A 55,761-nucleotide genomic window follows, 5' to 3' on the forward strand; every position below is an offset into this window, starting at 1 on the left:
CCGAGTAATCCCACCCCGGTCACCGAGCAGAACATCACCGCCCTGTTGGAGGCGGCGTGGAAAGGAACTGACCCCTCATGACGGAAGCACAGGATGCGCGCGAGGTCGAGCTGATCGAACGCGTCGAAGCGTCCTTCGCCGGGTGCGACAACGACAGGCTGCGCGAGGTGATGCAGGCGTCGGTGCGGCACCTGCACGCGTTCATGCGTGAGGTACGACCCACCGAAGCCGAATGGACCACGGCCATCGAGTTCCTCACCGCCGTCGGACACATCACCGACGACCGGCGGCAGGAATTCATCCTGCTGTCCGACGTCCTCGGCGTGTCCATGCAGACCATCGCGATCAACAACCCCGCGTACGCGAACGCAACGGAGGCAACGGTGTTCGGACCGTTCTTCGTCGACGACAGCCCCGCCGTGGAACTCGGCGGCGACATCGGAGGCGGCGCGTCCGGTGAGCCGTGCTGGGTCGAGGGCACCGTCACCGACGTCGACGGCCGACCGATCTCCGGTGCCCGGATCGAGGTGTGGGAGGCGGACGAGGACGGGTTCTACGACGTGCAGTACGACGACGACCGCACTGCCGGCCGCGGGCACCTCATCTCCGACGACGACGGCACGTACCGCTTCTGGGGTGTGACGCCGACGCCTTACCCCATTCCGCACGACGGCCCCGTCGGCAAGATGCTCGAGGCAGTCGGGCGGTCACCGATGCGCGCGTCGCACCTGCACTTCAAGGTGGACGCTCCGGGCATGCGCTCTCTCGTCACGCACATCTTCGTGCGCGGAGACGAGCTGCTCGCGTCGGATTCGGTGTTCGGGGTGAAGGATTCGCTGGTGAAGGACTTCGTGCGGCACACCGGCGAACCCACTCCGGACGGTCGCGAGGCGCCCGAGTGGTCGTCCGTCACCTTCGATATCGTGCTGGCCCCGGCAGGTTAGAGCGCGGGCCCTCGTACGGCGTCGTGCGGGGGAGTATCGCTGTCCTGCGCAAACTTTCGCTGCAGCGTCTCGGAATTGAGCAGCATGTTCAGCAGAATGGCGGTCAAGGCGCCGGCGCTGATGCCGGAGTCGAAGATGGTCTGGAACCACGTCGGGAAGTCTTCGTAGAGAGTGGGACTCACCGTCGGGAGAAGGCCGACTCCCACCGAGATGGCCACCACCAGGACGTTGGTGTTGTTGAACCGGACCTGGCTGAGTGTGCGCACCCCGCTCGCGGCGACCATGCCGAACAGCGCGATCCCGGCGCCGCCGAGGACGGACAGTGGGACACCTTCGACGACGGCGCCCAGTTTGGGCAGGATTCCCAGCAGGATCAGGATGATGCCCGCGAAGGATGCGACGTGTCTCGTCTTGACGCCGGTGATGGCGACGAGGCCGACGTTCTGCGCAAAGGCGGTGTAGGGGAAGGTGTTGAACACGCCGCCGAGCACCGTGGACAGTCCGTCCGCACGGAGTCCGTCCGACAGTTGCCGCGGCTCGACCTTCTTGTCGACGATCTCTCCGACGGCCAGAATGTCGCCGGTCGTCTCCGTCATGATCACCAGCGCGACGATGAGCATCGAGATGATCGCCGTGATCTGAAAGCTCGGCAGCCCGAAGTGGAACGGCATGGTGATGCCGACCCAGTTCTGCTCGCTCACTCCACTGAAATCCGTCATGCCGAACGGAACCGCCACCACGGTGCCGATGACGAGGCCGATGAGAATGGACAGCCGCTTGATCGCCTCCGGGCCGAACCGCTCGAGCGCGATGATGACGATCAACGTGAACGCGCCCAGCCCGATGTTCGCGGGTGACCCGAAGTCCTCCGTGACGCCTGGTGTCCCGCCGCCGAACCAGTTGGCCGCGACGGGCATCAAGGACAGGCCGATGATGAGAATGACGGTGCCGGTGACCAGGGGCGGAAACAGATGCAGAAGTCTGCCGAACACCGGTGCCAGCAACATCATGAAGATGCCCGAGGCGATCACCGACCCGTAGATGGCGGTGATGCCGTACTGGGACCCGATGGTGATCATCGGTGCGACGGCAGCGAAGGTACAGCCCTGCATCAGCGGGAGTCGAACGCCGAACCGCCAGAAGCCGATCGCCTGAATCAGCGTGGCGATACCGGCGACGAACAGGTCGGCGGTGATCAGGTACGGCAGATCCGACGATTGCAACTTCCCTTGTGCCACAAGCGCTCCGCCGACGATCAGCGGCACGGCGACGGCACCGGCGTACATCGCGAGTACGTGTTGCAGGCCGAGCGGCGCGAGTTTGGCGAGGGGCGGGATGTCGTCCACGGGGTGCTTACCCTGGTGACCGCCGGTGATGACCTTCGTCAGAGAAACCATCGGGTCAGTCTGCGCGCTGTCCGTTTCGTCTGTCCGGCGTTCGGGTTACGACAGCGCTACAGGGGTCAGGGGGCCAACGTCCCGACGTTCTTCGAAATCGACGACGTGAGAACTTTCCCCACGACCGCGGCGAGGCCGGGTAGGGGTGCGTCGAAACCGACCGTGTAGTCGAGCGCCGTGCCACCGTCGGCGGTGGGTGTGAGCACTTGCTTGCCCCAGTGGCCCCGCAAGATGCCGCCCTTGCTGATGCGGTACTCGATCAACGAGTTCGGCTCCGACGTCGTGACGGTCTCGTCGAACGCCGGCAATGGCCCGACCTTCAGCGCACGCGTGGAGCCGACGCCGTTGCGGGAGGTGTCACCGTCGCGAACGCGGGTGATTTTCGCGCCGAACAGAGGACCGAGGTTCTCGTGTTCGCCCAGTGCGGCGAACACGGTGTCGGGGGGCGAGGTGAAGGTATGGGTGACGTGGACTCGGGTGGGGGCAGGCATGGACTCGATGATGTCAGGTGAGAACACGAAAAAGCCCCGGCTCGAAAGCCGGGGCTTCTTTTCGTGTCTCAACCACGAGTCGGGGTGGCGGGATTCGAACCCACGACCTCTTCGTCCCGAACGAAGCGCGCTACCAAGCTGCGCCACACCCCGTGTTTGGCAGACGACGAAGTCTATCGCACCACGGCTTCGGAACGCGAAACGCCCTCGTCGGAACCGCTTTCCGCACGGCGATGGGGAGCCGGAGTCAGCGTCAGCAACGTCGCCTCGGGGCGGCAGCAGAACCGAGCAGGCGCATACGGCGACGTGCCGATGCCCGCCGACACGTGCAGCTGCGTGTGGGCACCCCAGCGCGACGGCCCCTTGACGCGAGAGCGGTCGATCTCGCAGTTGGTGACGAGCGCACCGTAGAACGGAACACAGAGCTGCCCGCCGTGCGTGTGTCCGGCGAGGACGAGGTCGTATCCGTCGGCAGCGAAGCGGTCGAGAACGCGCGGCTCCGGCGAGTGCGTGATGCCCAGGGTCAGATCCGCGACAGGGTTCGGCACTCCGGCGATGGTGTCGTACCGATCACGCTTGAGGTGCGGATCATCGACGCCGGCCGTGGCGATGCGAACGCCGGCCACCTCGAGCTCACGCTTGGTGTGAGTGACGTCGAGCCATCCACGCTCGGTGAACGCGGCGCGCAGATCCTGCCAGGGCAACGGCTCGCCGAAGACCTTCTTGTGGCTCTTCTTGAAGTACTTGAGGGGATTCTTCGGCTTCGGCGCGAAGTAGTCGTTGGAGCCGAAGACGAACAGACCGGGACGCGCCAACAGCGACCCAAGAGACTGCACGACGGCCGGAACCGAACGCTGGTGAGACAGGTTGTCGCCCGTGTTCACCACGAGATCCGGTTCGAGACGGTCGAGCTCGCGAAGCCAGTTCTGCTTCATCCGCTGGTTCGGCATCATGTGCAGGTCGCTGATGTGCAGCACGCGGATCGTCTGCGACCCGGGCGCGAGAACGGGCATCGTGGCTTCGCGGAGCGTGAACGCGTTGCGCTCGATCAGCGTGGCGTAGGCCAGGCCGGCAGTTGCCGATCCGGCTGCGGCCAAAGCGACACGCGCAGGAGTCGAAGTGGTGACTATCGATTTGCCGGACACCTCGACGACGATACCGTTTCCCACCATGGCCGAGAATTCTGATTTCGAAAAGCGCCTCAGGGCGGACCTCACCACCTCGATGAAGGCGAAGAACTCCGTACGCACCGGAACGCTGCGCATGCTCATCTCGGCAGTCATCGCCGAGAAGGTGTCCGGCAAGGAAGCACACGAACTCTCCGACGACGACATCCTCAAGGTGCTCGCGAAGGAATCGAAGAAGCGCGGCGAGTCGGCGCAGATCTACATCGACAACGGCCGCCAGGAACTGGCGGACAAAGAGGTGGCCGAAGCCGCCATCATCGACGAGTACCTACCCACACCCCTCTCCGACGACGAACTCGGAGCGATCGTCGACACCGCGATCGCGCAGGTCACGACGGACCTCGGCGAGCCCCCGGCCATGCGTCAGATGGGCCAGGTCATGAAGATTGCCACCGGCCTCGCAGAAGGCAAGGCCGACGGCTCCCGCATTTCCGGGGCCGTCAAAGCACGACTCTCCTGACTATCGGGGCGGCGCCGTCAGGCCGGGTATCGCCGGAATCGTGATGCCCGGCGGCAGCGCCGGGATCGTGATTCCCGGTGCCGGCGACGGCGGCGCCTCGCGCACCGAACCGTCGCTGACGTAGATGGTCACCGTCGACCCGGGGATTGCCGATCCGGACGGTGACACGCTCGCCACGGTGCCGGCTCGCTGCGACGACGCGGTGCTCGAGACCTGAACCTGGAAACCGGCCGCCTGCAGCTGCGCGGTGGCCGAGCTCTGGCTCAGTCCGGCGACGTTGGGGACCTGTCCGTTGGCAGAGCCGCGGACGAACTTCTGATCGACCGCGGGAAGCGAGATGTCGCCGAAGTTCGTGGCGATCGGTTCCATCGCGTCGAACCAGGTTCGGGCCGGTTCGTTACCGCCGAAGAGGCTGCCGGATCCACATTGACGCAGCGGGAACGAGCAGATCTCGCTCGGGGTGGGTGAGTCGCCGTAGGTGTAGACGGCGGCCGCGTAGCGGTTGGTGAAGCCCAGGAACCCGGACGAGCGGTTGGACTCGGTAGTTCCGGTCTTGCCCGACATGGGGAGGTTCCAGCCGACGGATCCTGCCGCGGAGGCCGACGTGCCGCCCGCTTGGTCGTCCTTGCTCATCGCGACGGCGAGGGTGTTGGCCAGGCCGGGGTCGACCACCTGCTCACATGCCTGCTGAGTGATGGGGACGGGCTTGCCGTACCGGTCGAAGATCGAGTCGATCGGGTTCGGTGGGCACCACTTGCCGCTGGACGCCAGGGTCGCTGCGACGTTCGACAGTTCGAGCGGGTTCACGTACGTGGGCCCGAGCGTGAACGAACCGAGATTCTGCGACTTCTGGAAGTCGGCCATGGACTGGTCGTCGCCCTGACCGGCGGACCCGGGATCGGCGTAGGACCGCAGTCCGAGGCGCACGGCCATGTCGACCGTCGGGGTGACGCCGACGGATTCGATCAGCTTGACGAAGGCCGTGTTGGGCGACTGCGCCAACGCGTCGCTCACCGACAGCGAACCCGGATAGTTGCCCGCGTTCGTCACGCAGTACGTCGCGGCGGGGCAACCTCGCGCTCCACCGTCACCGAGACCCTTGACCTCGACGCGGGGCGGTACCTGGAGGACGGCGCTGGTGCCCAGTCCCTTCTCCATCGCCGCGGCGGTGGTGAAGACCTTGAAGATCGAGCCTGCGCCGTTACCGACCAGTGAATGTGGCTGTGGTTGAACGGTTTCGTCGTCGTCGCCATTGAGCCCGTAGGTGCGAGAACTTCCCATCGCGAGCACGCGGTGCGAGTCCTGGCCGGGCGCAATCACGTTCATGACGGTCGCGACGCCGCTGACGGTGGGGCTGGTGTTCTCGACCAGAGCGGCCTTGGTGGACGCCTGGACAACCGGATCGAGGGTGGTCTTGATCAGGTATCCGCCCTTGTCGACCTGTTCCTTGCTGATACCGGCATTCGCGAGGTACTCGAGGGCGTAGTCGCAGAAGAAACCGCGGTCACCGGCCGCGATGCAGCCGCGCGGCAGCTGCTCGGGGGTGGGCAGAACACCGAGCGGCTCCGCCTTGGCGGCCTGGATCTCGGCGGCGCGGTCCGGGATGTTCTGGATCATCGTGTCGAGCACGGTGTTTCGTCGATCGAGAACGCCCTCTGGGTTGGTGTAGGGGTTCAGGGCCGAGCTGGACTGCACCATTCCGGCGAGCATCGCCGACTGCGTGAGGTTGAGCTGGCTCGCATCGATACCGAAGTAGGTACGTGCGGCGTCCTGGATGCCGTAGGAGGAGTTACCGAACGGCACCAGGTTGAGGTAGCGGGTGAGGATCTCGTCCTTGGTCAGCTTCTTGTCGAGCGTCAGCGCCATGCGGATCTCGCGGATCTTGCGGGCGGGGGTGGTCTCGATGGCTGCGCGACGCTCGGCGTCGGTCTTGGCGACGACGAGTAGCTGGTAGTTCTTCACGTACTGCTGATCGAGTGTGGATGCACCCTGCTGAACTTCGCCGCTGGTGGTGTTGGTGAGAAACGCGCGCAGAGTGCCCTGCCAGTCGACGCCCTGATGCTCGGCGAACCGCCGGTCCTCGATCGAGACGATGGCGAGCTTCATCTCGTTGGAGATCCGATCGCTCGGCACCTCGAACCGTCGCTGCTCGTAGAGCCACGCGATGGGATTGCCCGCGACGTCGGTCATCGTGGAGACCGCCGGCACCGTTCCCTCGACGAGTTCGGCGGAGACGTTGTCCACGGTGTCCGCAGCGCGATTGGACGCGAGTCCGAAGCCTCCGGCCAGAGGGAACATCACCCCGGCCAGCAGCGCACCTGCCAGAGCCGAACATCCTGCGAGCCTGGCGACTGTTTTTCCGATCGACACGTCTACAAGGTACCTGGGCGGCGGAAATGGGCTAATTCGTCGGCGTGAGCACGGGCGTACCAGAAAATCGGGCCCCCGGCTTGCCTACGTCACAACCTTTACCCTAGATTGAAGCTCGACGGTGTGATTCAGCTAACAGTCGCATCGGAAAGTGGGGCGTCCCGCAGTTCGATGTGCTGCTGAGCTGCTGGAACGCCGGTGAACGTCCTTGGGTGGTGTTCGCAGAGATAGAGGGGTCTTCAATGCATACAGAGATGACGAACGCGTCGGTCGAGATCGGCGAAGCGGAGGCGCGTATCGCCTGGGTCGCCAAAGCGCGATGCCGGGGAGTCGACCCCGATCAGTTGTTCGTCCGGGGGGCGGCCCAGCGCAAGGCAGCGACGATTTGCCGTCACTGCCCCGTGCTGATGCAGTGCGGTGCCGACGCTCTGGACAACCGTGTCGAGTTCGGCGTGTGGGGCGGCATGACCGAGCGTCAGCGCCGGGCCCTGATCAAGCAGCACCCGGAAGTGGATTCGTGGGCCGAGTTCTTCGAGACCCAACGCCACCACCAGGCAGCTATCTGAGATCGGCTTGTTCGACCCCGGTCTGCTCGACCCCGGTCTATTCGGCCCTGGTCAGCTGGTCGGCCACCGCTCGCAGCGCGTCCAGATCGGACACCTCGAACGGAAGTGACGGGACACCCACCACCGGAACCTGGGGGTGGGCAGCGGTGAACCGTCGCAGCAGGCCGATCTCGCGCTTGGCCGTCACTGCCCGGTTGGCGTGCACCCGCAGAATCCCCGCCGTCAACGGGTCACTGTCCTGAAGTTGATCGGCGGCCGTGACGGCATGGTCCGCGGACAATCCGCTCAGAGTCGGGTGCGTCCGGTTCAACACCAAGCCCGCGAGTGGCATCTTCTCTTCCGACAGACGGTCGACGAAGAACGACGCCTCACGAAGCGCGTCCGGCTCCGCGGCGGCAACCACCAAGAAATAGGTGCCGTCCTGGCGCAGCAGGTCGTATGTGTGGCGGGCACGCTCGCGGAACCCGCCGAACATCGAGTCCAGTGACTGCACGAAAGCCGAAGCGTCCGACAGCATTTCGCTGCCGACGATGGACGAGACGCCGCGCATCGCGAGGCTGACTGCGCCGGTGACGACGCGGCTGATCCCGCGGCCCGGAGCCATCAACAACTTGATCATGCGCCCGTCGAGGAACGACCCGAGACGCTGCGGTGCATCGAGAAAGTCCAAGGCATTCCGTGACGGTGGAGTGTCGACGACCACGAGATCCCAGTCGCCGCTCGACGCCAACTGTCCCAACTTTTCCATCGCCATGTACTCCTGCGTGCCCGAAAACGACGACGCCACAGTCTGATAGAACGGATTGTCCAGAATCTGGCGTGCCTTGTCGGGGGTCGAGTGCTCGAGCACCATCTCGTCGAACGTGCGCCGCATGTTCAGCATCATCGCGTGCAGTTCGCCGGTGCCGCTGGGGCCCAGCTTCACCGGCTGCGGATTGTTGTCCAGCTCGCCCACCCCGAGCGCCTGCGCCAGGCGACGGGCGGGATCGATGGTGAGAACCACGACGCGTCGGCCGTCTTCCGCCGCGCGCAACGCCATCGCCGCCGCCGTGGTGGTCTTGCCGACGCCGCCACTGCCGCAACAGACGACGATCCGCGTCGACGAATCTTGCAGGATCTTCGATACATCCAACGTTGTCATTTGACGCCCTGTTCGGTCAGCTGCGCGGCGAGTTCGTAGAGCCCGCCCAGATCCATTCCGTCGGGAAGCATCCTGAGCGCCATGCGCGCCACCTTCAGCTCGTGCAGGCGGCGGGCGCTCTCGTCCTGCGCGGCCAAGGTCGACGCGTGTTCGATCGACTCGGTCAGCAAACCGGCGAAGTCCTTCTCCGACAACGAGATTCCGGCTTCTTTCAGGCTCGCTTCGACGGTGGCCGCGTCGATGTTGCCGTCGGCGGCCGCGGCCAGTTGCTCACGGGGGATGAACGATTCCTCCGTGCGGTTGACGATGACGGTCCCCAGTCGGAGATCGGCGGCTTCGAGCTCGGCGACCGCGTCGGCCGTCTCCTGCACCGGAAGTGCTTCCAGCAGGGTGACCAGGTGCACCAGCGTCTCCTCGGAGTGGAGCAGTCGCACCACGCCCTCGCTCTGCGAACGGATGGGACCGCCCTTGGCCAGGTCCGACATCGCCTTCGTCACGTCGAGAAAGTTCCCGATGCGGCCCGTCGGTGGTGAGTCGACGACCACCTCGTCGTACGCCCTCCTACCCGACTTGTCGGTGCGCACCACGCACTCCTTGACCTTGCCGGTGAGCAACACGTCTCGCAGTCCGGGCGCGATCGTGGTTGCGAACTCGATTGCACCCACGCGGCGCATGGCGCGCCCGGCGAAGCCGAGGTTGTAGAACATGTCGAGGTACTCGAGGAACGCCGTCTCGATGTCGACGGCCAGGGCGTAGACCTCACCGCCGCCGTCCGCCGCCGCCACCTTGGTCTCGACCGGTGCGAGCGGGGGAACGTCGAAAAGTTGGGCGATGCCCTGGCGGCCCTCGACCTCGACCAGCAGAACTTTCCGGCCGCCGGCGGCGAGCGAGAGCGCCAACGCCGCTGCAACGGTCGATTTTCCGGTGCCGCCCTTGCCGGATACGAAATGCAGGCGAGCCCGGTCGGCCTTGGCGGGCCAACCGGTGGTGTCGACAGTGGAGGTCACAGATCCCAGCGTAGCGATAGGCTTCATCCTCATGAGCGCATCGACGACGTGGGAATACTTCACCGCCCCCCTGCTGATCCACAACACCAAGACCATCCTCGACAACTTCGGATCCGACGGGTGGGAACTGGTGACGGTTCTGCCCGGCCCGACGGGCGAGCAGCTGGTCGCGTACTTCAAGCGTCCGAAGAGCTGACCGCCGTGCCCCCCAAGGACAACCTGGCGGCGATGGGGCTCGAGCTTCCTCCCGTCGTCCCCCCGGTCGCGTCGTACGTTCCCGCGGTGCGGACCGGCTCTCTCGTCTACACCTCGGGTCAACTGCCGATGGTCGACGGAAAGCTTCCCCTGGTCGGCAAGGTCGGAGCCGAGGTCACCGCCGAGCAGGCTCAGGACCTCGCGCGTACCTGTGCGTTGAATGCGATCGCCGCGATCGACGCCCTCGTGGGAATCGACTCGATCGTCAAGGTCGTGAAGGTGGTCGGATTCGTTGCGTCCGCACCGGGATTCACCGGTCAGCCCGGCGTGATCAACGGTGCATCGAACCTGCTGGGTGACGTGTTCGGCGACGCCGGCGTGCACGCGCGCTCGGCTGTGGGCGTGGCGGAGTTGCCGCTGAACGCACCGGTCGAGGTGGAGCTCATCGTCGAGGTGGCTTGAGGCGGAGCACCTTCTCGATCACTTCCTGTAGATGCAGGCCACGCTGAGCCGAACAGGCGTGGGGCACCCCGGTGCGCACCGACTCCAGGAATTCGTCGAGCAACACGCGGTAGCACTCCACTGCCGCAGTGGTGCGATCGGACAGTTCGCGAACGCCACCGTCGCCGCTGACGACGACCTTCAGCACCGACGGCATCACCGGTGTGCGCATCGACAACACCACGCTCGACGTCTTGTCCTCGTGCGCCAACGTGATCGACCACGTATCGGTTTCGACGTCCCGTCGGGTGGACACGACGTCGGTGATGGGGCCAAGCGCGCAATCCAATAGATCGAAGACATGCGGGCCGACGTCCATCAGGGCGCCGCCCTCCTGACGCCAGGTGGACGACGAATACTCCCCGCCCAGCAGCGCACCGGACAGCCAGGTACCCGTCGCCGCCGCCCAGTCGTGGCCGTCGAGCGAGGCGAGAAACTCTCGCGTCTCGGGTGCGAAGCGGCGCGTCAACGTCACCATCGACATCACTCCCGCCCGGTCGACGGCGTCGACGAGGCGTCGTGCGTCGTCGAGAGTGCCGGCAATCGGCTTGTCGAGCAGGACGTGTTTGCCCCTGTCGAGTGCCTTCGTCGCGAGCTCGGCCTGCACCGTCGGCGGGACTGCGAACGCCACTGCGTCCACCGCGTCGATCAACGAGTCCACGTCGTCGAACACCTCGGTGCCGAGGTCCTGTGCCTGTTCGGGCCGTCGCGCCCACACCCCGACGAACTCGATGTCCGGGTGGGCAGTCAACGCCGGTCCGGCTGCAGTGTGTGCCCAGGGGCCGGCGCCGATCACTCCGATTCGCATGGCTTCGACCCTAAACGGATACGGTGAGGCATGGCCCTCGAACATCCCGCGTACGAGCAGCTGCGTCAGGTGACGCCCACCGCGGCAGTACTTCTCGCACGCAACCCGGGGAAGATGACGCTCGACGGGACCAACACCTGGGTTCTGCGGGGACCGGACAGTGACGAGGTTGTCATCGTCGATCCGGGCCCACGCAGCCGGGACCACATCGACCTCGTGGCGCAGCAGGGAAAGGTGGCCCTGATTCTGCTGACGCATCGCCACCACGATCACACCGGCGGCATCGCGCGACTGCACAAACTGACCGGCGCGCCCGTCCGTGCGTCCACCGAGAAGTACTTACGTGGGGGTGGAGCTCTCCTGTCCGACGGGGAGGTGATTGCGGCGGCGGGCGTCGAGTTGACCGTCGTGGCAACTCCCGGCCACACGGCCGACTCGGTCAGCTTCCTCACCGACGACGCCGTCCTGACCGGTGACACCATCCTCGGGCGCGGAACCAGCGTCATCGACGCCAAAGACGGGACGCTGGCGGACTACCTGTCGTCACTGGATCGGCTCGAGCAGGTGGGCGAAGGACGCCGCGCGCTTCCCGGTCACGGTCCCGACCTCCCCGACACCGCGTTGGTCGCCCGTGAGTATCGAGCTCACCGCGAGCAGCGGCTGGACCAGGTGCGTGAGGCCCTCGCCGAACTGGGTGACGGCGCGAACGCGCTCAAGGTGGTCAAACACGTCTACGCCGACGTCGACAAGAAGCTGTGGCCGGCGGCGCGCATGTCGGTGAAGGCTCAGTTGGAGTACCTGCGGGGCTGAGCATTCAGGTACCGCTCGATTATCGGCTCGAAACCGTCGACGAACTCGCGACCGTTGACTGTCGTCTCGTAGACCAGACCTTCCAGCAGCGCAACGAATCCTGCTCCGCCGGTGTCGCCCAGGAGCGCCTGGGCCCTCGGAGTCGAGAACAGGCAGTTCGCGAGCCGGTCGCGTAATGCCTGGTCGTCCCCGCACTCGATCGTCATCGCAGCGCGAGCGACAACGTCATGCCGTCGCTCGGAGACCAAGCGGCCCAGGTACCGAGCGACGGACGGCACGACGTGCGAGGTGTCGAGCTCGGCGAACTCGGTGCGTGACCTGCTGGTGAGCATGTCCACGATCGCCGTCAGCAAATCGCGCCGCGATCGAAAGTAGTAGGACGTCGAACCGGCGGGCAGCGCAAGTTGGCTGTCGATCGCGCGATGGGTCAGCGCACGGATACCACGATCGGCGATGAGGTGGATCGCACAGTCGGCGATCTGGTCTCGGCGTTCCATGCGTCGTACTCTACATTCGTAGAGGGAGGCGGAGATGGACGAGGGTCAACAACGGGTACGGGATGCATGCGCGCAGGTTTGCCCGGGCAGGGGTCTGTACGTCTGGGGGCCGGTCGGTCGCGGGAAGACGATGCTGTTGGACGAGCATTTCGACACTCTGCGAGAACCGAAGGTTCGTATGCACTTTCACGATTTCTTCGTCAGGCTTCACGCCGAGTTCATCCGTGCGGATCTCCGCATCGATCGTGCCCTCGATGCGGTTGTCGGAAGGGCGGAGGCAGTCTTGTTCGACGAGTTCTTCGTTCACGACATCGGTGACGCAATGCTCGTGCATCGAGGTATGCAGGCGTTGAAGACGAAGCGGGTCACCGTGATGGCCACTTCGAACTACGCTCCGGACAACCTGCTGCCCAGCAACCTCTTTCATGCCAAGTTCGTGCCGACGATCGAGCTGCTGAAATCGATGATGCAGATCGTGGACATCGGCGCGGGGCTCGATTATCGAACGAAGTCGGATCACAAGAGCGGTTTCGCAGCCGGACGGTGGACGACAACTGGTCGTATCCAAGCGCCTGCCGGTAAGAGGACAACACTTTTCCCTGCCGGTCACCCCGTCGTCGCATTGTTCGCAGGCAACGGCTCGGTGTGGTTCGACTTCGCTGATCTGTGCGAAAAAGCCACAGCTACAAGCGATTACATCGCACTGGCCAGAACGTTCCCCCGCTGGTTCGTGACGGGCATTCCGCCGCTTGCGAACGTATCGCAGGATTCCGCAATCCGGTTCGCCAACGTCGTCGACGTGTTGTGCGACCGCGACATCGAGACAGTCTTCATCTCGGACGGGCCGCCGGATTTACGGGGCCTCGATCGGGTGCCCCAATTCGAGTCCGCCCGGCTTGCGAGCCGGCTCGGTCAATTACTGATGGATTGACCTACCGCGCGCGACGAGCCAACCGCTCGGAATCCGAGATCAGCACACTCTTGCCCTCGAGGCGCAACCAACCGCGATGCGCGAAGTCGGCCAGTGCCTTGTTCACTGTTTCACGTGAAGCACCGACGAGCTGCGCGATCTCTTCCTGCGTCAGGTCGTGGGTGACGCGCAGCGACCCGGCTTCCTGCGTTCCGAAGCGCTGAGCCAGCTGGAGAAGGGCCTTGGCCACGCGGCCGGGCACGTCGGTGAAGATGAGGTCGGCGAGGTTGTTGTTGGTGCGACGCAGGCGACGAGCTAGGACACGCAGCAACTGCTCGGCGATCTCGGGGCGCTGATCGATCCACGCCTTGAGGGCGTCGCGGTCCATGCTTACCGCGCGCACCTCGGTGACGGTGGTCGCAGAGGACGTGCGGGGGCCCGGGTCGAAGATGGAGAGCTCGCCGAACATGTCCGACGGTCCCATGATCGTCAGCAGGTTCTCACGGCCGTCGGGTGACTTGCGGCCGAGCTTCACCTTGCCGGACACGATGATGTAGAGACGGTCGCCGGGCTCGCCTTCGTTGAAGACGACGTGGCCACGCGGAAAGTCGACGGGCTGGAGCTGCTTGGTCAGCGCGGAAACCGCTGACGGCTCTACTCCCTGAAAGATGCCGGCCCGTGCCAGAACCTCGTCCACGTGTGCTCCTTTTGCGACTCATCGATCGGCGAACGCGTTACGCCGTGCGAGGGAAGTCTACTTCCCGCCGGCCGATCGCGAGTGATCGCAGCCACTCGACGTGTTGCAGACCGTCCTCAGCTGGCGCGACGGGCGTGATCGTCGAGCAGCGAGACCTCCTCGGCGGTCTCACCGTCGACCCGCCGGCGGCGACGAGCGAAGCGGGCGAACGCGTTGGGGAAGCCGTCGCTGGCGAGGGTGGCGACCTCGGCGCTACTGGCCTGATCGACGAATTCCTGCACCTCTTGTTCGCGAACGCCGACCCTGTTGAGGCGCGATTCGAACCGCTCCATCGCGAGCGCGAACAGCGTCAGCAATATCGGGAAGAGAACCACAGCGAGAGCCTGCATAGATGGAAGTAAACACGCTCGAGGTCTCGAAAAGAACACGACCGGGCACTTGCCCGGTGAAGGTTGTCGGTGGTGTTCCGTAGAGTCGACGTGTGCCGAAGACAGCTGGGGAGAGCCCCGACGTGCGGAAACTCGCCGAGACGCCCATCGGGCTCAAGCGGCGTGCGCGCAGGATGAATCGCCGTCTGGGTGACGCGTTTCCCCATGTCTACTGCGAACTGGATTTCACGACGCCGCTCGAGCTCGCCGTCGCCACCATCCTCTCGGCGCAATGCACCGACGTTCGCGTGAACCAGACCACGCCCGCCCTCTTCGCGAAGTACCGAACGGCCCGCGATTACGCAGAGGCAGACCGCACCGAACTCGAGGAGTTCATCCGCTCCACCGGCTTCTACCGGAACAAGGCCAACTCGCTCATCGGTCTGGGGCAGGCCCTGCTCGACGGGTACGACGGGGAAGTGCCGCCCGATCTGAACAAGCTCGTGAAGCTGCCGGGAATCGGCCGCAAGACTGCGAACGTAATTCTGGGAAACGCGTTCGACATTCCCGGAATCACGGTCGACACCCATTTCGGCCGGCTGGTTCGACGCTGGCAGTGGACCGACGAAGAAGACCCGGTCAAGGTCGAGCACGCCATCGGCGCGTTGATCGAACGCAAGGAATGGACCATCCTCTCGCATCGCGTCATCTTCCACGGTCGGCGCGTGTGCCATTCCCGCAAGCCGGCGTGCGGAGTCTGCGTCCTCGCGAAGGACTGCCCGTCGTACGGGATCGGTGAGACGGACCCGTTGAAGGCGGCCGCGCTGGTCAAGGGCCCCGAGACCGCTCACTTGCTGGAACTGGCTGGCATCGAGGCGTGAGCAGATCGTCCGCACTGAGGTGGAGCCTCGCTGCTCTGGTGGTGGTGGTTGCGTTGATCGTCGCCATCTGGCCGCGCGGCGGTGACGAGGCAACAGGTCCGAGCTCGTACGACGAGTTCCGCAACTCGATCGGGACGGCGGCCGGAACGCCCCCACCGTCGTCCGATGCGGATCTCGGCGCTCTGCGGGCAGCAGCCGACCTGGCGCCGTGCCCGACGCCGCCGGCCGGTTCGACCGGGTCGGGCCCGCTTGCCGGAATCACGTTGGACTGCCTGGCCGACGGCTCGCCCGTCGACCTCGCAGGCGCATTGGCCGGGAAACCTGCGCTGATCAACCTGTGGGCCTACTGGTGCGGGCCGTGCGCGGAGGAACTGCCGTACCTGCAGCAGTACGCAGAGCGCGCTGGTGATGCCGTTACCGTGTTGACGGTGCACGAGGATCCGAAGCAGGACAATGCGCTCACCCGCCTCACCGATTACGGCGTTCGGCTGCCGGGCGTGCAGGACGGATCCGCTCGCGTCGCCGCAGCGGTCGCTGCGCCCAGCGTCCTACCGGTGACGGTCCTCGTCGCGGCGGACGGTTCGATCGCCAAGGTTCTTCCGCAGCCGTTCCGCAGCGTCGACGACGTGGCCGGTGCCGTCACCACCTACCTCGGGGTGTCCGCATGACCGCACCGGCGTGGCTGCGCGGACTCGAGCACGCCTCGCTCGTCGACCGCTCGCACACCAATCCCGTACTCGATCGGCAAGCGCCAGAGGGGGCCACGTCTCGCGACGCCGCTGTGCTCGTTCTCTTCTCCGGATCCGATGCTGACGACGTTCCCGAGGATGCGGATGTGCTTCTGACGCAACGGGCGTCGTCGCTTCGGCAGCACAGCGGTCAGGTGGCGTTCCCCGGCGGAGCCGCCGATCCGGGGGACGACGGGCCGATCGGCACTGCGTTGCGCGAGGCCGTGGAGGAGACCGGACTCGACCCGTCGGGGGTCGAGCCGTTGGCGACACTCGACCCGATCTACGTGCCCCCGTCGGGCTTCGTGGTGACGCCCGTGGTCGCGTTCTGGCGCACGCCGTCCCGGATCGGTGTGGTCGACACGGCCGAGACCGAGCGCGTCGTGCGCGTCAAGCTGTCCGAATTGCTCGATCCCGCACGGCGGTTCGTCGTTCGGCATCCGCTCGGCTACCAGGGACCGGCGTTCGGAGTCGACGAGATGCTGGTCTGGGGTTTCACGGCTGGAATACTGTCCGGCGTGTTCGATTCCATGGGCTGGGGGACGCCCTGGAACACAGACGATATTCGTGATCTCGATGCCAGCATCGAGGCAGCAGGGGCGGGGATGCAGCAATGACGGGATCGACCTGGCTCGACATCGGGGTGGCGCTGGTGGCGCTGCTCGCCGCGTCGTCGGGTTGGCGGCAGGGCGCCGTCGCGTCCGCTCTCGCGTTCTTCGGCGTCGTGCTCGGCGCGGTGGCCGGCATCCTCCTCGCTCCGCGAGTGCTCGTTCACGTCGACGACAGTCGGATGCGGGTGATCGTAGGCATCGGGCTGATCGTCGTTCTCGTGGTCGTCGGCGAAGTGGCCGGCATGGTCCTCGGGCGCGCTCTGCGCAGCGGAATGCACAGTCCCGCAGCACGTTCGGTCGACAGCACCATCGGTGCGGTACTGCAGGCCGTCGCCGTTCTGGTGGCGGCCTGGTTGTTGGCCATCCCGCTGACGGCGTCGTCGCAGCAGAGCGTCGCCGCTGCGGTCCGTGGGTCCGCCATTCTCGGCGGGGTCGACGACCTCGCCCCCGAATGGATGCGGGAAATTCCGAACGAGTTCTCGGCGCTGCTCGACACCTCCGGCCTCCCGGACGTCATCGGACCGTTCGGCCGCACACCCGTCGCCAACGTCGAACCGCCCGACGGCAGTGTTCTCTCGCTTCCCGTCGCGGCGAATCTGCAGCAGAGCGTGGTGCGGATCCGAGGCGTCGCCGAGAGCTGCCAGAAGGCGCTCGAGGGGTCGGGCTTCGTGATCGGCAACCAGCACGTCATGACCAACGCACACGTTGTTGCGGGCACGTCGTCGGTGACCGTCGACTCGTCGTCGGGCCCGCTCACCGCGCAGGTCGTGCTCTTCGACCCGTCCGTCGACATCGCCGTCCTCGAAGTTCCGGACCTGACTGCGCCCGTTCTGCCGTTCGCCCCCACACCGGCCCAGCCCGGCCAGAACGCGATCGTCCTGGGGTATCCGGGCGGTGGCCCGTATTCGGCCAGTGCGGCACGAGTGCGCGAGACACTCCCGCTTTCGGGACCGAACATCTACAAGACGGGGACGGTCGACCGCGAGGTCTACACCGTCCGCGGATCGATCCGGCAGGGCAATTCCGGTGGGCCGTTGGTGACCACCGACGGTCAGGTGCTGGGGGTCGTCTTCGGTGCGGCAGTCGACAATTCGGACACCGGGTTCGTTCTGACCGCCGGCGAGGTTGCCGACGAGGTCACCGCGTCGCAGCAAGCCGTCGCGGCGGTGAGCACGGGAGCGTGCATCGTCTGATCAGGGGGTGAGCGTGAGGTGTTCCAACAGCAGGCGGCACACCTCGTCGGGCGCCTCCTGATGCGCGAAGTGCCCGACTCCGGGCAGCGAGCGCAGGTCCATCGCCGGGGCCCACGCCGCGTCGTGGCGCACGGTCTCGGTCAGAACGTAGGGATCGGCGTCGCCGTGAATGTGCAGGGCGGGTACGCCGGTGCGCACGTCCACGGCTTTTCTGAACCGTCGTCCCTCCGCGCGGAACTGGCTGCGGAAAGCCCAGCGCTGATACTCCAGGGCGCTGTGCGCCGCGCCGGGAATTTGAATGGCGGATCGCAAGGTCTTCGCGACGTCCCGAAAGTCGTCGGTCTCGGGCCACGCCGGGCCGGAGCGTTCGCGCAACAACCGTTCCACCTCGGCGCCGCCGGAGAGCGTCAGCTTTGCCTCCGGCCGTAGCGGCACCTGGTAGCGCAGGAAGTACGGCAGCAGCGCGGACCGTTGACCACTGTTGCGAATGGTCTGTCGCCGCAGGGCGATCGGATGGGGGGAACTGACCAGCGCAATGGAACGAACGAGACGGGGATGCAGGGCGGCTACCGCCCAGCAGACCAGACCGCCGTCCGCGTGACCGACCAGAGCCGCGTTCGTGTGGCCCATGGCTCGGATGAGACCGGTGATGTCACCCGCCAGCGTCCATCCGTCGTATCCACGCGGAGGTTTGTCGGAGTCCCCGTACCCGCGCAGGTCGACGGCGATCGTATGGAAACCGGCGTCGGCCAGGCCGGTCAGCTGGTGACGCCACGACCACCAGATGTCGGCGAACCCATGGAGCAACACCACGAGGGGCGCATCAGGCGAGGTGGGACCGGCTTCGACCACGTGGAAACGGATGCCGTTGGCGCGCACGTCGAGATGGCGCCAAGGGCCCGGGTAGCGGACGGTGGACGGATCGGGTGTTGCCATGTGCCGTGTGCGTCAGCCGTGTCTATCGACGCTGCGGGTCGAGTGCCTTGTCGAATGCCGGCGAGTTCAGCGCCTTGTCGCCCGGCTTGCTGCTCGTCGGCAGCACAGTCGACGCCTGCTTGAGCGAATCGATGGTCTTCGCGGGCTTACGCAGTTTCTTCAGCCGTAGATACCCGACGAACGCGAGAAGAGCGGTGATCGCGATCATGATCAGGAAGACGATCAGGAACGCCAACCAGCGCGACACCCACACGTTGAGCAACTCGGCCAGGAAGAAGAAGAAGAAGAACGCGCTGAAGATCAGGACGGCGAGCGCCAGGACGAACAGAATGCTGCCCTGCAGGCCCTTCTTGATCTCACCGGTGACCTCGGCCTTCGCGAGTTCCACCTCGGCGCGAACGAGGGTGGACACCTGGGACGTCGCGTCCTTGACCAGGTTGCCGATGCTGGCCGTGCCCGGCGCGTGTGCGTCGACGTCGGTCAGCGGGATGGACGAGATGCTGCTGGGGACGCCGTCGCCGGTTCCCCCGATCCCGTTGCCTCGGCTGCTGCTCACTGCGTGGTCCCTTCGATGGTGACAAAGATGCTCGATGCATACCCTAGCCGTTCACCGACCAGCCTCCGGCTTACCCGCCCAGCGTGTGGGTCACACGCGAATCGTCGCGGTCCGTATTCGCCCGAAGCGGCCGACGGGCGTCGTTCGGTCGGGTAACTTGCAGCAGTCAATGCACGCTGTCATCAGGAGATTCTCGTGAGCACCACATCGGCAGCAGATCCCGACGTCGTGGACGGAGTGCCGCGCAGCCGGATCGTCGTCGCCTCGATGGTCGGTACGTCCATCGAATTCTTCGACTTCTACATCTATGCGACCGCGGCAGTACTCGTCTTCCCTCGACTGTTCTTCCCGTCGGGCAACGACACCACTGCACTCCTGGCGTCGTTCGCCACGTTCGGGCTCGCCTTCGTCGCGCGCCCGCTCGGGTCGATTCTGTTCGGACACTTCGGCGACCGGGTCGGGCGCAAGGCGACGCTGGTGGGTTCGTTGCTCACGATGGGTATCGCGACGTTCCTGATCGGCTTGCTCCCCACGTACGGAAACGTCGGCATCGTTGCGCCGATGCTTCTTGCGCTCATGCGCTTCGTGCAGGGACTCGGCCTCGGCGGTGAGTGGAGCGGAGCCGCGCTGCTCGCGACGGAGACGGCCAAGGAAGGCAAGCGGGCCTGGGCGGCCATGTGGCCACAGCTCGGCGCTCCGATCGGCTTCTTCATGGCCAACGGACTCTTCCTCATCCTCACGCTGGTTCTCGGATACGACTCGGCCACGTCCGACGCCGAGCACGCATTCCTGACCTGGGGTTGGCGCATTCCCTTCCTGCTCAGCGCGATCATGGTGATCATCGGCCTGTACGTACGCCTGAAGTTGGAGGAGACGCCGGTCTTCAAGCGGGCGCTCGAGCGGGGCCAGAAGGTCAAAACCCCTGTCGCCGAAGTATTCCGCTCGAGTTGGCGGCCGTTGATCCTCGGCACGTTCGTGATGCTCGCGACGTACACGCTCTTCTACATCATGACCACGTGGGTGGTCAGCTACGGCACCGGCAAGGTCGTCGATCACAGCGGCGTCAAGGTCGCCATCAAGTACACCGATTTCCTCGGGCTGCAGATCATCGCGGTGCTCTTCTTCGCGGCGTTCGTACCGGTGTCCGGGTGGCTGGCCGACAAGTACGGACGACGCATCACACTGATCGTGATCACCTCCGCGATCATCGTGTTCGGGCTGAGTTTCCACTGGTTCGCGGCACCGGAGAGCGCGACCGCCGGCCGCATGTTGCTGTTCATGTGTGTCGGTCTCGCCCTGATGGGTCTGACGTTCGGACCGATGAGTGCTGTACTGCCCGAACTGTTTCCGACCAACGTGCGGTACACCGGGTCCGGCATCTCCTACAACACGGCCAGCATCCTGGGCGCTGCGGTGGCGCCGTTCATCGCGACGTACCTGGTCAACTCGTACGGAGTCGGGTGGGTCGGGGTGTATCTGGCGATCGCTGCAGCACTGACCTTGACCGCGTTGGTGATCATGCGCGAGACCCGCAACCAGTCGCTGGACACGCCCGTATAAGGCATGCCTAAGCTGGGGTCCGTGGATCCCAGGGGTGTTCTCAGGCGAACGGTCGTCCGCAACCGGCGCCGCCTCGCGGTCGGTACGGCGCTGATCAGCGTTCACCAGGTGTGCGAGGCATCGGTGTTGGTGTTGATCGGCATCATCGTCGACCGCGCGGTCGGCACGGGAAGCATCTCGGCCATCATCGGGTGGATCGGGGTGCTCGCCGGACTCTTCGTGGTGCTCACGACGGCTTACCGCTTCGGTGCGCGGCAGTTGATGATCGCCATCGCAACCGAAGGGCACCGACTCAGGGTCGAGGTGGCGGCAAAGATTCTCGATCGCCGCGGAATCCGAACCGACCTGCGGTGGGGCGACATGTTGTCGATCTCCACGACGGACGCCGACAACACGTCCTACCTCCTCGACTACGTACCGCGGATCGTCGGTGCTCTCGTCGCCACCGCCGTGGCGGCGATCGTGCTGCTGACCATCGACGTTCCGCTGGGGTCCATCGTGGTCGTGGGCACTCCCGTCGTTCTCGGGTTGCTCGGACTCAGCTCCCGCTTCATCACCGAACGGGTTGCGCAGCAACAGAAGTTGGCCGGCGCCTCGACCTCGACGGCCACCGATCTCATCACCGGACTACGCCCGCTGCGTGGAATCGGCGGCGAGGACGCAGCCGCCGCCCGTTACCGCGCGGTCAGTCGCGAATCGTTGCGGGCGACGCTTGCCGCGGCCAGGACGCAGGGCGCCTACGCGGGTGTCGCGGGGGCGGTCGGGTCGCTCCTCGCCGTCGGGATCGCCCTCACAGCAGGGTGGTTCGCGCTCGACGGACGCATCAGCGTCGGCGAACTCATCACGGTGATCGGGCTGGCGCAGTTCCTGATCGAACCCTTGGGCATGCTCGCCCTCGCGCCGGGATGGGTGGCCGAGGCGCGCGCGTCAGCGGATCGCATTGCGCTGGTGATGAATGCGGATGTGGTGCAAGCTGGTGGCGAGCAATCGGTGACGGGTTCCGGACTGAGACTGCACGACGTGAGCGTCGGCACCCTGGACCGACTGTCCTTGGTGGTCGAACCGGGAGAGTTCGTCGGTGTCGTCGCCGCCCGCGCGAGCGACAGCGACGCCCTCGTGCGATTGCTCGCCGGCGGGTTCGGGCGCGACGAGTACACCGGGACGGTCGAGGTGGGTGGGACGGACGTCGAGTCGGCCGATACGACGGAGCTTCGATCCGCACTGTTGGTCGAACCGCACGCCACCGACTTGTTCTCCGGCACAGTCGGTTCGAACATCGCGGGTTCGAATATCGGAAGTGCAGATCCGACGACGATCGAGCCGGTCCTGCAGGCGTCCGCCGCAGCCGACGTGGTCGACGAACACGGACTCGATCTCGTCGTGTCCGAACGGGGAGCCAGCCTGTCGGGAGGACAGCGCCAGCGGGTCGCGCTCGCGCGGGCTTTGCTGGCGCGTCCGCACACGCTGGTCTTGCACGATCCCACCACCGCGGTCGACTCGGTGACCGAACACGCCATCGGCCGCGGTATTGCAGCAACTCGACACGGTGTCGGATCCCGCTCGAGCACAGTGGTCGTGACCAGTAGCCCGGTTCTATTGGCAGCCACCGGTCGGGTCGTGGTGATCGACGACGGGCGAGTGGTGGCCGACGGAACACATGCCGATCTCGGACACCACCCCATCTACCGTGCGACGGTGCTGCGATGACGCATCCGGAAATTCTCCCGGTCGCCTCCGGGCTCGAGACGTGGCGGTGGCTCTGCGCGGAGCTGAAACCCCATCGGGCACAGGCGATCGTGACCGCACTGGTGGCCATCGTGGGAGCTGCGGCGTCGATCATCCCGTTCTACGCCATGTCCATCCTTATCGACAAAGCAACCGAGAACGCACCGACGAGCGCGATCGTCCCCCTCGGTGTCGCCATCACCCTGGCCGCCGTCGTCGGGGGAGTCGCCACGGGGTGGACGTCGTACCTCGTCAGCCGCCTCGGCGAGACGATCCTGGCCGACTTGCGCGAGCGTGTGGTGGCCACCGCACTGCACATCCCGACGGAACGGCTCGAACGAATCGGCAAGGGCGACGTGCTCTCTCGTGTCGGGACGGATGTGGCGACCGTCGCGAAGGCGGTGTCGTCGGTGCTGCCCGTCGTGATCTCCGGGCTGCTGCTCGGCGCTCTGAGCGTGGTGGCCATGGCAGGACTCGACTGGAGACTGGGCCTCGCCGGGCTCGTGGCCGTCCCCGCGTACGTGCTGGCGGGCCGCTGGTACCTACCGCGGTCCGCACCGCGGTATGCGCAGGAGCGCAGGGCGATCGGGCATCGATCCAGCGTGCTGATGGAGAGCATGCAGGGTGTGCAGACGGTTCACGCGTATCGACTCGAGGACACGCACCTTCGGCAGGTCGACATATCGTCGGCCGCGGTGCGCGACATCTCGGTGAACGTGTTCGCCCTCTTCACCCGGTTCGTCGGACGGGTCAATCGAGCGGAGTTCCTCGGCCTGTCGGTGATTCTGGTGACCGGGTTCTTCCTCGTTCGTGCCGACGAGGTGAGCGTCGGACAGACCGCCGCGGCGGCACTGTTGTTCGCACGCCTGTTCAACCCTGTTGGAATGGTGCTGTTCATGTTCGACGAGGTGCAGTCGGCGAACGCGAGCCTCGCCCGGTTGGTCGGGGTGGTGTCCGATTCGCCGCCGGCGCCGAACCGCGCGGCGCGGGCTGTGAAGTCGACTGCACTCGAGCTCTCGAACGTCGAGTTCGGTTACGACAGCGGGGTTCCCGTGGTCCGTGGGGTGAGCATCGGTGTCGAGGCCGGGCAGCGAGTTGCTCTGGTGGGCGCCACGGGGGCCGGTAAGTCGACGCTGGCTGCGATCGCGGCCGGTCTACTCGATCCGGACGAGGGCAGTGCGACCGTCGGCGGGGTGCCGGTCGCGGAGCTCGATCGCGGGTCCGTCGCGATCGTCAGTCAGGAAGTCCACGTGTTCTCCGGCCCGCTGATCGAGGACCTCCGGCTGGCTCGCTCGACGGCGACGCAGCAAGACGTCCTGGACGCGTTGGACGCTGTGGGCGCACGGGAGTGGGTCGACGCGCTGCCGGAAGGCGTGGACACGGTCGTGGGAGAGGGCGGCCACAGCCTGACCGCATCGCACGCGCAACAGCTGGCGCTTGCGCGAATCGTGTTGCTGGATCCCGACATCGTCGTTCTCGACGAAGCGACCGCGGAGGCGGGCAGTCTCGGGGCACGGGACCTCGAACTGTCCGCCGCCGCGGCGACGCAGGGTCGCACGACGCTCGTGGTCGCGCATCGGCTCACTCAGGCCGCGACGGCCGATCGGGTCGTCGTGCTCGATCGCGGTGTCGTCGTGGAGGAGGGCACTCACGCCGAACTCGTTGCGGCGCAGGGACGTTACGCGCAGCTATGGACGGCGTGGGAGGGTCGGTAGGCGTTCCGCACGGGTGCGAAAAAGAGTGTTGGGGGACTCTTTTTCACGCCCGTGCCGCAGGCCTCACGCCGCCGACAGATCCGTCACGGGCGTCGCCGGGTTGTCGTCGGCGGCGTTCGCGAGCTGCGGGACCAGGATGTCGAGGGCGTAGAGCAATGCGTCGGGGCCGCTGTATGCCAGTGCGCCGCCGAGGTTTCCGTCGAAACTGGTGTACAGCGTGCGGTCCTGCGACACCACGTTCAACGCGCTGAACACCGGTGACTGCACCATCTGTTCCTTGGTGGCGCCGTTGACGAACAGCACGTCACGGTCGAGGAGATCGGCGCGTTCTTCGCTGACTTCCTCGCTCTCTTCCTGCGCACCGAAACCGAGAGCGTCGAAGAGCGCTCGGCGCGGATCGCCGGCGGGCAGCAGATAGTGCTGGCCGTTCTCCGGACCGAAGTCCTCCACGAGAACCTTGCCTGCGAACTCGGGATGCGCAGCCTTGGCCTCGTCGATCTTGCCCTGAACCTGCGTGACGAGCGCCTCCGCTTCCTCGGTCTTGCCGAGGGCCTTGCCGGTGGTCAGTGTCTGCACGTCCCACGGTGTCTGTTCGTTCTCGTAGTCAGCGGTCTGGATCACGGTCGGCGCGATCTTGGACAGACCGTCGTACGTCGCCTGATCGATCGACTCGTACACGGCAAGAATGAGATCGGGGTTCTGGGCGCTGATGGCCTCGAAGTCGATGTCGGCAGAGAACGTGGGGATCGGCGCGTCGCCGCGGGCCTCGCGCACCCAGGGGTAGTCCGGATATTCGTCGAACCACTGACGGGTGGCAACGGGAACGACACCGAGGGACAAGGCGAAATCCTGATCGTTCCAACCGACGGTGACCACGCGTTGTGGTTGGGCGTCGACGGTGGTCGAGCCGTACTTGTGATCGATCGTCACGGGGAAGGCACCGCTCGACTCGGTGGTCGTGGGTGCGTCGTCCGTCGTTCCGCACGCGGCGACGAGAACGAGGCCGACGGATGCGGCGAGCAGGCGAAAGCGGGTCATGGATGGCTCCTCGGTGTTGCGCTCGGCGGTGATCGCCGGTGAGGTTACCATTACCTAACCATGGGGTCGGGTGTGGCAAAGAGTGCTGGGACACTCCTTGCCACACCCGTGGGCTACGCCTTCTTGCCCGCCGCCTTGATCGCCTCGAACACCGCCGGATCGACGAGGGTCGAGGTGTCGCCGAGATCGCGGCCCTCGGCCACGTCGCGCAACAGTCGACGCATGATCTTGCCGGATCGTGTCTTCGGCAGCTCCGGCACGACGGTGATCTGTCTCGGCTTCGCAATCGGTGAGATCTCACGCGACACTTCGGCTTTGAGCTCCGCGATCAAGTCGTCGCCGGTGTTCTCGATGCCGCCGCGCAGGATGACGAACGCGACGATTCCCTGCCCGGTGGTCTCGTCCGCGGCACCCACCACGGCAGCTTCCGCGACGGACGGGTGGCCGACGAGCGCCGATTCCACCTCGGAGGTGGAGATGCGGTGACCCGAGATGTTCATGACGTCGTCGACGCGGCCCAGGACCCAGAGGTCACCGTCGTCGTCGAACTTGGCGCCGTCGCCCGCGAAGTACCAGCCCTCTTCGGCGTAGCGCGACCAGTAGGTGTCTTTGTAGCGCTCCATGTCGCCCCAGATGCCGCGCAGCATGGCCGGCCACGGTTCGTCAAGCACGAGGAACCCGTTCCCGCCGGGGCCCAACGGCTTTGCTTCGTCGTCGACGATCTTGGCGGCGATGCCGGGAAGCGGTGTCATCGCGGATCCGGGCTTGGTGGCCGTCACACCGGGGAGCGGGGAGACCATGATGGCTCCGGTCTCGGTCTGCCACCAGGTGTCGACGATGGGGGCCTTGTTGCCGCCGATGACGCTGCGGAACCAACGCCACGCTTCGGGGTTGATCGGCTCACCGACGCTGCCGAGCAATCGGATAGACGACAGATCGTGGGCGTCGGGGATCTCGCGTCCCCACTTCATGAAGGTGCGCACCAGGGTGGGTGCGGTGTAGTAGATCGAGACCTCGTACTTCTCGATGATGTTCCAATGCCGGTGTTCGTCAGGGGAATTGGGCGTTCCCTCGTACACGACCTGCGTTGCGCCGTTGGAGAGCGGGCCGTAGACGATGTAGCTGTGCCCGGTGACCCACCCGATGTCGGCCGTGCACCAGTACACGTCCTTGCCCGGCTTGTGGTCGAAGACGTAGTGGTGGGTGTACGACGTCTGCGTCAGGTATCCGGCCGAGGTGTGAATGATGCCCTTCGGCTTTCCGGTGGTGCCGGACGTATAGAGGATGAACAGCGGATGCTCGGAGTCGAAGGGCTGGGCGTCGTGCTCGGGTGATGCGGAGCCCACGGTCTCGTGCCACCACAGGTCGCGCCCGTCGGTCCACGAGACGTCGATGTCGGTCCGCTTCACGACGAGGACGTGCTCGATCGAGTCGGCACCGTCGACGGCGGTGTCGACGGCATCCTTGAGGGACGCCGCCTTGCCGCGTCGCCACTGACCGTCCGTGGTGACGACGAGCTTGGCTTCGGCGTCGTCGATACGGGACCGCAGCGCGGTCGAGGAGAACCCGGCAAAGACGACGCTGTGCATCAGGCCGAGTCGGGCACACGCGAGCATGGCGACGATGGCCTCGGGAACCATCGGCATGTAGATGGCCACGCGGTCACCGGCCACGAGTCCCAGTTCGGTGAAGGCATTGGCGGCGCGAGAGACCTCCGCCAGCAAATCGGAGTAGGTCAGGTCCCGGCTGTCGCCCGGTTCGCCCTCCCAGTGGATCGCGACGCGGTCGCCGTTGCCGGCCAGGACATGGCGGTCGACGCAGTTGTAGGCGACGTTGAGCTTGCCGCCGACGAACCATTTGGCGACGGGGGCGTCCGACCAGTCGAGGACGTCGGTGAACTTCTCGGCCCAGTCGAGTCGCTCGGCCTGTTCGGCCCAGAACGCGAGGCGATCCTTCTCGGCCGCGGCGTAGAGCTCGGGACCCGCGTTGGCCTGCTCGACGAACTCGGCACTCGGTGGGTAGGACACCTCGTGTTCGTTCACTGCTGATTCCGTCATCCGAACGCGACCTCTTTCGCTCTGCGGCTAGCTTCCTGCGAGTGTGAGGGTAGTCACGTATCGACTTGATAGCACCGTTGCAGCGGTGTGCAACCCCGGTTCCTGCGGTGGGTGGTCGAGTAGCCGCGACGATCGGTTACGTGCGGCGATGACGGGTTTCGTCCGGTTCGTGAGGATGGGTTTCAGGCTGTCGGACCGGTGATGTCCAGTCCTGTCAGGTTACGGCGACGTTTCAGCTCTGTTCGTCGTACTACTCGATTTGGGGGGACTCGACGACAAACCAAAAAGGTGTGTCTACAGTCAAGCCATTATCGGTCGTTGCAACTGCGAACCATGCGTTCGGTTGTGTGCGGTCACCCCGACGTTCCGCTGCGTCGACCCGGCCATCCCGGTCGCGATCACAGCGGAACCAGGACACGGTCGTGGGTCGTGTCCGTCCACTGATGGAGGAACAACTTGCGTGCAAGACGCATATTGACGGCTGCAGCTGCGGTCGTCGTTGCCGGAGCGATGATCACCGCGTGCGGTGGCAGCGGGGGCAGCGATGGCGGCAGCGGCGGCGGTGGCGGCGGAATCGTCACGGTCAACGGCTCCGAGCCCCAGAACCCCCTCGTACCGACCAACACGAACGAAAACGGCGGCGGCCGCATCGTCGACCGCCTGTTCGCCGGCCTGACGTCCTACGACGCCAAGGGTGTTCCGTCCAACGAGGTCGCGGACTCGATCGACACCTCCGACAACGTCAATTACGACATCAAGATCAAGCCCGACTGGAAGTTCACGGACGGCACGACGGTGACCGCGAAGTCGTTCGTCGACGCATGGAACTACGGCGCGTTGGGATCCAACGCTCAGCTTCAGCAGTCCTTCTTCGAACCCATCCTCGGCTACGACGAGGTGTCCTCCGAGACGCCGACCGCGCAGACCATGTCCGGCCTGAAGGTCGTCAGCGACACCGAGTTCACGGTTCAGCTCAAGCAGCCGACCATCGACTTCGAGCTGCGGCTGGCGTTCACGCCGTTCTACCCGCTGCCCGAAGCCGCGTTCGCGGACATGGCGGCGTTCGGCGAGAACCCGATCGGCAACGGCCCGTACAAGCTGGCCGGACCGGGTGCGTGGCAGCACAACGTGCGCATCGACCTGGTGCCGAACGAGGATTACGCAGGTAACCGCGTTCCCAAGAACTCGGGCCTGGGCGTCGTGTTCTACAGCTCGCTCGACACGGCATATGCCGACCTGCAGTCCGACAACCTCGACGTGCTCGACACGATCCCGCCGAGTGCACTGCCGACGTACGAGAGCGACCTGGGCGACCGCGCAATCCAGACACCGACCGCGCAGAACACGACCATCACCATTCCGTCACGCCTGGAGCACTTCTCGGGCCAAGAGGGCAACCTGCGTCGTCAGGCGCTCTCGCTGGCGATCAATCGCGACCAGATCACCGAGCAGATCTTCCAGGGAACGCGCAAGCCGCTCGACGACTTCACCGCCTCCACCCTGCCCGGTCACAGCGACTCGATCGCCGGGAACGACGTGCTGAAGTACAACCCGGACCAGGCCAAGGCGCTGTGGGCACAGGCCGACGCGATCTCCCCGTGGAGCGGGCAGTTCCAGGTCGGGTACAACGCGGACGGCGGTCACCAGGAATGGGTGGACGCGATGACCAACAGCATTCGCAACACGCTGGGCATCGAGGCCGTGGGTGCACCGCAGCCGACGTTTGCGCAGATCCGTACGCAGATCACGAACCGCACCATCTCGACGGCGTTCCGTACCGGCTGGCAGGGCGACTACCCGTCGCTGCTCGAATTCCTCGAGCCGATCTTCGTGACCGGTGCCGGATCCAACGACGGTGACTACTCGAACCCGGCATTCGACGCCGCGCTCCGCGACGCCGAGGCTGCCCCCGACGCGGAGGCCTCCTACGCGTTGACCAACAAGGCGCAGGAGATCCTGATGCAGGATCTGCCGGCAATCCCGCTGTGGGACTACGTCAATGCGACCGGTATCTCGACGCTGGTCGGAGACGTTGCGACTGCGTGGAACGGCCTGCCCGACTACGAGAACATCACCAAGAGCTGACACAGGACACGGCACTCGGGGCGATCGCCCCGGGTGCCGTGACCTCTTCACACGGAAAGTGACCTGATGACCTGGTACATCGGGCGACGCGTCCTGCAGATGATCCCGGTGTTCATCGGCGCGACCCTCCTCATCTACGCAATGCTGTTTCTCCTCCCCGGAGATCCCATCGCCGCACTCGGCGGCGACAAGCCGCTGACCCCCGCGGTGCAGGCTGCGCTCCGCGCGCGCTACCACCTCGACGACCCGTTCTATCTGCAGTATCTGCAGTACATCAAGGGCATCTTCACCCTGGACTTCGGCACGTCGTTCTCGGGCCGACCGGTCTCCGAGGTCATGGCCCAGGCGTTCCCCGTCACGATCAAGCTCGCAGTGATGGCGCTGCTCATCGAAGCCGTGTTCGGCATCGGCTTCGGTGTCCTCACCGGCATCCGCAAGGGCGGCATCTTCGACGGCACGGTGCTGATCATCAGCCTCATCGTGATCGCGGTCCCGATCTTCGTTCTCGGCTTTCTCGGACAGTTCTTCCTCGGCATCAAGTGGGGAATCGCGCCGGTGACCGTGGGTGGGGACGCCACGATCGGCAAATTGCTGCTGCCGGCGTTCGTGCTGGGACTCGTCTCGTTCGCCTACGTGCTGCGGCTGACGCGGTCCTCGATCATCGAGAACCTGAACGCCGACCACGTGCGCACCGCAACGGCAAAAGGCCTGGGACGCAAGCGCGTCGTCACCGTGCACATTCTCCGCAACTCACTCATCCCGGTGGTCACGTTCCTCGGCGCGGACCTGGGCTCGCTGATGGCCGGCGCCATCGTCACCGAAGGCATCTTCAACATTCCCGGTGTCGGCGGAACCCTCTACCAAGCCATCGTGCGGCAGGAAGCCCCTACCGTCGTCTCGTTCGTGACTGTCCTGATCGTCATCTACATCGTGGCGAACCTGGCCGTCGACTTGCTCTACGCCGTACTCGATCCGAGGATCCGTTATGTCTGACCCCGCTGTCCCGAAAGACCGTGCAGCGCAGCCGTACTTCGTCGCCGGGCCCACCGAGGTCGAGGTGGCCGCCACCGACCGGGTCGACGAATCGGAGTCACCCGCCGGCTTCTGGAAGGACGCGTGGCGGGGGCTCCGAAAGAGCCCGCTGTTCATCATTTCCGGTCTGCTGATCGTCTTCGTGATCGTCGTCGCGATCTTCCCCAGTTGGTTCACCAGCCAGGATCCGCGCTACTGCAACGGCGACTTCTCGATGGCGGGTCGCATTCCGGGTCACCCGTTCGGATTCGACCTCCAGGGCTGTGACGTGTACGCGCGCACCGTCTACGGTGCGCGCGCGTCGGTCACCGTGGGTGTGCTGTCGACGCTCGCCGTGCTGCTGTTCGGCGGCATCCTCGGTGCACTCGCCGGGTTCTACGGCGGCTGGCTCGATTCGTTGCTCTCGCGCGTCACGGACATCTTCTTCGGTATCCCGTTGATCCTGGGCGCGATCGTGCTGCTGCAGGTGCTTCGCGATCGCAACACGTGGGTGGTGGTGGGCATCATCGCCATCTTCGGCTGGCCCCAGATCGCCCGTATCGCCCGCGGCGCGGTGCTGTCGGTCAAGAACGCCGACTTCATCACCGCGGCAACATCGTTGGGTGTGAGCAAGTTCAGAATCCTGCTGCGGCACGTCATTCCGAACGCACTTGGCCCGGTCATCGTGACCACCACGATCACGCTGGGCGTCTTCGTCACCCTCGAGGCGACACTGTCGTACCTCGGTGTCGGCCTCCCGCCGTCGATCGTGTCCTGGGGCGGTGACATCAGCACCGGCCAGTCGCGTCTGCGCTCGGGGTCACCCATTCTGTTCTATCCCGCAACGGCACTGGCGATCACAGTGCTCGCGTTCATGATGATGGGCGACGCCTTGAGCGCCGCCCTCGATCCGAAGTCGAGGAAGCGATGACAGACAAGCCTCTTCTGGAGATCAAGGACCTCGAGGTCTCCTTCGGGTCGACTCCCGCGGTACGTGGTGTCTCCCTGACGGTCTACCCCGGTCAGACCGTGGCGATCGTGGGCGAGTCGGGATCGGGCAAGTCCACCACCGCGCACGCGATCATCGACCTCCTTCCCGGCTCCGGCAAGGTGACCGGCGGTGAGATCCTGTTCGACGGAACCGATGTCACCACCGCGTCGAAGAAGGAGATCATCGCTCTGCGCGGTGAGCAGATCGGGCTGATCCCACAGGACCCGATGTCGAACCTCAACCCCCTGTGGAAGATCGGATTCCAGATCGAGGAGACCCTGGCGGCGAACAACATCGCCAAGGGCAAGGCCGCCAAGAAGCGCGCCATCGAACTCCTCACCGAATCGGGAATGTCCGACGCGGACAAGCGCGTCAACCAGTACCCGCACGAGTTCTCCGGCGGCATGCGCCAGCGTGCGCTCATCGCGATCGGACTCTCGTGCCGACCGAAGCTGCTGATCGCGGACGAACCGACGTCGGCCCTCGACGTGACGGTTCAGCGGCAGATCCTCGACCACCTCGAAGGTCTCACGAACGAGCTCGGCACCGCAGTTCTGCTCATCACGCACGACCTCGGGCTCGCCGCCGAGCGCGCCGAGCACCTCGTCGTCATGTACCGCGGACGCGTCGTGGAATCCGGTCCGGCGCGGCAGATTCTGCAGAATCCGCAGCACGAGTACACGAAGCGGTTGGTCTCGTCTGCGCCGTCGCTGTCGTCGCGCCGCCTCGAGTCGATCAACAAACGTGTCGAGGTGCGCGAGCAAGCTGTCGAGCACGCCGCCGAATTGGTCAAGGACGCCGACGATGTCGGCACTGTGACCGACGACGTTCTCGTGGTCGACGGCCTGACCAAGTCGTTCAAGATTCGTGGCGGTGCGCCGTGGAAGTCGACCGACTTCCTTGCCGTCGACGACGTCTCGTTCGCAGTGCCGCGCGGTACCACCACCGCCATCGTGGGGGAGTCGGGATCCGGCAAATCCACTGTGGCGCAAATGGTTCTGGGCTTGCTGCCGCCGACCTCCGGGACGGTCACCTTCGACGGCCAGGACGTCTGGAATCTGAACCGCAAGGAACTGTTCGCATTCCGTCGCCGCGTTCAGCCGATCTTTCAGAACCCCTACGGTTCGCTCGACCCGATGTACTCGATCTTCCGCACCATCGAAGAGCCGCTGCGCACCCACGGCATCGGCTCGAAGAAGGAACGCGAAGCACGGGTCCGTGATCTGCTGGACAAGGTGTCGTTGCCCTCGTCGGTCATGCGGCGCTTCCCGAACGAGCTGTCGGGCGGCCAACGGCAACGCATCGCCATCGCGCGCGCGTTGGCGTTGCAGCCCGAGGTGGTCGTGTGCGACGAGGCCGTCTCGGCTCTCGACGTGTTGGTGCAGGCTCAGATCCTGACCCTGCTCAACGACCTGCAGGCCGAGCTCGGGTTGTCGTACGTGTTCATCACGCACGACCTCGCTGTGGTGCGGCAGATCGCCGATCGGGTGCTGGTGATGCGGTCGGGCAAGGTCGTGGAGGCGTCGTCGACGGACGAGGTGTTCGCCGACCCGAAGGACGAGTACACGCAGAATTTGCTCAATGCCATTCCGGGAGCGTCGATTCCGCTGGGTGCGTGATCACGACTGTCGTAAGTGGTCCGCATTCCCCCGAATCGCGGCCTCGTACCGGCGGATCTCCGTGTTGCCGCAGTCGGCGATCACGAGGAGGGCCTCGGCAAGGGCATCGTTCGCCCGACCGGCCGCGTGCAGCGACAGCGCGTGAAAGACCCGGAGCGAATCCGATTCGGGGAACTCGGCTTTGGCGCGCTCGAACACGTCGAGCGACTCGTCGAACCGGCCGAGATTGCGCAGCGTGCTCCCGTACTGCAGCAGCGCCCGCCTTCGCCGATCACCCGATAGGCCGGCGTCGAACGCCCGAAGGTAGTACTTCTCCGCGACCTCCTCCTGCCCGTCGGTGTCGTAACTTCCGGCGAGTTCCAACAGCACTGCCGCGTCGCCGGGGTGCTTTGTCAGGAGGTCGACGAAGTACTCGATCGTTGGCTGCATGTGGTCGCGGTCCCGCGCCTGCAGACCGGCGGCGATGGCGGCTTCGAGTTCCGGTGACGGGTCCATCCGCCCATCATCGCAGCCCTGTAGCGTCGCATTTCATGACGGATCCACTGGGCCCCATCCTCGCGCTCCCCGGTGTGCGTGACGCTGCCGAACGTTCTCGTGACGCTCTGGGTGCGGTCCACCGTCACAAGTCGAACCGTCGGGGCTGGCCGGCGTCGGCTGCCGAGGCGGCCGTGCGCGCGGCGAGAGCCTCCGCGGGGATCGAGGGTGCTTCGCTCGATCTGCCGGCAGAGGGGGAATCGGCGGATCCGGTGCTGGCCGGTGCACTTCGAGTGGCGCAGGCGCTCGACGGTGATTCTCTGCCGATCATGGTGACGACGTGGCAACGTGCTCCGCTGCAGGCGCTCGCGCGGCTGCATCTGCTCGCCGCTGCCGACTTGGTGACGGACGCTGATGCACTCGGACGTCCCCGCGGGGACGCGTCCGTCGCCGAGCGGTTGGGTTTGCTTGCCGACCTCGTCACCGGTGGCACGCAGGTACCCGCGCCGATCGTCGCAGCCGTCGTACACGGAGAGTTGTTGTCCGTGAAGCCGTTCGGCACGGCGGACGGGGTCGTCGCACGCGCGGCGTCACGGTTGGTGGCGGCGTCGAGCGGTCTGGATCCGCACAATCTCGGTGTTCCGGAGGTGAGCTGGTTGCGCCGGGCAAGCGCCTACCGTTCCGGCGCCGAGGGTTTCGCGACGGGGTCCGAGCAGGGCGTCGGCAGCTGGGTTCTGCTGTGCTGTGGATCGTTCGAAGCCGGTGCGACAGAAGCACTCTCGATCGCAGATGCGGCCGCACCCTGACAGAAAGACGGGCGGCGCCGCCGACTCTCGTCGACCACGCCGCCCGTAAGCACGAATCAGCCGGTTACCAAGCGTGCGGTATGGGTTGTGGTGAAGACCTTCTTCACGTGGCCTCGGCGAAGAGGTCGGTCAACCGCCGGTTCACGCCGACTTCTGCTCGACTTTCGCAGGCCCACAACACTTGTGCCATCAAAGCGGCAAGCTACGCGTGGGTACCTGATATCCGTGCTGGGAAAGCCCGGCTGGGAGAGCGATCCTTCTCTTCCGGCCCGCTCTTGGCCTTCCGTCTTCCCGTAACTCCCTTTGTACTCTGTGACCGGCCTCACAGCAAGGGGTCGAACCCTAGCGTTTCCTGCGAACCAGCCCGTAGGTCGCAGCGCCCGCCAGAACCGCTGCGAGACCGACTGCCGCGGCACCCGCCACCGTTCCGGACGAGGGTGTCTGAAAACGCGCCCGTAGCGACACCGGGTTGGAGAAGGTGAGTATCGGCCATCCGTTCGCCGCTGCTTCCTTGCGCAAACCGCGATCGGGATTCACCGCAGTGGGGTGACCGACAGCCCCGAGCATCGGGAGGTCCGTGATCGAATCGGTATAGGCGTACGAGCGTGCCAGGTCGTAGTTTTCGGTGGCCGCCAACGCATTCATGGCGTCGACCTTTCCCGTTCCATAGCAATAGAAATCGATTTCGCCGCTGTACTTTCCGTCCTCGACCTTCATGCGTGTGGCCGTGCTGTGATCGGCCCCGAGCGCCTCGGCGATGGGCGTCACCACTTCCTCGCCCGACGCCGACACGATCACCACGTCGTGTCCGCGCAGTTTGTGGTCGGCAATGAGGTCCGCGGCTTCTGCGAACACCAGCGGATCGACGATGTCGTGCAGGGTCTCTGCCACGATGGCGCGTATCTGCTCGACGTCCCAGCCGGCACTCATGTTGGCGATGTGGATGCGCATCCGTTCCATCTGGTCGTGGTCCGCGCCGGACACCAGAAACAGGAACTGCGCATAGCTGCTCTTCAACACGGATCTGCGATTGATCAGCCCTTGGTCGAAGAACGGCTTGCTGAAGGCGAGGGTGCTCGACTTGGCGATGATCGTCTTGTCGAGGTCGAAGAACGCTGCGATGCGCTTCGGCGTCGATTGTTCGGCTGTATCCACGTATCTCAGAATAGGTGGGAGTAGGTCGGGCTCGTTCGGACAGTGCGAAGACCTCGCAACCGCGGCGGCGATCGGGTGTATTATTTGCATTGCCCGGACTTGATCCGGGTGTGTTCAGCCCGACCCCCCGGGGCTGAACACCGACGACCCCCGCCTCCTCCCCCCTTGGCGGGGGTCGTCCTCTAATTCCCCGCTCTCGTACCGTGATTCGCGATTTGCGCAAACAGTGTTTTGCGCAAAAAGGTTTATCCACAGGGCAATTTTCTATCCACAGGCAGCGGGTCGACCTCTGGTGCCGCGCCGTCGGACCACGCAGTCTCGATGTGTGACCGCAACCCAAACCGCCATGCTCGTGACGACCGACCACGCGCTCGCCTCCGCAGTGCGACGCGTCGCCGCTGCAGCCGATCGAGCACTGGACGAATTTTCGACGCTCGCGCGGCGTGCGCAGTGGGACGAGCACACGGTGGTGATGCTCGACGCGTCCGCCGCCTTCTCCGTTGTCGACCAACGACTCCCGCGTCGACCGGGCGTCGTCGTGGTGGTGTCCGGTGACGCGGGGCTCGATCACTGGCGGGCGGCAACCGCGGTGGGCGCCGAACACGTCGTTGCGTTGCCGACCGACGAAGACGCACTCGTCGCCCTGCTTGCGGCGTCACCCGACGACCGAGATCGCGGCGACGGTGGGGTCATCACGGTCGTCGGTGGGTGCGGTGGCGCGGGAGCGTCGACGTTCGCGGCCGCACTGGCGCTGCACCCCTCGGAACGGCGACGCATTCTCCTCGACGCGGACGGAGCCGGCGGTGGTCTCGACCTCGTCCTCGGGTGGGAAGAACGCGTCGGGCTGCGGTGGCCGGACCTCGTGCTCGACGGTGGTCGGGTGGCGGCGGAGGCCCTGCACCACGCACTACCCGTCGACGACGGCCTGGCGCTCGTCTCGGTATGCCGTGAATCGTCCGCCCCGCTGTCTGCGCGCGCCGCTGCAGCCGTGGTCGACGCGGGCCGCTCCGCCGGCGACCTCGTGGTCTGCGATGTTCCACGGCACGCCGACGACGTCGCCGACACCCTCGTCGAGTTCGCCGACCTCGTGGTCCTCGTGGTGCCTGCCCGAGTGCGCGCCGGCGCCGCCGCCGGGCCCGTGGCCGAACGGCTACGCGCGGCGAACGCGAACGTCGGGGTCGTGGTGCGCGGACCGTCGCCGGGTGGGCTCCGAGCAGCCGACATCGGGGAGATGTTGCACCTGCCCGTCATCGTCGGCATGCGGCCGGAACGGGGGCTCGACGCGATGCTCGACCGTACGGGTCTGAACCTCGGTCGCCGTTCACCGCTCGCAACGGCCGCAGAAGCGGTGCTGGCGGCGTTCGACGGCAAACCCGTCGCGGCCGGGTGGGCGACGTGAGCGGGTGGGTGTCGCCGGATCTGCTCGACCGCGTTCGGGACCGGCTCGCCGGGTCGTCGGAACCACCGACGGCCGCGCGGCTGGCCGACGCGATCCGGACGGAATCGGGCGGCGTCCTGGGCGACACCGATCTCCTCGCCGCCCTGCACCTCCTCGACACCGAGTTCACCGGTGCCGGACCGCTGGACGCGTTGCTGCACGATCCGGGCGTGTCCGACGTGCTCGTCACGTCCGCATCGCACGTCTGGGTCGATCGCGGCAGCGGACTGCAGAGAGCCTCGGTGACATTCGCAGACGAAGCCGCGGTCCGGCGGCTGGCGCAACGCCTCGCCTTGTCGGCCGGTCGGCGGTTGGACGATGCTCAACCATGGGTCGACGGACGGCTGCCGGGCGTGGGCGCAGGCAGTTTCGGGGTCCGTCTCCACGCGGTGCTTGCGCCGGTGGCTCAGGGTGGGACCTGCTTGTCGCTGCGCGTCCTGCGGCCGGCCACCCAGGGCCTCGACGCGCTCGCCCGAGCAGGCGCGGTGGCACCGGACGCACTCGTACTCCTTCGTCGAATGATGGCTGCGCGCTTGGCATTTTTGGTGGTCGGCGGCACCGGAGCAGGAAAGACGACGATGCTGGCGGCGCTCCTCGGCGAGGTGGACCACGCCGAACGCATCATCTGCGTCGAAGATGCGGCCGAGTTGGCGCCCAACCACCCACACGTCGTTCGGCTCGTCGCCCGCGCGCCGAACGTGGAAGGGGTCGGCGAAGTCACCGTGCGCGATCTCGTCCGGCAAGCGCTCCGCATGCGGCCGGACCGCATCGTCGTCGGCGAAGTCCGCGGCGGCGAGGTGGTGGACCTGCTGACGGCCATGAACACCGGTCATGACGGCGGCGCCGGCACCGTGCACGCCAATTCGACGGACGAGGTGCCCGCCCGTCTCGAGGCGCTGGCCGCGCTGGGCGGATTGGATCGCGCAGCTCTGCACAGCCAGCTCGCTGCGGCGGTGCAGGTCGTGTTGCACGTGCACCGACATGCCACAGGCAGCAGGCGACTGGTGCAGATCGCGGTGGTCGGTAGAGCGGCGGACGGCCTGGTCACCATTACCCCTGCCTGGGACGGAACCGAGAATCCGCCGGGCGTGGACCGGCTCGAGGCAATGCTCCGCTCGCGCGAGGATCTGTCGTGACCGTCGCACTCCTGTTGTGCGCAGCAGCGGTGATGTCGCTGCCCGTACACCGCCGTCGACTGGTGAAAACCGTTGCAGCACGGCCTCTGCCGCGCGTACCCGCCGAAGCCCTGGTGGTTCTCGGGGTAGTCACGTGCGGTGTCCTCGCGGGCATTCCGGTCGGTGTCGCAGTGGCCGCGGTAGGTGCAACGTTACAGGTCCGACGCCGACGACGTCGTGAATCACGCTGTCGTGAAGACGAATTGAAGGATCTGGTCACCGGCCTGGACACCGTCATCAGTGAGCTCGAGGTCGGAGCGCACCCGGCCGCTGCCTGCGAATCCGCGGCGCGGGAATGCGCCGTGCCGACGGTCTTCGCCGGCGCCGCCGCCCGAGCGCGCCTCGGAGGGTCCGCGGCCGACGCCTTCGCGGACGCGGCGGGTCGCTGCTCGGTCGAGATCGGTCGCGTCGGAGCGGTGTGGCGAGTTGCCGAGGCCCACGGTTTGGCGCTCGCCGTCTTGCTCGACGCCGTCCGTTTCGACCTGTTGGGGCGCAGAAGGTTTGCGCGACGGACCGAGGCGTCGCTCGCGGGTGCACGGGCCACGGCTGCCGTGCTTGCGGCGTTGCCCCTTGTCGGGGTGGGACTCGGTCAGATGATGGGTGCGTCACCCTTCACGGTGCTTCTCGGCGGTGGTCTCGGGGGAATGCTGCTGATGATCGGCGCCGCCCTGGTATGTGCCGGTTTGCTGTGGACCGACGCGATCACCGCCAAGGTCACGTCGTGACGTGGACGTGCATCCTGTTGGCGACGGCGCTGCTGGCCGTGCCGATGCCCGGACGTCGGCGACTGCAACCTGCCGAAGCCGTTGAGGTGACAGCTACTGCGCCGCAGCATGATCCGATGGCCGTCGCCGGTGCGTTCGACCTTGTGTCCGCCTGCCTTCGCTCAGGATCGACCCTGGCGGCTGCGGCGTCGGCCGTCGCTGCCACCGCGCCCGAACCGCTCGCGTCGGCGTTGAGACGAGGGGCTCACCTGCTCGCGCTCGGTGCGGATCCGGTGGTGGCGTGGGAGAGCGTGGCCTCGGACCCGGAAGGAGAAGCGCTGGCGCGCATGGCCCGACGATCTGCTCGTTCAGGGTCGTCGATGGCCGACGCGATCACCGAACTCGCCGCCGAGCGCCGGGTCGCGGCGGAGGACTCGGCCGTCGCCGCGGCGGAGCGCGCCGGTGTGCTGATCGGCGGGCCGCTGGGCTTGTGCTTTCTGCCCGCGTTCGTGTGTCTGGGCATCGTGCCGGTCGTGATCGGCCTTGCGCGAACGGTTTTGAGCGGCGGTCTGCTGTGACCGCGCCACGAGAACTCCGGTGCGGACCGTCCACACCGGGAACAGAGGGGGACCAGGACCATGAAGAATCTGAAGATGCGGCTGATGCTGTTGGCGGTGGACGACGACGGAATGTCGACCGCAGAGTATGCGATCGGCACGATCGCAGCCGCCGCGTTCGGGGCCGTGCTGTACACGGTGGTGACGGGCGACAGCATCGTCTCCGCGCTGACGGGCATCATCGACAAGGCGCTGAACACGCAGACCTAGGCGATCGCGGTGCGGTGACCGTCGAAGCGGCGCTGGCCATCTCGTCGATCATCGCGGTGGTGGTGCTCTGTCTGGGCGCGGTGTCGACGGTGACGGCTCACATCCGGTGTGTCGACGCAGCGCGAGAGGCTGCGCGCCTCGCAGCACGGGGTGACACCGCGTCCGCGACCGCCGCTGCGGCTGCCGTCGCCCCGCGAGACGCACGCATCGACATTCGCGACGACGGGACCCGGGTGATTGCGAGAGTGGTTGCCTCGTCACCGTTCCCGTCGATGGACGTCACAGCGGAAGCCGTGGCAGTGAAGGAGCTTCCGGATGCCGGCCGCTGAGGGGACGATCGGCATCCGGAGGCTCGCACAGGACGACGACGGCCTCGCGTCGATACTCGGGGCCTTCGTCGTCGCTGCCGTCGTCCTGGTCACGGCCATGGTTCTGTACACCGGGGGCGCCGTGGCGGCGCGACACCGAGCCCAGTCGGCGGCCGACTTCGCGGCGCTGGCCGGCGCCGCGGCACTCGATTCCGGAAACGTGGCAGGCTGCGACGCGGCACGTGAGGCCGCAGAGTCCAATGGCGCCGACTTGGACGACTGCCGGGTCGAGGACTGGGATCTGCAGGTGCGCGTTCACGTTCGAGTAGCACTGTCACGGTTCGGTGTTCGTGATGCCGTGGCGGTGGCTCGGGCCGGGCCGGTGGAGTGAGGCGGCGTCCACGATGGTGTCGACCACGTGCTCGAGGGGTCCGGTGGCGTCGATGACGAAATCACCTTTCGGAATGTCCTCCGAAGTTTCGTGCAGACGAACGACGAGGTCGCGTTCCTCCTGCGCCGCACCCCATTCGCCCGGAGGACGAGCGTCGAGTCGGCGCAAGAGGGTGTCCCGGTCGATATGGAGGACGAACACCGCGTCGAACACGTCGAGATAGCGAGAGAAGTTGCGCGATCCGCCGCAGAAGAACGTCACGGGTTGGTCCTGCCTCGCCGCCAGAGCCCGAACACGACCCACGTCCCAGATGTGATTCGCGTGCGACGTGCCGGTCGTGGGCAGTCCCGTCCCTGAATCCCCCTGGTACGCAAGCTCCCGATCACCGTGGATCGCACGGAAACCGCGGCGATTCAGCTCATCGCAGACGGCGGTCTTGCCGGTGCCGGAGACGCCCTCGATGAGGTAGTTGCGCACTCCCATGGTCCGAGGATAGAACGGAGCCGAGCCTGACTTCGGATTTCGCGACCGAAACCGTCAATTGCTTACGATATATCCCGAGCGTTCGACGATTGCGCCCGCGGAAACCTCGTGGCCAACCGCTTCGGACCAGAAGGAGGATCGGCGATGCCGGAACCATGGCCCTCCCACCTCGACGTCACTGCCGTACGGTTCGCGCGACCCACAGCGAACTACGAGGCCGTTGTCGAGTTCTATCGAGACATTCTCGGTCTGCCGGTCCTCGCGCAGTGGCGGAATCACCGCGGATACGACGGCGTGGTGTTCGGCTTGCCGAGCTCCCAGGTCCAGATGGAATTGCTTCAGTTCGGAGAACCACCGCGGATACCGGAGCGCGACAACGAGAACCAACTCGTCCTCTACCTCAGCGGGCCTGAGGTATTGGATGGCGTGTGCAGGCGCTTCGCCGACCGAGGCCAGGAACCGGTTCCGCCTGCGAACCCTTATTGGACGGACAACGGAGCGGTTCTGTTCGAGGACCCCGACGGATGGTTGGTGGTACTGGTTCCGCGGCCCTATGCATGATCGGTCGCGGAAACGTGAGACTCACACCGCAGCTGCTCCCAACTCCACCACCAATACCCCGGCCACAATCAGCGCTATGCCCGCCAGCATGCGGCGAGTCAGCGGCTCGGCGAACAGGAACTTCGACGCGACGGCCGTGAGCGCGACGCCGCAGGCCACCCAGATGCCGTACGCCACCCCGAGTGCAAGCCCCTGCCGCAGGACGAGGATCAATCCCACGAAACCACCGGCATACCCGGCAACCACCAGCACGTAGAAGGCTGTCCGGCCCCGCGCCGCCACGCGCAGCGCCAGGGTGGCCATTACCTCGCACAGGATCGCGCCGATCAGAAACACGTACGCCATCAGTGGACCTCCTCAGGATGAGATCCGCTCTCCACGAGCAGCACGCCGGCGATGATCAGCACGATGCCCCCGAGCATGACGACGGTCAGTGCCTCGCCGAAGATCAGAGCGGACAGTACCGCGGTGGCTGCGACGCCACTGGCGCCCCAAATTCCGTAGGCGGCACCGAGTCCCATGCCGCGTTTGAGAACCAATGTCAAGCCGACGAATCCCGCCAAGTACCCGGCCACCACCACGGCGTATAGGACTGGGTGCGTTTGCGCCCCCTTCAGCGAGAGTGTCGCTGTCACTTCGGCCGCAATGGCGCCGAACAGAATCAGCCAGGTCATGCCGAGAAGCCTATCGACGCACCGCGGGCGCCCGAGCCAGCAGCAGCGCCGCCCCGATCGTCCACACGTTCAGGGTGTCCAATGCCAGCCGCTCGCTGTACCCCGCTCCGAGTCCCCAGTGGCCGGGGCTGACGAATGCGATTCCCCCCACGACGGATACCGCCGCGCAGACCGTCGTCCACCAGAAGAGCGAACCGGTGTATTCGATTGCGAGCACGATCATTCCGGCCACTTGCAGCCCGAAGTGGATCTGTGCCGCCAGGGCGTGTGCGACCGGGATCGTGTCGAGCGGGATGAAACCGACGACGATCGTGGCGACGCCCGACGCGGCGACCAGACCGTATCCCCACCGTGTGACGGACCGAGCGGCCTGCCGGCCGAGAATCACCGCGCCGAGTGCCGTCGCGGCGCCGACACCCACGAAAGTGGCGTTCATCAGAGCGTGGTCGGGTGAGCAGGCCTTCTCGCAGGTGACTGCGCCGAGGTCACTGATGACGTTGTCCCGAATGCTGTAGGGCACCGACCACGACGACGCGACGAGAACCTGTAGCGGCCAGTAGGCGACCGTGGCTACCCACAGCGCGAGCGCAGCCCGCCGATGTTTCATCACATCACCGTAATGGTTGTCCCACATGTGTTGAGAGCGCATGATTGCCTGAGATGTCTGTGACTTGCATGCACCGACACTCGAACAACACATTGGGGGCGCTCATGTCGGTACTCGACCAGGTGAAGGACGAGGCCCGATCTCGGGTGCGGTGGGTAGCGATGCACGGCTTCATCCGATTCATCGCCAAGCGTGGCGTGAAGATCAACGACCCACAGGCCAAGCTCATCGCAGATCCGGCCACCCGTGAGGACCCGAAGCCGGTCTACAAACAGATCCGCGACAACGGCACGCTGTTCGACAGTCGCGTCGTGTCCCTGACGGTCGATCACCGGGTCGTCTTCGACCTGCTGCGTTCCGACGACTTCCGGACCGTCATCCAGGGCGCCAACCTGCCGGCGCCTCTTCGGGCGATCGAGAAGCGCACCCGAACGAGCGCCCTCCATCCACTCGCCCCGCCGTCACTGCTGTCCGTGGAGCCGCCGTCGCACACCCGGTATCGCAAGGTGGTGTCGTCGGTCTTCACCGTTCGAGCCGTCAACCAGATGCGTGACCGACTGCAGGTGACGGCCGATCAACTGCTGGACGAGCTGGTCGCGAGCGGTGTCGGCACGGTGGACATCGTCGACGCGTACTGCGCCAAACTGCCCGTGGCCGTGATCAGCGACATCCTGGGTGTTCCGCCCGAGGATCGTGACCGCATTCTGAAATTCGGCGAGCTCGCCGCACCGAGCCTCGATTTCGGGCTCACCTGGACGCAGTTCCGCCTCGTCGAAAAGGGGCTACAGGGCTTCGACGAATGGCTTGCCGACCACATCGAGTTCCTTCGCGCCAACCCGGGTGACAACCTGATGAGCGAGCTGATCGCGTCGTCGGACGACGGTGTGTTCCTCGACGACCGCGAGCTGCGGGCCACGGCCGGTCTCGTTCTCGCGGCCGGTTTCGAGACCACCGTGAACCTGTTGGGCAGCGGTATAAACCTGCTCATCAACAATCCGGATCAGCTTGCACGCCTGTTCGAGGACCCGTCGTTGTGGTCCAACGCGGTGGACGAGATGCTGCGGTTGGAATCTCCGGTGCAGATGACGGCGCGAGTGGCGAAGCACCCCGTCGAGGTCGAGGGGCATTCACTCGCTACCGGTCGCACGGTGGTCTGCGTATTGGCCGGTGCCAACCGGGATCCGAAGGTGTTCGACGACCCGGACACGTTCGACGTCGGTCGGCCCAATGCCAACAAGCATCTGTCGTTCTCCGGTGGTCGCCACTTCTGCCTCGGGGCGGCGCTGGCGCGGGCGGAAAGCGAAGTGGGACTTCGTACTCTGTTCGAGCGGTTCCCCGACCTGTCGTCGGCGGGCGCCGGCGTCAAGCGTGACACCCGTGTGTTGCGCGGGTTCCTCACGTTGCCGGTGCACCTCGGCGAACCCGCCACGATCGACGCCTAGCGCCGCACAGCGGTGAGGACGGCGTCGAGCACACGCACGGCGCCGTCCTTGTCCAGTGGTTCGTTTCCGTTGCCGCACTTGGGTGATTGCACGCACGACGGGCAGCCGCTCGCGCACTCGCACGAGAAGATGGCTTCTCTCGTCGCGCCGAGCCAATCGGCGATGACGGCATGGCCGCGGTCGGCGAATCCTGCGCCCCCGTCGTATCCGTCGTAGACGAACACCGTGGGCAGGCCGGTGTCCTGGTGCAGTGCGGTCGAGACGCCGCCGATGTCCCAGCGATCGCACGTCGCAACGAGCGGCAGCAATCCGATGGCGGCGTGCTCGGCGGCGTGCAGCGACCCTGGGAATCGTGCCGGCTCGATTCCGCTGGCCTCCAACAACTCCGGGGTGATCGTGTACATCACGGCGCGTGTGTTGAGGCGCTGGACGGGCATGTCCAGGTCGACGGAATCGAGCACCTCGCCGGACGGGAGTCGGCGCAGGTAGCTCACCACCTGGTGGCTCACCTCCACCTGCACCAGAGCAACCGTCACCTCGCCGTAGTTGCGGGCGTCGTGCACGTCCTCGATGACGATCTCGGTGACCTCGCGCGCCGACGTCGTCCATTCCGGTTCCTCGGGGTGGACGAGTGCGAGGTGGTCGTCGAAATCGAGCGAGTCGACGACGAACGTCTCGCCCTGGTGAATGTGGACTGCGCCGGGATGTGTCGTTGCGGGCGCACGGCCGCCGTCGACGGTGCCCAGAACCCGCCCGCTGTGACCGTCGACGATCGAGATCTGCGATCCGATACCGCCCCGGATGTCCACTGCTGCATGGGGAGTGGCGCCCGCGGTGACATGCCATCCGTGCCGACGTCGACGGATCAGGCCCTGCTCGGCCAGGGATGCGACGACGTCCTCCGCATGCCACTCCATGACCTCGGCGTCGGTCAGCGGCAGTTCCAGTGCGGCACAGAGCACCTGAGGGCCCAGCACGTACGGGTTGGTGGGATCGGTGATCGTCGCCTCGATCGGTTTGTCCAACAATGCCTCTGGGTGGTGCACGAGATAGGTGTCGAGCGGGTCGTCGCGCCCGACCAGGATCACCAGCGAGCCCTGTCCCCGGCGACCGGACCGCCCTGCCTGCTGCCAGAACGAGGCGACGGTTCCGGGAAAACCGGCGACGACGACAGCGTCCAGGCCGGCGATGTCGATGCCGAGTTCGAGGGCATTCGTGGTGGCGACCCCGAGGAGTTGCCCGTCGGACAGTGCCCGTTCGAGAGCTCGTCGATCGTCGGCGAGATATCCGGCCCGATATGCGGCAATGCGCTGCGGCAGTGACGGATCGACGTCGGCAAGAAGCCGTTGGGCGCCCAGCGCGGCAAGCTCGGCACCGCGGCGGGACCGGACGAAGGTCAATGTGCGAGCACCTTCGACCACGAGATCGGCCATGATGCGTGCAGCCTCGGATCCGGCGGCCCGTCGCACGGGAGCGCCGTTCTCACCGGTGATGTCGAGCAGGGGAGGCTCCCACAGTGCGACGGTGCGCGGGCCGTGTGGGGACCCGTCGTCGGTGATCTCCTCGCACGGCATTCCGATCAGGCGTGACGCTGCTGCACCGGGTTCGGACGATGTCGCACTCGCGAGTACGAACACCGGATCGCCTCCGTGGCGCGCCACGAGGCGACGCAGTCTACGAATGACCAAGGCGACGTTGGACCCGAATACTCCGCGGTACGAGTGGCATTCGTCGATCACGACGTACTTCAGATTGCGAAAGAAATGTGCCCATCGCTGATGACCCTTGAGCAGCGAGATGTGCAGCATGTCGGGATTGGTGAAGATCCACCGCGAATTCGCGCGCGCCCACTGACGTACCTCGAGGGGTGTGTCGCCGTCGTAGTCGCTCGGCCAGATGGGTGGGAACGCTTGGTCCGCGAGCGTGTCCGTCATGTCGGTCGCGGCCGTCAACTGGTCTGCCCCCAGGGCTTTCGTGGGCGCAAGGTACAACGCGGTGGCACGCGGATCCGCGGACAGCGTCGTGAGAATCGGCATGCGGTAAGCCAGCGACTTTCCCGACGCGGTCCCCGTCGAGATGACTACGTTCTTGCCCGCCCACACCAGATTCGCGGCGTCGGCCTGATGGGTCCACGGCGAGGGTATGCCGCACTCGACGAAGACCCGCTCGATGTCGCTCGGCAGCCACTGCGGCCAAGGGGCATAACGGGACTCACGTCCGGGAAGCTCGGCAGTGAAGGTCAGCGGAGATTCGCCCGACGGGGTGCCCGCGAGTGCTCGGCCGAGAAGCATGCCGCCGAAAGATTCGGTGGAATGCGGGGCAGTCACGGAAATGTCGGTCTCGATTCTTCTGATCGCGTGGTTTCGGGCGTGTACCAATGGTAGCCAGCAGGGCTGTCGGACAGCTGTTGGTGCAGGTGAGGGGCCACATCGGTTGAAGGTTGCAGTTGGACGCTCGTTCAAGATCATGTTTTTTGCGAAAAGTGTGTTTGTCGACTGTTGCGTGGGCGTTCTACGTGGTTGACTTACCCCCGGTCGCAGTTTCTGTGTTCGCGTAAAGCTCGCAGGATCTATTGTTGCGAGCGCCGTGCTTGGAAGCTCTGCCTGACGGGGGTGTCGCACCTGATGGGGAATCAAAAGTACTGCGGTCGGAACCGGCCCGATGAGCTGTAAGTGCCGTTCATCGCATCCGGTGTACAAGAAGAAGGATAGACAAGCATGGCACAGGGAACTGTGAAGTGGTTCAACGCCGAAAAGGGCTTCGGCTTCATCGCACCCGAGGACGGTTCTGCTGACGTCTTCGTTCACTACTCCGAGATTCAGGGCAGCGGCTTCCGCACCCTCGAGGAGAACCAGCGCGTGGAGTTCGAGGTCGGACAGGGCACCAAGGGCCCGCAGGCCACTGGCGTTCGCGCGGTCTGATCGACCCCTCTCGTCCCCCGTCACCGTTCGCGGTGGCGGGGGACGAGTTGTTTCAACTGCAGATTTCGATCACGGTGCCTTAGTGTCGGTCCGTGGGTCAGCTGTCCTTTTTCTCCGCCGAGTCGATGCCGCCTGCGGCCACCGACCTCAGCGGGCTGTTGGCAGGACCCGGCCAACTGGTCAGCTCCGCCGGCAAAGCGCGTATCTCCGTCGTCGTGGACGACGACTACCGAGCCCTCGCCATCGCCGACATGATCGAGGAGACCGGCCTCGACGCCGAGATCACCCGATCCGAAGAGAACCACCCCTTGGTACGCACCGGCGCCGTCGACAATCTGCGCGCACTGGCCACGCAGTGGACCAAGGGTGCCGTCAAGTCCGTGCCCGCCGGCTGGGTACCCGGGCCGCGGGAGCTGCGCGGCTGGGTATTGGCGTCCGGGCGCATCGAGGCGGACGGTGAGCGATTCGTGCTCGGACTCGACCCGCACGCACCCGACACTCACTCCACGCTCGTCCAGTCGCTGATGAGGGCGGGCATCGCACCGACCTTGGTGGGAACCCGCGGCACCACTCCGGCGCTGCGCATCACCGGTCGTCGAAGGTTGACGCGACTGCTCGAGAACATCGGTGACCCGCCCCCGGGGGCCGAAAACGCAGGTGGCTGGCCCCGGGTCTGAGGGCGATTCGTCGGTCCTGTGACGTACGGTGCTGCGCGGTGTCGGGTGGCAATCGTGGTTGTATGTCAGTCTGTAGTGAGTTGGCGCAGGTCGATCTGCGCCCGGATACGGGTTTTCCAGGAAGGTTCGGCACCAGGTGGCAGCAGGGGACAACAAGACGAGCGGTTCGACGGGAACTGGCAATGTGCGCCGTCTCGTCATCGTCGAGTCACCCACGAAGGCCAAGAAGATCGCGCCCTACCTCGGTAAGAACTACGTGGTCGAGGCGTCGGTGGGTCATATTCGTGACCTTCCGCGTGGTGCCGCCGACGTCCCGGCCAAGTACAAGGGTGAGTCCTGGGCTCGCCTCGGTGTCGACGTGGACCACGACTTCGAAGCCCTCTATGTCGTCAGCCCCGAGAAGAAGGGGAAGGTTGCCGAGCTCAAGTCGCTCCTGAAGGACGCCGATGAGCTCTACCTCGCGACCGACCCCGACCGCGAGGGTGAAGCCATCGCCTGGCACCTTCTCGACACGCTCAAGCCGAAGATTCCGGTTCGCCGGATGGTGTTCCACGAGATCACCGAGTCGGCCATCCTCGCCGCCGCGCAGGACACTCGCGATCTCGACACCGATCTCGTCGACGCCCAGGAAACACGCCGCATCCTCGACCGCCTGTACGGCTACGAGGTCAGCCCCGTGCTGTGGAAGAAGGTCATGCCGAAGCTGTCGGCGGGCCGTGTGCAGTCCGTCGCGACGCGCGTCATCGTCCAGCGCGAGCGTGAGCGCATGGCGTTCCGTACCGCCGGATACTGGGACATCTCGGCACAGCTCGACGCCGGGGAGACGGCGTCGCCGCGCAGTTTCGCTGCCCGTCTGGTCAATGTCGACGGTAATCGCGTGGCGTCCGGCCGCGATTTCGGAGCCGACGGACTGCTGAAGTCCGACGGCGTCACCGTTCTCGACGAGGCCCACGCACGACGGTTGGCGGAGGCGCTCGACGGCGTCGATCTCACCGTCGCGTCGGCGGAGAGCAAGCCGTACACGCGTCGCCCGTACGCGCCGTTCATGACGTCGACTCTGCAACAGGAGGCCGGCCGCAAACTGCGGATGTCCTCCGAGCGCACCATGCGCATCGCGCAGCGGTTGTACGAGAACGGCTACATCACCTACATGCGTACGGACTCGACGAACTTGTCGGCGACGGCGATCGACGCCGCCCGTCGTCAGGCCGGGGAGCTCTACGGGCCCGAATACGTCCACGACACCCCCCGTCAGTACACCCGCAAGGTCAAGAACGCGCAGGAGGCGCACGAGGCCATCCGCCCCGCCGGCGACTCGTTCGCGACGCCGGGTCAGCTGCACAGCAATCTCGACACCGACGAATTCCGTCTGTACGAACTGATCTGGCAGCGCACCGTCGCGTCGCAGATGGCGGATGCGCGCGGAACCACACTCTCCCTTCGTATTTCGGGTACCGCCGGAACGGGCGAAGAGTGCACGTTTGCCGCGTCGGGCCGCACCATCACCTTCGCCGGCTTCCTGAAGGCGTATGTGGAGAGCGTGGACGATCAGGCGGGCGGCCAGTCCGACGACGCCGAGTCGCGGCTACCCGTGCTGGAGAAGGGTCAAGCCGTCACGGCGACCCAACTCGATCCCGACGGTCACACCACCAACCCGCCCGCCCGCTTTACCGAAGCGTCGCTCATCAAGACGCTCGAGGAATTGGGAATCGGTCGCCCATCGACGTATTCGTCGATCATCAAGACCATCCTCGACCGTGGATACGTCTACAAGCGCGGCAGCGCACTGGTGCCCGCGTGGGTGGCGTTTGCCGTAACCGGTTTGCTGGAAGCACATTTCGGTCGGTTGGTGGACTTCGACTTCACCGCCGGAATGGAAGACGACCTCGACGCGATCGCCGGCGGACGCGAACAGCGCGGACACTGGTTGTCCGGCTTCTACTTCGGCGGAGACTCCGGAGTCGAAGGCTCCGTTGCCCGTTCGGGTGGCCTCAAGAAGATGGTCGGGCAGAACCTCGAAGAGATCGACGCGCGCGAGATCAACTCGATCCGCCTGTTCGACGACGACCAGGGACGCGAAGTTCACGTACGCGTCGGACGTTTCGGTCCGTATCTGGAGCGGATGGTCAGAAACGACGACGATCCCGACGGCGACCCGATCTCGCAGCGCGCCAACCTCCCCGACGATCTGCCGCCCGACGAGCTGACGCTCGAGTACGCCGAGAAGCTGTTCTCGACGCCGCAGGAAGGGCGCAAGCTCGGGGCCGATCCGATCACCGGACACGAAATCGTCGCCAAGGAAGGACGATTCGGTCCGTACGTGACCGAGATCCTGCCCGAGCCCGAAGAACCGGCGCCCGAGCCTGTTCCGGACATCGTCCCGGTCGAGCCCTCCGGTGGCGGCGGCACCGCGACGAAGACAGCGGTCAAGAAGGCGCCCGCGAAGAAGGCAGCCAAGAAGGCTGCGGCCGTGAAGCCGCGTACCGGGTCGCTGCTCAAGTCCATGGATCTGGCGACGGTCACGCTCGACGACGCCCTGAAGCTCCTGTCGCTGCCCCGCACCGTGGGCGTCGACCCGGAGTCGAAAGAAGAGATCACGGCGCAGAACGGTCGATACGGTCCTTATCTGAAGAAGGGCACGGACTCTCGCTCGCTCGCGACCGAGGACCAGATCTTCACGGTCTCGCTCGAAGAGGCGCTGAAGATCTACTCCGAGCCCAAGCGTCGCGGAGGGCAGGGTGCCGCCAAGCCACCTCTGCGCGAGCTGGGTACCGACACGGTCAGCGGCCAGCCGATGGTGATCAAGGACGGCCGCTTCGGCCCCTACGTCACCGACGGTGAGGCCAACGCGAGCCTGCGCAAGGGTGACGAGGTCGCGACCATCACGGACGAGCGGGCGATGGAACTGCTCGCCGACCGTCGCGCCCGCGGCCCGGTGAAGAAAAAGGCCACGACCAAGAAGGCACCGGCGAAGAAGGCCCCAGCCAAGAAAGCTGCGGCCAAGAAGACCCCCGCCAAGAAGGCGCCCGCGAAAAAGGCGGCGGCCAAGAAGACTTCAGCGAAGAAGGCCCCGCCCGCCGAGTCCTGAGTGCTGCGACGCCGCATCGGTGTCGTGATACGACCGTCACGGAATCGTGAGCGAAGCTACGCAGTATTTGCCCTCGGAGGGTCTCGGTGGTGAATACCGTCGCAGCATGACTACGACACTGCGTGCCTCGGGACTGCGTGCCTCGGGCACACGATCGCCGAAGCTGGTACGAATTCTTGCTGCGCTCGCCGTCACCGCGGCCGCCCTCTTCGCGGGTTCCGGGATGGCCAGTGCCGACGAATGGCCGCCGGTGCCCGCCGAGCCGAGTCCGTCGGTGCCATTCGAGACGAAAGGCTTCCTGACGCCGACCGATCCGAACTATTGGAACCCGCTCGTGGCGGAGAACCGTTTGACGTCGCCGTTCGGCACATCCACCCGGATCGTGTGCACTGCGTTCCACGGTGTCTACACCGGTTGCTGGCAGGCTGATGAACGGGGCAATCCGCACAAGCTCGTCGCCCTGCCGTTCAACTTCCCGAGCATCACCGGGTGGTCGCTTCCCGGGGGCGGTCCGGCCCACTTCGTCTACCCCGGCTTCATCCCCGGTATCGGCTGATCTCGGGCGCCGAGCAGGCCCAGCGACTCCTCCAGCGTGAGGACGTCGGCGTATTTGGCCTGGAGGTCCAGCAAGTTCTGCTGGTGCATCCCCGGTTCCCGGTCTCCGCATGCATCGGACACCACCAGAGGCCGGAATCCGTGCTGCAGTGCGTCGGTGGCGCTCGCGCGGATGCAGCCGCTGGTGGTGAGACCGCAGATGTAGAGAGTGTCGATACCGCGCGCGGTCAACGTCGCGGCGAGCGAGGTTCCGAAGAACGCGCTGGCGTACTGCTTCGTCACCACCGTCTCGCCCGCGAGCGGCCGAGGCGCCGGCGGGAAGTCGCCGAGTGCGGATCCCTCCTCGAAGACGGTCAACGCCGGGATCTTCGTCATGAACAGCCCGCCGTCGACGCCGCCCGGTTGGTAGCTGACGCGAGTGAAGACGACCGGGACACCGGCGCCTCGTGCCGCGGCCACCAACGTCGCCGCGGCCGCGACGGCGTCGTCGACAGGAGCGCGCAGCGGCGAGCCGTCGACGAGATACGCCTGCACGACGTCGACCACGAGCACCGCCGGACTGCGGCCCGGCCCGAGGTCCCCCGCGAAGCCCGACTCCCGGTACGAGCCCAGGGTGTCGCTCACGCGCGCAACGCCTTTCGTACGTCGACCGGTGGACGGGGCGCGGGCAGTCCGGTCTCTTCGAGGCATCGCTCGAGGATGACCTCGATGGAGGGCCCCTTGTCGAAGACGTCGATATCGCCACGCTCGGTCGCCATCGTCTTGCGTCGACCGGCGGACGCGTCGGAGTCGACGACACCGTTCGAGTCGCAGACCACCCCGTAGCCCGCCAACGCTCCGTCGGGACTCACCAACCCGCGGCGAACCTCGAGTGCGACGAGCTCGGGGTCACGCTCGAGGGGATCTCCCCACCCACCGCCGCCCCACGTCACGAAGTGCAGGACGTCGCCCCGCGCCACCTCGACGTCGTGGATCTTGCTCGGGAGGATCTCGATGTCACCGGACGCTCGAACAAGCCACTTGCGGCCGCGCGCACCGGGTTTGCCGCCGTTCACGCCCCAGGGGTAGGTGAGCCACCGGTCGTCGTGAATGGCGATGGTGCCCGGCTCCTCGAAGTAGTAGGCAACGTCCACGCCGTTGCCGCCGCGATGCAGACCGGCGCCACCGGTGTCGGTGACGGTTTCCCAGCGTTCGATGCGGAGCGGGTAGTACGACTCGAGGTACTCACAGGGAATGTTGACGAACGACGGCCACAACGAATGACCGTCGGGCCCGTCGCCCATCGGACGCCCGGGGATACCGCCGAAACCGATGGAGTAGAGCTGGAACCACTCCCCGTCGCGGGGCCCGCCGTCGTAGTGGCCGGAGTACATGAAGTGCGGCGACGAGGAGAAGCCGGCCGCGTTCAAGATCTCGGGGTTGTTCTTGCCCAGCAGCCCACCGAAAAGGTCGAAGACACGGCCGATTCCGTGATTGCGTCCGTTCAGCGCGGCGGGATACCGCGGTTTCCAGAACGAATCCTCGGGGATCGTCACGTCGATCAGGGGATAGAAGCCGTCGTTCCACAGGATTTGGGGATCGGCGACCGTGATGACGTAGATGCCGAAGAACATGCGTACGAGATTCTCGTTGATGAAGTAGTTGATCGGACCGACCGCCTGCGGTGCGGCCTTGCTGAAGTCGAGATGGATCTTCTCCCCGTGGCGCGTGAGGGTGATCGCGAGTTCGTAAGGCCCGTAACCACATCCGTCGTCACAGATGAAGTCGTTGAACTCGATCGTCTCGCCGTCGACGAACAGCATGGCGAGCAGAACCTTCATCGCCTGATAGTTCCGCTCGAGCAGGGCGTCGAGTGCGGAGAGGTAGACATCGACACCGAACCGGTCGCACAGCTCGACGATGCGCCGAGACGCGGTGGTGCAGGCGGCGACGAGCCCGTTCAGGTCGGCACGATTCCAATCGGGCTTGCGGACCTGGTTGAGAATGATGTCGAGTGCGGTCTCGTTGAGCTCACCCTTGCTGTACAGCTTGAAGGGCGGAATGACCACGCCCTCTTCGAAGATGGTGTGCGCGTCAGTGGGCATCGACGACGGAGTCTTGCCGCCCACGTCGGCCATGTGTCCGAACATCGACGACCAGCCGACGACGCGCCCGCTGTGGAAGATCGGCAGCACGATCAGCCAGTCGTTGGCATGGCTGATCGCCGCACCGCAGGCGTAGGGATCGGACGTCAGCAGGACGTCGCCTTCGCCGACCGTGCCGGCGTAGTTGTCGAGAAGATCGGGCACGGACAGTCCGAACTGGCCGACGACCATCTTTCCGCTCGGGTCGGCGATGAGCGGGAACTCGTCGTGCTGTTCGCGAATGCCGGGCGACAAGGCGGTCCGGAAGAGCACCTCGTCCATCTCGTAGCGCGCGTTGCGCAGCGCGTTCTCGATGATGTCGAGCGTGATGGGATCCACCGGAACGGTGGTGAAGGGAGTCGTCGAGGTCTCGATGATGGTGGCCATCAGTTCTCCTGAATCGAGGTGTTCGCGAGGGGGGTGATGAGTAGGCAGGCGCTCGGGTGGACCGTCGCGCTGTGGCCGGAGAGCACCAGAGTTGTCGAGTCCATCTCCGTGATCACGGCGGGACCGGTGACGACGTTGCCCGCCAACAGCTTTGCGCGGTCGTAGATGCCGGCTTTCGCGTACGCGCCGTCCATCCACACGTCGTTGGTCGATACCAGCGCGGCCGAGGGATCCTCGCTGCCGGTGTCCAGCGCCTGAAATGCAACGTCCGGGCGTGGTCCGCTGACCGTCACGCGCAGATTGATCACTTCGCGTTCGTTCTTCAGCAAGAACGAGAACAGCCGCTGATGTTCCGCGTCGAACGCAGTTCCGAGCGTGGACAACAGGTCGCCCGACTCGAGTGCTGCGGCGTCGAGGTCGACGGGAATCTCGAACCCCTGACCCTGATAGCGGAGGTCGACCTGGTATTTGGCCGTTTGTTGTTCGGAGGGAACGCCTTCCGCTGACAGACGTTCGGCGGCGGACGCGGCGAGCTCGGTCAGAGCGGTGTGGATCTCGGCGTCGTCGGTAGCGGAGAACGCACGAATCATGGTGCGCGCGCTCTCGTCTCGCACACACGTGGTGGCGTCACCGTAGGCGCAGAGGACGCCAGGTGACGGCGGCACGATCACGGGCCACGCACCGGTGAGTCGGCCGAGAGCGTTGGCGTGCAGCGGTCCTGCGCCGCCGAAGGACACGAGCGCGAAGTCGCGGGGGTCGTATCCCTGCTGCACGCTGACCAACCGCAACGCACCGAACATGTTCTCGTTGACGATGTCGACGATCCCCGATGCCGCTTCCTCGGCGCTGCCGAGCCCGATCGCGTCGGCGATGGTGGCAACGGCGGTTCTGCTGGCGTCGGCGTCGAGCGCCACCTCACCGCCGGCCAACGCGGTGGGCAGGTATCCCAGCACCACGTTGGCGTCGGTCACGGTGGGGTCGGTTCCGCCGTTCCCGTAGGCCGCCGGTCCGGGATCGGCACCGGCAGACTGAGGTCCGACGCGTAGAGCCTTGGTCAGTTCCGGCACGTGGGCGATGGAACCACCACCTGCACCGACCGTGCGCACGTCCACGCTGGTGGCGCGCACGGCCAGATCGCCGACCTTGGTCTCGCGGCCGATGCGCGGTTCGCCGTTCAGGACCAGTGCCACGTCCGTCGAAGTGCCGCCCATGTCGAACGTGAGGAAGTCGGAGTACCCGGCCTGTTCGGCGAACCAGACGGCGCCGGTGACGCCGCCCGCAGGGCCGGACAACAGCAGCGAGACAGGTGATTCGGCAGCCTTGGCCGACTGCACCAGACCGCCGTCGCTGCGCAGAATCGACAGCGGAGCGGTAATCCCCTTCTCCTGCAGGGAACGGTCGAGGTTGCGAACGTAGCGCGACACCTCGGGCTGGACGTAGCTGTTCGCAACGGTGGTCAGAGTGCGTTCGTACTCGCGCATCTCGGGAAGGACCTGGCTGGAGATCGAGATCGGGATTCCCGGCAACTCGTCCTCGGCCCACGCCGCCACCTGTTTCTCGTGGACGTCGCTCGCGTACGCGTTGATCAAGGAAATCGTCAAGGCTTCGATGCCCGCTCCGGCGAGACTGCGCAGCTGCTCGCGCGCCTGAGCCTCGTCCAGGGGCGTGATCTCGCTTCCGTCCGCAGCCAGCCTGCCGACCACTTCGACGGTGTTCTCCAGAGCTGCGAGCGGTTCCGGCTTCGGCCAGATGATCCATCCGGCCAGACCCCCGGGCACGAAGGACCGCGCGATCTGCAGTACCTGTCTGAATCCGTCGGTGGTGACGAGACCGACGCGCGCTCCCCGCCCCTGCAGGATCGCGTTCGTCGCAACGGTGGTGCCGTGCAGCACCTGTCCGATCTCGGACGG

At 65.9% G+C, this 55,761-nt stretch carries 57 protein-coding genes and 1 tRNA gene (2 of these 58 cut by a window edge); 33 read left to right on the top strand and 25 right to left on the bottom strand.

Features of this window, described 5'->3' with window-relative positions; genetic code table 11:
* Together IEW02_RS18110 and IEW02_RS18115 are read left to right on the top strand one after the other, a co-directional pair.
* Nucleotides 1-81 carry the 3' portion of a maleylacetate reductase gene (locus IEW02_RS18110; protein WP_188546293.1) on the top strand. Its footprint begins 957 nt before the window's first position, so only the last 81 of its 1,038 coding nucleotides appear in the window; its start codon lies beyond the left edge, outside the window; its stop codon occupies nt 79-81.
* A complete protein-coding gene (locus IEW02_RS18115) occupies nt 78-944 on the top strand; it encodes a hydroxyquinol 1,2-dioxygenase (protein ID WP_188546294.1) in 867 nt (288 codons plus the stop codon). The genes IEW02_RS18110 and IEW02_RS18115 overlap by 4 nt, the downstream gene beginning before the upstream one ends.
* Here the strand turns inward: IEW02_RS18115 and IEW02_RS18120 are convergent.
* The 4 genes from IEW02_RS18120 to IEW02_RS18135 all read right to left on the bottom strand — a co-directional run bounded on the left by IEW02_RS18120 (nt 941) and on the right by IEW02_RS18135 (nt 4,004).
* Complete coding sequence (locus IEW02_RS18120) at nt 941-2,341, bottom strand: nucleobase:cation symporter-2 family protein (protein ID WP_188546295.1); 1,401 nt, start codon at nt 2,339-2,341, stop codon at nt 941-943. The two genes, IEW02_RS18115 and IEW02_RS18120, sit on opposite strands and share 4 nt — an antisense overlap.
* Nucleotides 2,342-2,406: 65 nt before the next feature.
* A complete protein-coding gene (locus IEW02_RS18125; RefSeq protein WP_188546296.1) occupies nt 2,407-2,832 on the bottom strand; it encodes an SRPBCC family protein in 426 nt (141 codons plus the stop codon).
* A gap of 79 nt (nt 2,833-2,911) precedes the next feature.
* Nucleotides 2,912-2,985, bottom strand: a tRNA-Pro gene (locus tag IEW02_RS18130).
* 20 nt (nt 2,986-3,005) lie between these two features.
* Nucleotides 3,006-4,004: a metallophosphoesterase gene (locus IEW02_RS18135; protein WP_188546297.1), complete on the bottom strand. Its 999-nt coding sequence runs from the start codon at nt 4,002-4,004 to the stop codon at nt 3,006-3,008.
* Here IEW02_RS18135 and IEW02_RS18140 point away from each other — a divergent pair.
* The gene (locus IEW02_RS18140) at nt 4,003-4,479 is read left to right on the top strand and encodes a GatB/YqeY domain-containing protein (protein WP_188546298.1); all 477 of its coding nucleotides are present in this window, start codon (nt 4,003-4,005) and stop codon (nt 4,477-4,479) included. The genes IEW02_RS18135 and IEW02_RS18140 overlap by 2 nt on opposite strands.
* Here IEW02_RS18140 and IEW02_RS18145 read toward each other — a convergent pair whose 3' ends face one another.
* Entirely contained in the window at nt 4,480-6,849 is a 2,370-nt protein-coding gene (locus tag IEW02_RS18145) for a penicillin-binding protein (protein ID WP_308933194.1), read from the bottom strand.
* Between the two features lie 254 nt (nt 6,850-7,103).
* On the opposite strand from IEW02_RS18145, the gene IEW02_RS18150 reads away from it, so the two are divergent.
* The gene (locus IEW02_RS18150) at nt 7,104-7,415 is read left to right on the top strand and encodes a WhiB family transcriptional regulator (protein WP_229746140.1); all 312 of its coding nucleotides are present in this window, start codon (nt 7,104-7,106) and stop codon (nt 7,413-7,415) included.
* A 37-nt stretch (nt 7,416-7,452) separates the two neighbouring features.
* Here the strand turns inward: IEW02_RS18150 and bagB are convergent, their stop codons facing one another.
* Nucleotides 7,453-8,556, bottom strand: coding sequence for an ATPase BagB (bagB, locus tag IEW02_RS18155; RefSeq protein ID WP_188546300.1), 1,104 nt, complete (start codon nt 8,554-8,556; stop codon nt 7,453-7,455).
* Nucleotides 8,553-9,563, bottom strand: coding sequence for an ATPase BagA (gene bagA / locus IEW02_RS18160; protein WP_229746141.1), 1,011 nt, complete (start codon nt 9,561-9,563; stop codon nt 8,553-8,555). The genes bagB and bagA overlap by 4 nt, the downstream gene beginning before the upstream one ends.
* 31 nt (nt 9,564-9,594) lie before the next feature.
* On the opposite strand from bagA, the gene sp36 reads away from it, so the two are divergent.
* Together sp36 and IEW02_RS18170 are read left to right on the top strand one after the other, a co-directional pair.
* Nucleotides 9,595-9,759: a Sp36 family protein gene (gene sp36 / locus IEW02_RS18165; RefSeq protein WP_188546302.1), complete on the top strand. Its 165-nt coding sequence runs from the start codon at nt 9,595-9,597 to the stop codon at nt 9,757-9,759.
* Between the two features lie 32 nt (nt 9,760-9,791).
* A complete protein-coding gene (locus tag IEW02_RS18170) occupies nt 9,792-10,220 on the top strand; it encodes a RidA family protein (protein ID WP_188546614.1) in 429 nt (142 codons plus the stop codon).
* On the opposite strand, the gene IEW02_RS18175 is transcribed toward IEW02_RS18170, so the two are convergent.
* Nucleotides 10,201-11,067: a Gfo/Idh/MocA family protein gene (locus IEW02_RS18175; protein ID WP_188546303.1), complete on the bottom strand. Its 867-nt coding sequence runs from the start codon at nt 11,065-11,067 to the stop codon at nt 10,201-10,203. The genes IEW02_RS18170 and IEW02_RS18175 overlap by 20 nt on opposite strands.
* Nucleotides 11,068-11,097: 30 nt before the next feature.
* On the opposite strand from IEW02_RS18175, the gene IEW02_RS18180 reads away from it, so the two are divergent.
* Nucleotides 11,098-11,877, top strand: a complete 780-nt coding sequence (locus IEW02_RS18180) for an MBL fold metallo-hydrolase (protein WP_188546304.1) — start codon at nt 11,098-11,100, stop codon at nt 11,875-11,877.
* On the opposite strand, the gene IEW02_RS18185 is transcribed toward IEW02_RS18180, so the two are convergent.
* On the bottom strand, nt 11,853-12,374 hold the full coding sequence (locus IEW02_RS18185) for a TetR/AcrR family transcriptional regulator (RefSeq protein ID WP_188546305.1): 522 nt from the start codon (nt 12,372-12,374) through the stop codon (nt 11,853-11,855). The two genes, IEW02_RS18180 and IEW02_RS18185, sit on opposite strands and share 25 nt — an antisense overlap.
* Before the next feature lie 34 nt (nt 12,375-12,408).
* Between IEW02_RS18185 and zapE the strand changes: the two genes are divergently transcribed.
* Nucleotides 12,409-13,305, top strand: coding sequence for a cell division protein ZapE (zapE, locus tag IEW02_RS18190; RefSeq protein WP_188546306.1), 897 nt, complete (start codon nt 12,409-12,411; stop codon nt 13,303-13,305).
* Between the two features lies 1 nt (nt 13,306).
* Here the strand turns inward: zapE and IEW02_RS18195 are convergent, their stop codons facing one another.
* The gene (locus tag IEW02_RS18195) at nt 13,307-13,981 is read right to left on the bottom strand and encodes a Crp/Fnr family transcriptional regulator (protein WP_188546307.1); all 675 of its coding nucleotides are present in this window, start codon (nt 13,979-13,981) and stop codon (nt 13,307-13,309) included.
* A 116-nt stretch (nt 13,982-14,097) separates the two neighbouring features.
* Nucleotides 14,098-14,370, bottom strand: a complete 273-nt coding sequence (locus IEW02_RS18200) for a hypothetical protein (protein WP_188546308.1) — start codon at nt 14,368-14,370, stop codon at nt 14,098-14,100.
* Nucleotides 14,371-14,462: 92 nt separating this feature from the next.
* On the opposite strand from IEW02_RS18200, the gene nth reads away from it, so the two are divergent.
* The 4 genes from nth to IEW02_RS18220 are packed head-to-tail and all read left to right on the top strand — an operon-like array spanning nt 14,463 to nt 17,762.
* Nucleotides 14,463-15,230: an endonuclease III gene (nth, locus tag IEW02_RS18205; RefSeq protein ID WP_268236751.1), complete on the top strand. Its 768-nt coding sequence runs from the start codon at nt 14,463-14,465 to the stop codon at nt 15,228-15,230.
* Entirely contained in the window at nt 15,227-15,898 is a 672-nt protein-coding gene (locus IEW02_RS18210; protein WP_188546309.1) for a TlpA family protein disulfide reductase, read from the top strand. The genes nth and IEW02_RS18210 overlap by 4 nt, the downstream gene beginning before the upstream one ends.
* On the top strand, nt 15,895-16,575 hold the full coding sequence (locus tag IEW02_RS18215; RefSeq protein ID WP_188546310.1) for an NUDIX hydrolase: 681 nt from the start codon (nt 15,895-15,897) through the stop codon (nt 16,573-16,575). The genes IEW02_RS18210 and IEW02_RS18215 overlap by 4 nt, the downstream gene beginning before the upstream one ends.
* Nucleotides 16,572-17,762: a MarP family serine protease gene (locus IEW02_RS18220; protein ID WP_188546311.1), complete on the top strand. Its 1,191-nt coding sequence runs from the start codon at nt 16,572-16,574 to the stop codon at nt 17,760-17,762. The genes IEW02_RS18215 and IEW02_RS18220 overlap by 4 nt, the downstream gene beginning before the upstream one ends.
* On the opposite strand, the gene IEW02_RS18225 is transcribed toward IEW02_RS18220, so the two are convergent.
* On the bottom strand, nt 17,763-18,698 hold the full coding sequence (locus IEW02_RS18225; protein WP_188546312.1) for an alpha/beta fold hydrolase: 936 nt from the start codon (nt 18,696-18,698) through the stop codon (nt 17,763-17,765).
* 22 nt (nt 18,699-18,720) lie between these two features.
* Nucleotides 18,721-19,254, bottom strand: a complete 534-nt coding sequence (locus tag IEW02_RS18230) for a phage holin family protein (protein WP_188546313.1) — start codon at nt 19,252-19,254, stop codon at nt 18,721-18,723.
* A 195-nt stretch (nt 19,255-19,449) separates the two neighbouring features.
* Between IEW02_RS18230 and IEW02_RS18235 the strand changes: the two genes are divergently transcribed.
* From IEW02_RS18235 to IEW02_RS18245, 3 genes are read left to right on the top strand one after another with little or no spacing between them, the layout of a single operon-like run.
* A complete protein-coding gene (locus IEW02_RS18235; protein WP_229746142.1) occupies nt 19,450-20,814 on the top strand; it encodes an MFS transporter in 1,365 nt (454 codons plus the stop codon).
* A gap of 3 nt (nt 20,815-20,817) precedes the next feature.
* Nucleotides 20,818-22,521 carry an ABC transporter ATP-binding protein gene (locus tag IEW02_RS18240; RefSeq protein WP_188546314.1) on the top strand — a complete coding sequence of 568 codons (1,704 nt, stop codon included), beginning with the start codon at nt 20,818-20,820 and terminating at the stop codon, nt 22,519-22,521.
* Nucleotides 22,518-24,254, top strand: a complete 1,737-nt coding sequence (locus IEW02_RS18245) for an ABC transporter ATP-binding protein (RefSeq protein ID WP_188546315.1) — start codon at nt 22,518-22,520, stop codon at nt 24,252-24,254. The genes IEW02_RS18240 and IEW02_RS18245 overlap by 4 nt, the downstream gene beginning before the upstream one ends.
* 63 nt (nt 24,255-24,317) lie before the next feature.
* Here IEW02_RS18245 and IEW02_RS18250 read toward each other — a convergent pair whose 3' ends face one another.
* Nucleotides 24,318-25,343: an ABC transporter substrate-binding protein gene (locus tag IEW02_RS18250; protein ID WP_188546316.1), complete on the bottom strand. Its 1,026-nt coding sequence runs from the start codon at nt 25,341-25,343 to the stop codon at nt 24,318-24,320.
* A 62-nt stretch (nt 25,344-25,405) separates the two neighbouring features.
* Complete coding sequence (gene acs, locus IEW02_RS18255; protein WP_188546317.1) at nt 25,406-27,349, bottom strand: acetate--CoA ligase; 1,944 nt, start codon at nt 27,347-27,349, stop codon at nt 25,406-25,408.
* 510 nt (nt 27,350-27,859) lie between these two features.
* Here acs and IEW02_RS18260 point away from each other — a divergent pair.
* The 4 genes from IEW02_RS18260 to IEW02_RS18275 all read left to right on the top strand — a co-directional run bounded on the left by IEW02_RS18260 (nt 27,860) and on the right by IEW02_RS18275 (nt 33,055).
* The gene (locus IEW02_RS18260) at nt 27,860-29,434 is read left to right on the top strand and encodes a peptide ABC transporter substrate-binding protein (RefSeq protein ID WP_188546617.1); all 1,575 of its coding nucleotides are present in this window, start codon (nt 27,860-27,862) and stop codon (nt 29,432-29,434) included.
* A 66-nt stretch (nt 29,435-29,500) separates the two neighbouring features.
* A complete protein-coding gene (locus tag IEW02_RS18265) occupies nt 29,501-30,427 on the top strand; it encodes an ABC transporter permease (RefSeq protein ID WP_188546318.1) in 927 nt (308 codons plus the stop codon).
* Nucleotides 30,420-31,376, top strand: coding sequence for an ABC transporter permease (locus tag IEW02_RS18270; protein ID WP_188546319.1), 957 nt, complete (start codon nt 30,420-30,422; stop codon nt 31,374-31,376). The genes IEW02_RS18265 and IEW02_RS18270 overlap by 8 nt, the downstream gene beginning before the upstream one ends.
* Entirely contained in the window at nt 31,373-33,055 is a 1,683-nt protein-coding gene (locus tag IEW02_RS18275) for a dipeptide ABC transporter ATP-binding protein (RefSeq protein ID WP_188546320.1), read from the top strand. The genes IEW02_RS18270 and IEW02_RS18275 overlap by 4 nt, the downstream gene beginning before the upstream one ends.
* On the opposite strand, the gene IEW02_RS18280 is transcribed toward IEW02_RS18275, so the two are convergent.
* Nucleotides 33,056-33,550, bottom strand: coding sequence for a tetratricopeptide repeat protein (locus IEW02_RS18280; protein WP_188546321.1), 495 nt, complete (start codon nt 33,548-33,550; stop codon nt 33,056-33,058).
* 35 nt (nt 33,551-33,585) lie between these two features.
* On the opposite strand from IEW02_RS18280, the gene IEW02_RS18285 reads away from it, so the two are divergent.
* Nucleotides 33,586-34,335 (top strand): Fic family protein, encoded by a 750-nt coding sequence (locus tag IEW02_RS18285; protein WP_188546322.1) that lies wholly within the window; start codon nt 33,586-33,588, stop codon nt 34,333-34,335.
* Between the two features lie 342 nt (nt 34,336-34,677).
* Here IEW02_RS18285 and IEW02_RS18290 read toward each other — a convergent pair whose 3' ends face one another.
* Nucleotides 34,678-35,490, bottom strand: a complete 813-nt coding sequence (locus IEW02_RS18290; RefSeq protein ID WP_229746144.1) for an HAD-IB family hydrolase — start codon at nt 35,488-35,490, stop codon at nt 34,678-34,680.
* A 325-nt stretch (nt 35,491-35,815) separates the two neighbouring features.
* Here IEW02_RS18290 and ssd point away from each other — a divergent pair, with 325 nt between their 5' ends.
* Genes ssd through IEW02_RS18325 form a run of 7 tightly spaced genes read left to right on the top strand, consistent with a single transcriptional unit; the run spans nt 35,816 to nt 40,333 of the window.
* Complete coding sequence (gene ssd, locus IEW02_RS18295; RefSeq protein WP_308933195.1) at nt 35,816-36,889, top strand: septum site-determining protein Ssd; 1,074 nt, start codon at nt 35,816-35,818, stop codon at nt 36,887-36,889.
* On the top strand, nt 36,886-38,064 hold the full coding sequence (locus tag IEW02_RS18300; protein ID WP_371829972.1) for a TadA family conjugal transfer-associated ATPase: 1,179 nt from the start codon (nt 36,886-36,888) through the stop codon (nt 38,062-38,064). Before ssd ends, IEW02_RS18300 begins: the two co-directional genes overlap by 4 nt.
* On the top strand, nt 38,061-38,828 hold the full coding sequence (locus tag IEW02_RS18305) for a secretion protein F (RefSeq protein WP_188546325.1): 768 nt from the start codon (nt 38,061-38,063) through the stop codon (nt 38,826-38,828). Before IEW02_RS18300 ends, IEW02_RS18305 begins: the two co-directional genes overlap by 4 nt.
* Entirely contained in the window at nt 38,825-39,385 is a 561-nt protein-coding gene (locus IEW02_RS18310) for a type II secretion system F family protein (protein WP_229746145.1), read from the top strand. Before IEW02_RS18305 ends, IEW02_RS18310 begins: the two co-directional genes overlap by 4 nt.
* Before the next feature lie 60 nt (nt 39,386-39,445).
* Complete coding sequence (locus tag IEW02_RS18315) at nt 39,446-39,634, top strand: DUF4244 domain-containing protein (protein ID WP_188546327.1); 189 nt, start codon at nt 39,446-39,448, stop codon at nt 39,632-39,634.
* A gap of 14 nt (nt 39,635-39,648) precedes the next feature.
* The gene (locus tag IEW02_RS18320) at nt 39,649-39,963 is read left to right on the top strand and encodes a TadE family type IV pilus minor pilin (RefSeq protein WP_188546328.1); all 315 of its coding nucleotides are present in this window, start codon (nt 39,649-39,651) and stop codon (nt 39,961-39,963) included.
* Nucleotides 39,950-40,333, top strand: coding sequence for an Rv3654c family TadE-like protein (locus tag IEW02_RS18325; RefSeq protein ID WP_188546329.1), 384 nt, complete (start codon nt 39,950-39,952; stop codon nt 40,331-40,333). The genes IEW02_RS18320 and IEW02_RS18325 overlap by 14 nt, the downstream gene beginning before the upstream one ends.
* On the opposite strand, the gene IEW02_RS18330 is transcribed toward IEW02_RS18325, so the two are convergent.
* On the bottom strand, nt 40,277-40,816 hold the full coding sequence (locus tag IEW02_RS18330; protein ID WP_188546330.1) for an AAA family ATPase: 540 nt from the start codon (nt 40,814-40,816) through the stop codon (nt 40,277-40,279). The genes IEW02_RS18325 and IEW02_RS18330 overlap by 57 nt on opposite strands.
* Nucleotides 40,817-40,960: 144 nt before the next feature.
* On the opposite strand from IEW02_RS18330, the gene IEW02_RS18335 reads away from it, so the two are divergent.
* A complete protein-coding gene (locus IEW02_RS18335; RefSeq protein WP_188546331.1) occupies nt 40,961-41,377 on the top strand; it encodes a VOC family protein in 417 nt (138 codons plus the stop codon).
* A gap of 21 nt (nt 41,378-41,398) precedes the next feature.
* Here IEW02_RS18335 and IEW02_RS18340 read toward each other — a convergent pair whose 3' ends face one another.
* Genes IEW02_RS18340 through IEW02_RS18350 form a run of 3 tightly spaced genes read right to left on the bottom strand, consistent with a single transcriptional unit; the run spans nt 41,399 to nt 42,658 of the window.
* Complete coding sequence (locus IEW02_RS18340; RefSeq protein WP_188546332.1) at nt 41,399-41,722, bottom strand: DMT family transporter; 324 nt, start codon at nt 41,720-41,722, stop codon at nt 41,399-41,401.
* The gene (locus IEW02_RS18345) at nt 41,722-42,051 is read right to left on the bottom strand and encodes a DMT family transporter (protein ID WP_188546333.1); all 330 of its coding nucleotides are present in this window, start codon (nt 42,049-42,051) and stop codon (nt 41,722-41,724) included. Before IEW02_RS18345 ends, IEW02_RS18340 begins: the two co-directional genes overlap by 1 nt.
* 10 nt (nt 42,052-42,061) lie before the next feature.
* Nucleotides 42,062-42,658 (bottom strand): DUF998 domain-containing protein, encoded by a 597-nt coding sequence (locus IEW02_RS18350; protein WP_188546334.1) that lies wholly within the window; start codon nt 42,656-42,658, stop codon nt 42,062-42,064.
* A 104-nt stretch (nt 42,659-42,762) separates the two neighbouring features.
* Here IEW02_RS18350 and IEW02_RS18355 point away from each other — a divergent pair, with 104 nt between their 5' ends.
* Nucleotides 42,763-44,100 (top strand): cytochrome P450, encoded by a 1,338-nt coding sequence (locus IEW02_RS18355; RefSeq protein ID WP_188546335.1) that lies wholly within the window; start codon nt 42,763-42,765, stop codon nt 44,098-44,100.
* On the opposite strand, the gene IEW02_RS18360 is transcribed toward IEW02_RS18355, so the two are convergent.
* Nucleotides 44,097-46,391, bottom strand: a complete 2,295-nt coding sequence (locus IEW02_RS18360; protein ID WP_188546619.1) for a DEAD/DEAH box helicase — start codon at nt 46,389-46,391, stop codon at nt 44,097-44,099. The two genes, IEW02_RS18355 and IEW02_RS18360, sit on opposite strands and share 4 nt — an antisense overlap.
* A gap of 426 nt (nt 46,392-46,817) precedes the next feature.
* On the opposite strand from IEW02_RS18360, the gene IEW02_RS18365 reads away from it, so the two are divergent.
* From IEW02_RS18365 to IEW02_RS18380, 4 genes are all read left to right on the top strand, one after another.
* A complete protein-coding gene (locus tag IEW02_RS18365; RefSeq protein ID WP_005248460.1) occupies nt 46,818-47,021 on the top strand; it encodes a cold-shock protein in 204 nt (67 codons plus the stop codon).
* A 92-nt stretch (nt 47,022-47,113) separates the two neighbouring features.
* Nucleotides 47,114-47,698: a hypothetical protein gene (locus IEW02_RS18370; protein ID WP_188546336.1), complete on the top strand. Its 585-nt coding sequence runs from the start codon at nt 47,114-47,116 to the stop codon at nt 47,696-47,698.
* A 136-nt stretch (nt 47,699-47,834) separates the two neighbouring features.
* The gene (gene topA, locus IEW02_RS18375) at nt 47,835-50,786 is read left to right on the top strand and encodes a type I DNA topoisomerase (protein ID WP_188546337.1); all 2,952 of its coding nucleotides are present in this window, start codon (nt 47,835-47,837) and stop codon (nt 50,784-50,786) included.
* A 106-nt stretch (nt 50,787-50,892) separates the two neighbouring features.
* Complete coding sequence (locus IEW02_RS18380; protein ID WP_371829973.1) at nt 50,893-51,342, top strand: hypothetical protein; 450 nt, start codon at nt 50,893-50,895, stop codon at nt 51,340-51,342.
* On the opposite strand, the gene IEW02_RS18385 is transcribed toward IEW02_RS18380, so the two are convergent.
* The 3 genes in view from IEW02_RS18385 to IEW02_RS18395 are tightly spaced (each overlapping or abutting the next) and all read right to left on the bottom strand, a layout consistent with a single transcriptional unit that may run on beyond the window.
* The gene (locus tag IEW02_RS18385) at nt 51,312-51,965 is read right to left on the bottom strand and encodes an isochorismatase family protein (RefSeq protein ID WP_229746146.1); all 654 of its coding nucleotides are present in this window, start codon (nt 51,963-51,965) and stop codon (nt 51,312-51,314) included. The genes IEW02_RS18380 and IEW02_RS18385 overlap by 31 nt on opposite strands.
* Nucleotides 51,962-53,851, bottom strand: a complete 1,890-nt coding sequence (locus IEW02_RS18390; protein WP_188546339.1) for a hydantoinase B/oxoprolinase family protein — start codon at nt 53,849-53,851, stop codon at nt 51,962-51,964. Before IEW02_RS18390 ends, IEW02_RS18385 begins: the two co-directional genes overlap by 4 nt.
* On the bottom strand, nt 53,851-55,761 hold the 3' portion of the coding sequence (locus IEW02_RS18395; protein WP_188546340.1) for a hydantoinase/oxoprolinase family protein. It continues 168 nt past the right edge of the window; only the last 1,911 of its 2,079 coding nucleotides appear in the window; its start codon lies beyond the right edge, outside the window; it ends in the stop codon at nt 53,851-53,853. The genes IEW02_RS18390 and IEW02_RS18395 overlap by 1 nt, the downstream gene beginning before the upstream one ends.

The sequence above is a fragment of the Rhodococcoides trifolii genome (genome assembly GCF_014635345.1).
Lineage (GTDB): Bacteria > Actinomycetota > Actinomycetes > Mycobacteriales > Mycobacteriaceae > Rhodococcoides > Rhodococcoides trifolii.

Bases quoted from the DNA above. Each gene is read 5' to 3' on its own strand.
- IEW02_RS18115 (WP_188546294.1), top strand. From the start codon at position 78: ATGACGGAAGCACAGGATGCGCGCGAGGTCGAGCTGATCGAACGCGTC.
- IEW02_RS18120 (WP_188546295.1), bottom strand. From the start codon at position 2,341: ATGGTTTCTCTGACGAAGGTCATCACCGGCGGTCACCAGGGTAAGCAC.
- IEW02_RS18125 (WP_188546296.1), bottom strand. From the start codon at position 2,832: ATGCCTGCCCCCACCCGAGTCCACGTCACCCATACCTTCACCTCGCCC.
- IEW02_RS18140 (WP_188546298.1), top strand. From the start codon at position 4,003: ATGGCCGAGAATTCTGATTTCGAAAAGCGCCTCAGGGCGGACCTCACC.
- IEW02_RS18135 (WP_188546297.1), bottom strand. From the start codon at position 4,004: ATGGTGGGAAACGGTATCGTCGTCGAGGTGTCCGGCAAATCGATAGTC.
- IEW02_RS18150 (WP_229746140.1), top strand. From the start codon at position 7,104: ATGACGAACGCGTCGGTCGAGATCGGCGAAGCGGAGGCGCGTATCGCC.
- bagB (WP_188546300.1), bottom strand. From the start codon at position 8,556: ATGACAACGTTGGATGTATCGAAGATCCTGCAAGATTCGTCGACGCGG.
- sp36 (WP_188546302.1), top strand. From the start codon at position 9,595: ATGAGCGCATCGACGACGTGGGAATACTTCACCGCCCCCCTGCTGATC.
- IEW02_RS18170 (WP_188546614.1), top strand. From the start codon at position 9,792: ATGGGGCTCGAGCTTCCTCCCGTCGTCCCCCCGGTCGCGTCGTACGTT.
- IEW02_RS18175 (WP_188546303.1), bottom strand. From the start codon at position 11,067: ATGCGAATCGGAGTGATCGGCGCCGGCCCCTGGGCACACACTGCAGCC.
- IEW02_RS18180 (WP_188546304.1), top strand. From the start codon at position 11,098: ATGGCCCTCGAACATCCCGCGTACGAGCAGCTGCGTCAGGTGACGCCC.
- IEW02_RS18185 (WP_188546305.1), bottom strand. From the start codon at position 12,374: ATGGAACGCCGAGACCAGATCGCCGACTGTGCGATCCACCTCATCGCC.
- zapE (WP_188546306.1), top strand. From the start codon at position 12,409: ATGGACGAGGGTCAACAACGGGTACGGGATGCATGCGCGCAGGTTTGC.
- IEW02_RS18200 (WP_188546308.1), bottom strand. From the start codon at position 14,370: ATGCAGGCTCTCGCTGTGGTTCTCTTCCCGATATTGCTGACGCTGTTC.
- IEW02_RS18215 (WP_188546310.1), top strand. From the start codon at position 15,895: ATGACCGCACCGGCGTGGCTGCGCGGACTCGAGCACGCCTCGCTCGTC.
- IEW02_RS18220 (WP_188546311.1), top strand. From the start codon at position 16,572: ATGACGGGATCGACCTGGCTCGACATCGGGGTGGCGCTGGTGGCGCTG.
- IEW02_RS18225 (WP_188546312.1), bottom strand. From the start codon at position 18,698: ATGGCAACACCCGATCCGTCCACCGTCCGCTACCCGGGCCCTTGGCGC.
- IEW02_RS18240 (WP_188546314.1), top strand. From the start codon at position 20,818: ATGCCTAAGCTGGGGTCCGTGGATCCCAGGGGTGTTCTCAGGCGAACG.
- IEW02_RS18245 (WP_188546315.1), top strand. From the start codon at position 22,518: ATGACGCATCCGGAAATTCTCCCGGTCGCCTCCGGGCTCGAGACGTGG.
- IEW02_RS18250 (WP_188546316.1), bottom strand. From the start codon at position 25,343: ATGGTAACCTCACCGGCGATCACCGCCGAGCGCAACACCGAGGAGCCA.
- acs (WP_188546317.1), bottom strand. From the start codon at position 27,349: ATGACGGAATCAGCAGTGAACGAACACGAGGTGTCCTACCCACCGAGT.
- IEW02_RS18260 (WP_188546617.1), top strand. From the start codon at position 27,860: ATGATCACCGCGTGCGGTGGCAGCGGGGGCAGCGATGGCGGCAGCGGC.
- IEW02_RS18265 (WP_188546318.1), top strand. From the start codon at position 29,501: ATGACCTGGTACATCGGGCGACGCGTCCTGCAGATGATCCCGGTGTTC.
- IEW02_RS18270 (WP_188546319.1), top strand. From the start codon at position 30,420: ATGTCTGACCCCGCTGTCCCGAAAGACCGTGCAGCGCAGCCGTACTTC.
- IEW02_RS18275 (WP_188546320.1), top strand. From the start codon at position 31,373: ATGACAGACAAGCCTCTTCTGGAGATCAAGGACCTCGAGGTCTCCTTC.
- IEW02_RS18280 (WP_188546321.1), bottom strand. From the start codon at position 33,550: ATGGACCCGTCACCGGAACTCGAAGCCGCCATCGCCGCCGGTCTGCAG.
- IEW02_RS18285 (WP_188546322.1), top strand. From the start codon at position 33,586: ATGACGGATCCACTGGGCCCCATCCTCGCGCTCCCCGGTGTGCGTGAC.
- IEW02_RS18315 (WP_188546327.1), top strand. From the start codon at position 39,446: ATGAAGAATCTGAAGATGCGGCTGATGCTGTTGGCGGTGGACGACGAC.
- IEW02_RS18325 (WP_188546329.1), top strand. From the start codon at position 39,950: ATGCCGGCCGCTGAGGGGACGATCGGCATCCGGAGGCTCGCACAGGAC.
- IEW02_RS18330 (WP_188546330.1), bottom strand. From the start codon at position 40,816: ATGGGAGTGCGCAACTACCTCATCGAGGGCGTCTCCGGCACCGGCAAG.
- IEW02_RS18335 (WP_188546331.1), top strand. From the start codon at position 40,961: ATGCCGGAACCATGGCCCTCCCACCTCGACGTCACTGCCGTACGGTTC.
- IEW02_RS18340 (WP_188546332.1), bottom strand. From the start codon at position 41,722: ATGGCGTACGTGTTTCTGATCGGCGCGATCCTGTGCGAGGTAATGGCC.
- IEW02_RS18345 (WP_188546333.1), bottom strand. From the start codon at position 42,051: ATGACCTGGCTGATTCTGTTCGGCGCCATTGCGGCCGAAGTGACAGCG.
- IEW02_RS18350 (WP_188546334.1), bottom strand. From the start codon at position 42,658: ATGAAACATCGGCGGGCTGCGCTCGCGCTGTGGGTAGCCACGGTCGCC.
- IEW02_RS18355 (WP_188546335.1), top strand. From the start codon at position 42,763: ATGTCGGTACTCGACCAGGTGAAGGACGAGGCCCGATCTCGGGTGCGG.
- IEW02_RS18360 (WP_188546619.1), bottom strand. From the start codon at position 46,391: ATGCTTCTCGGCCGAGCACTCGCGGGCACCCCGTCGGGCGAATCTCCG.
- IEW02_RS18365 (WP_005248460.1), top strand. From the start codon at position 46,818: ATGGCACAGGGAACTGTGAAGTGGTTCAACGCCGAAAAGGGCTTCGGC.
- IEW02_RS18380 (WP_371829973.1), top strand. From the start codon at position 50,893: ATGACTACGACACTGCGTGCCTCGGGACTGCGTGCCTCGGGCACACGA.
- IEW02_RS18390 (WP_188546339.1), bottom strand. From the start codon at position 53,851: ATGGCCACCATCATCGAGACCTCGACGACTCCCTTCACCACCGTTCCG.